This is a genomic window from Dactylosporangium sp. NPDC049742, from assembly GCF_040674675.1.
GTDB lineage: Bacteria > Actinomycetota > Actinomycetes > Mycobacteriales > Micromonosporaceae > Dactylosporangium > Dactylosporangium maewongense.
This window is the reverse complement of the sequence record NZ_JBFANF010000087.1, coordinates 1-44,073: the sequence shown is the minus strand read 5'-3', so window position 1 is coordinate 44,073 and position 44,073 is coordinate 1. Positions and strand designations below refer to the sequence as shown.

Annotated in this window: 37 protein-coding genes; 17 read left to right on the top strand and 20 right to left on the bottom strand. The window is 73.9% G+C overall.

Annotated elements, in window-relative coordinates; genetic code table 11:
- Both AB0J72_RS53135 and AB0J72_RS53130 read right to left on the bottom strand, forming a co-directional pair.
- Positions 1-149 (bottom strand): universal stress protein (locus AB0J72_RS53135; RefSeq protein WP_363415003.1); only part of this gene is annotated, 149 nt, incomplete at its 3' end.
- A 152-nt stretch (positions 150-301) separates the two neighbouring features.
- Complete coding sequence (locus AB0J72_RS53130; RefSeq protein WP_363415000.1) at positions 302-1,096, bottom strand: hypothetical protein; 795 nt, start codon at positions 1,094-1,096, stop codon at positions 302-304.
- A gap of 159 nt (positions 1,097-1,255) precedes the next feature.
- Here AB0J72_RS53130 and AB0J72_RS53125 point away from each other — a divergent pair, with 159 nt between their 5' ends.
- The 4 genes from AB0J72_RS53125 to AB0J72_RS53110 all read left to right on the top strand — a co-directional run bounded on the left by AB0J72_RS53125 (position 1,256) and on the right by AB0J72_RS53110 (position 4,873).
- Positions 1,256-2,467, top strand: coding sequence for a histidine kinase (locus AB0J72_RS53125; protein ID WP_363414997.1), 1,212 nt, complete (start codon positions 1,256-1,258; stop codon positions 2,465-2,467).
- Positions 2,464-3,108 (top strand): response regulator transcription factor, encoded by a 645-nt coding sequence (locus AB0J72_RS53120; RefSeq protein ID WP_363414994.1) that lies wholly within the window; start codon positions 2,464-2,466, stop codon positions 3,106-3,108. Before AB0J72_RS53125 ends, AB0J72_RS53120 begins: the two co-directional genes overlap by 4 nt.
- Before the next feature lie 3 nt (positions 3,109-3,111).
- On the top strand, positions 3,112-4,077 hold the full coding sequence (locus AB0J72_RS53115) for a hypothetical protein (protein ID WP_363414991.1): 966 nt from the start codon (positions 3,112-3,114) through the stop codon (positions 4,075-4,077).
- Positions 4,078-4,357: 280 nt separating this feature from the next.
- Positions 4,358-4,873, top strand: a complete 516-nt coding sequence (locus AB0J72_RS53110) for a hypothetical protein (protein ID WP_363414988.1) — start codon at positions 4,358-4,360, stop codon at positions 4,871-4,873.
- 2 nt (positions 4,874-4,875) lie between these two features.
- Here the strand turns inward: AB0J72_RS53110 and AB0J72_RS53105 are convergent, their stop codons facing one another.
- Positions 4,876-5,310: a VOC family protein gene (locus tag AB0J72_RS53105; RefSeq protein WP_363414985.1), complete on the bottom strand. Its 435-nt coding sequence runs from the start codon at positions 5,308-5,310 to the stop codon at positions 4,876-4,878.
- 50 nt (positions 5,311-5,360) lie between these two features.
- On the opposite strand from AB0J72_RS53105, the gene AB0J72_RS53100 reads away from it, so the two are divergent.
- Entirely contained in the window at positions 5,361-5,831 is a 471-nt protein-coding gene (locus AB0J72_RS53100; RefSeq protein WP_363414983.1) for a hypothetical protein, read from the top strand.
- A gap of 60 nt (positions 5,832-5,891) precedes the next feature.
- Here the strand turns inward: AB0J72_RS53100 and AB0J72_RS53095 are convergent, their stop codons facing one another.
- Together AB0J72_RS53095 and eno are read right to left on the bottom strand one after the other, a co-directional pair.
- Entirely contained in the window at positions 5,892-6,926 is a 1,035-nt protein-coding gene (locus AB0J72_RS53095) for a methyltransferase domain-containing protein (RefSeq protein ID WP_363414980.1), read from the bottom strand.
- A 97-nt stretch (positions 6,927-7,023) separates the two neighbouring features.
- Positions 7,024-8,295 carry a phosphopyruvate hydratase gene (gene eno / locus AB0J72_RS53090; RefSeq protein ID WP_363414977.1) on the bottom strand — a complete coding sequence of 424 codons (1,272 nt, stop codon included), beginning with the start codon at positions 8,293-8,295 and terminating at the stop codon, positions 7,024-7,026.
- Between the two features lie 126 nt (positions 8,296-8,421).
- Here eno and AB0J72_RS53085 point away from each other — a divergent pair, with 126 nt between their 5' ends.
- Complete coding sequence (locus tag AB0J72_RS53085; RefSeq protein ID WP_363414974.1) at positions 8,422-9,324, top strand: MerR family transcriptional regulator; 903 nt, start codon at positions 8,422-8,424, stop codon at positions 9,322-9,324.
- 12 nt (positions 9,325-9,336) lie between these two features.
- On the opposite strand, the gene AB0J72_RS53080 is transcribed toward AB0J72_RS53085, so the two are convergent.
- Positions 9,337-10,611 (bottom strand): aminotransferase class I/II-fold pyridoxal phosphate-dependent enzyme, encoded by a 1,275-nt coding sequence (locus AB0J72_RS53080; protein WP_363414971.1) that lies wholly within the window; start codon positions 10,609-10,611, stop codon positions 9,337-9,339.
- Between the two features lie 224 nt (positions 10,612-10,835).
- On the opposite strand from AB0J72_RS53080, the gene AB0J72_RS53075 reads away from it, so the two are divergent.
- Genes AB0J72_RS53075 through AB0J72_RS53065 form a run of 3 tightly spaced genes read left to right on the top strand, consistent with a single transcriptional unit; the run spans position 10,836 to position 24,050 of the window.
- Positions 10,836-15,599, top strand: coding sequence for an amino acid adenylation domain-containing protein (locus AB0J72_RS53075; RefSeq protein ID WP_363414969.1), 4,764 nt, complete (start codon positions 10,836-10,838; stop codon positions 15,597-15,599).
- Positions 15,586-18,786, top strand: a complete 3,201-nt coding sequence (locus AB0J72_RS53070; protein WP_363414966.1) for an amino acid adenylation domain-containing protein — start codon at positions 15,586-15,588, stop codon at positions 18,784-18,786. Before AB0J72_RS53075 ends, AB0J72_RS53070 begins: the two co-directional genes overlap by 14 nt.
- A complete protein-coding gene (locus tag AB0J72_RS53065; RefSeq protein ID WP_363414963.1) occupies positions 18,783-24,050 on the top strand; it encodes an amino acid adenylation domain-containing protein in 5,268 nt (1,755 codons plus the stop codon). The genes AB0J72_RS53070 and AB0J72_RS53065 overlap by 4 nt, the downstream gene beginning before the upstream one ends.
- Here AB0J72_RS53065 and AB0J72_RS53060 read toward each other — a convergent pair.
- Entirely contained in the window at positions 24,017-24,907 is an 891-nt protein-coding gene (locus AB0J72_RS53060) for an NAD(P)-dependent oxidoreductase (RefSeq protein ID WP_363414960.1), read from the bottom strand. The genes AB0J72_RS53065 and AB0J72_RS53060 overlap by 34 nt on opposite strands.
- Before the next feature lie 7 nt (positions 24,908-24,914).
- Positions 24,915-25,742 carry a helix-turn-helix domain-containing protein gene (locus AB0J72_RS53055; protein WP_363414957.1) on the bottom strand — a complete coding sequence of 276 codons (828 nt, stop codon included), beginning with the start codon at positions 25,740-25,742 and terminating at the stop codon, positions 24,915-24,917.
- A gap of 30 nt (positions 25,743-25,772) precedes the next feature.
- Between AB0J72_RS53055 and AB0J72_RS53050 the strand changes: the two genes are divergently transcribed.
- Complete coding sequence (locus tag AB0J72_RS53050; RefSeq protein ID WP_363414955.1) at positions 25,773-26,756, top strand: site-specific integrase; 984 nt, start codon at positions 25,773-25,775, stop codon at positions 26,754-26,756.
- 56 nt (positions 26,757-26,812) lie between these two features.
- Here the strand turns inward: AB0J72_RS53050 and AB0J72_RS53045 are convergent, their stop codons facing one another.
- Complete coding sequence (locus tag AB0J72_RS53045; RefSeq protein ID WP_363414952.1) at positions 26,813-27,022, bottom strand: hypothetical protein; 210 nt, start codon at positions 27,020-27,022, stop codon at positions 26,813-26,815.
- Positions 27,023-27,070: 48 nt separating this feature from the next.
- On the opposite strand from AB0J72_RS53045, the gene AB0J72_RS53040 reads away from it, so the two are divergent.
- Positions 27,071-27,271, top strand: coding sequence for a hypothetical protein (locus AB0J72_RS53040; RefSeq protein WP_363414949.1), 201 nt, complete (start codon positions 27,071-27,073; stop codon positions 27,269-27,271).
- 433 nt (positions 27,272-27,704) lie between these two features.
- Here the strand turns inward: AB0J72_RS53040 and AB0J72_RS53035 are convergent, their stop codons facing one another.
- Positions 27,705-28,508 (bottom strand): class I SAM-dependent methyltransferase, encoded by an 804-nt coding sequence (locus AB0J72_RS53035; protein ID WP_363414946.1) that lies wholly within the window; start codon positions 28,506-28,508, stop codon positions 27,705-27,707.
- Between the two features lie 515 nt (positions 28,509-29,023).
- Here AB0J72_RS53035 and AB0J72_RS53030 point away from each other — a divergent pair.
- From AB0J72_RS53030 to AB0J72_RS53015, 4 genes are all read left to right on the top strand, one after another.
- Positions 29,024-29,302, top strand: coding sequence for a hypothetical protein (locus AB0J72_RS53030; protein WP_363414943.1), 279 nt, complete (start codon positions 29,024-29,026; stop codon positions 29,300-29,302).
- Between the two features lie 68 nt (positions 29,303-29,370).
- Positions 29,371-30,354: a LacI family DNA-binding transcriptional regulator gene (locus tag AB0J72_RS53025; protein ID WP_363414940.1), complete on the top strand. Its 984-nt coding sequence runs from the start codon at positions 29,371-29,373 to the stop codon at positions 30,352-30,354.
- Between the two features lie 94 nt (positions 30,355-30,448).
- Positions 30,449-31,309 (top strand): SGNH/GDSL hydrolase family protein, encoded by an 861-nt coding sequence (locus tag AB0J72_RS53020; protein ID WP_363414937.1) that lies wholly within the window; start codon positions 30,449-30,451, stop codon positions 31,307-31,309.
- Between the two features lie 34 nt (positions 31,310-31,343).
- A complete protein-coding gene (locus AB0J72_RS53015) occupies positions 31,344-31,784 on the top strand; it encodes a VOC family protein (RefSeq protein ID WP_363414934.1) in 441 nt (146 codons plus the stop codon).
- A 21-nt stretch (positions 31,785-31,805) separates the two neighbouring features.
- On the opposite strand, the gene AB0J72_RS53010 is transcribed toward AB0J72_RS53015, so the two are convergent.
- The 6 genes from AB0J72_RS53010 to AB0J72_RS52985 form a co-directional block, all read right to left on the bottom strand.
- Positions 31,806-32,207, bottom strand: coding sequence for a PPOX class F420-dependent oxidoreductase (locus AB0J72_RS53010; RefSeq protein ID WP_363414931.1), 402 nt, complete (start codon positions 32,205-32,207; stop codon positions 31,806-31,808).
- Between the two features lie 52 nt (positions 32,208-32,259).
- Complete coding sequence (locus AB0J72_RS53005) at positions 32,260-33,045, bottom strand: DeoR/GlpR family DNA-binding transcription regulator (RefSeq protein WP_363414928.1); 786 nt, start codon at positions 33,043-33,045, stop codon at positions 32,260-32,262.
- Positions 33,046-33,105: 60 nt separating this feature from the next.
- Positions 33,106-34,119, bottom strand: coding sequence for a LacI family DNA-binding transcriptional regulator (locus AB0J72_RS53000; RefSeq protein WP_363414925.1), 1,014 nt, complete (start codon positions 34,117-34,119; stop codon positions 33,106-33,108).
- A 79-nt stretch (positions 34,120-34,198) separates the two neighbouring features.
- Complete coding sequence (locus tag AB0J72_RS52995) at positions 34,199-35,059, bottom strand: carbohydrate ABC transporter permease (protein ID WP_363414922.1); 861 nt, start codon at positions 35,057-35,059, stop codon at positions 34,199-34,201.
- Entirely contained in the window at positions 35,056-36,000 is a 945-nt protein-coding gene (locus AB0J72_RS52990; protein ID WP_363414919.1) for a sugar ABC transporter permease, read from the bottom strand. Before AB0J72_RS52990 ends, AB0J72_RS52995 begins: the two co-directional genes overlap by 4 nt.
- Positions 35,997-37,301 (bottom strand): ABC transporter substrate-binding protein, encoded by a 1,305-nt coding sequence (locus tag AB0J72_RS52985; protein WP_363414916.1) that lies wholly within the window; start codon positions 37,299-37,301, stop codon positions 35,997-35,999. The genes AB0J72_RS52990 and AB0J72_RS52985 overlap by 4 nt, the downstream gene beginning before the upstream one ends.
- A 317-nt stretch (positions 37,302-37,618) precedes the next feature.
- Here AB0J72_RS52985 and AB0J72_RS52980 point away from each other — a divergent pair, with 317 nt between their 5' ends.
- Positions 37,619-39,850: a glycoside hydrolase family 97 catalytic domain-containing protein gene (locus AB0J72_RS52980; RefSeq protein WP_363414913.1), complete on the top strand. Its 2,232-nt coding sequence runs from the start codon at positions 37,619-37,621 to the stop codon at positions 39,848-39,850.
- Between the two features lie 73 nt (positions 39,851-39,923).
- Here the strand turns inward: AB0J72_RS52980 and AB0J72_RS52975 are convergent, their stop codons facing one another.
- The 4 genes from AB0J72_RS52975 to AB0J72_RS52960 form a co-directional block, all read right to left on the bottom strand.
- Positions 39,924-40,892 carry an anti-sigma factor RsbA family regulatory protein gene (locus tag AB0J72_RS52975; RefSeq protein WP_363414910.1) on the bottom strand — a complete coding sequence of 323 codons (969 nt, stop codon included), beginning with the start codon at positions 40,890-40,892 and terminating at the stop codon, positions 39,924-39,926.
- Complete coding sequence (locus AB0J72_RS52970; RefSeq protein WP_363414907.1) at positions 40,889-41,698, bottom strand: MEDS domain-containing protein; 810 nt, start codon at positions 41,696-41,698, stop codon at positions 40,889-40,891. Before AB0J72_RS52970 ends, AB0J72_RS52975 begins: the two co-directional genes overlap by 4 nt.
- 187 nt (positions 41,699-41,885) lie before the next feature.
- Complete coding sequence (locus AB0J72_RS52965) at positions 41,886-42,158, bottom strand: glycosyl hydrolase (protein ID WP_363414904.1); 273 nt, start codon at positions 42,156-42,158, stop codon at positions 41,886-41,888.
- Positions 42,155-42,763, bottom strand: a complete 609-nt coding sequence (locus AB0J72_RS52960) for a CBM35 domain-containing protein (RefSeq protein ID WP_363414901.1) — start codon at positions 42,761-42,763, stop codon at positions 42,155-42,157. Before AB0J72_RS52960 ends, AB0J72_RS52965 begins: the two co-directional genes overlap by 4 nt.
- A gap of 237 nt (positions 42,764-43,000) precedes the next feature.
- Here AB0J72_RS52960 and AB0J72_RS52955 point away from each other — a divergent pair, with 237 nt between their 5' ends.
- Positions 43,001-44,041, top strand: coding sequence for a lysylphosphatidylglycerol synthase domain-containing protein (locus AB0J72_RS52955; RefSeq protein WP_363414898.1), 1,041 nt, complete (start codon positions 43,001-43,003; stop codon positions 44,039-44,041).
- The last annotated feature ends 32 nt before the right edge of the window (positions 44,042-44,073 follow it).

Here is a 44,073-nt window from a genome sequence, read left to right as displayed (position 1 = left end):
GGGCCGGTGGGCGTGCCCGGCTGGCGGTGGTGGACGGAGACGACCCGCAGGCGCGCGCCGGTCCGCGCCGCCTGGCGCGCCGCCCAGCGGACGGCCCACGCCCCGCCCGCCCCGCCGTCGGTCCCGACGACGATGTCGTTGTGCTCCATCGGTGCTCCAAGAGGGACGGCGGCGATTGTCGACTCCACCCTCGCCGGTGGCAACCGGCACCGGCAGGGCCGAAGGTCCCGTGCTGGGTCACCAGCCGCCGTCGATGAACGCCGGCTGCGTTACCAGCCGCCGTCGATGAACGCCGGCTGCGTTACCAGCCGCCGTCGATGAACGCCGCGAAGGCGGGGTCCGGGTCCAGGGCGGTGCCGACGTTCGCCGCGACCACCACCGCGAGGGCGAGCGCCACGACCGCGAACAGGACGGCGTGCGCGGCGAGGACCCGGCGGGCCGGTCCCGACGGACCGCGGCGCCGCCAGAGCGCCACGGCGAACGACAGCAGGACCGCGGCGACGACCGCGGCGAGCACCGCGATCACCCAGTGGTACAGCGCGTAGTCGTCGATCATGCGGGCCAGGGCGGGCGACGGTGCCTGGTGTGCGTGCACGACGCCGGTCAGCTGCTGCCGGACGTCGGACAGCACGGCGGCGAGCGGGGCGTCGGGTGGGGTGTCGACGAGCAGCGGCAGCAGCGACGCGAACGGGGCCGCCGCGCCCTGCAGGTTGGCCAGCACGAGCACCAGTGCCGCCAGCGCGAGCCCGGTGACGAGGACGCCGCCGAGGAGCAGCCGGCGGCGCGGAGCGCCCACGTACCTCCGCCACAACCGCACACCGAGCGGCACCAGCACGGCGAGCAGCAGCGCCGCGATGACCGCCTTCGCGAGGTGGTAGCGCAGCCAGTAGTCGGCGATCTCCCGCATCGCCGGGGTCAGGTCGCCGCCGCCGGACCCCCAGAACCCCGCGAACGCCCCGCGGACCGCGCCGCGCAGTGCGCCCTCACTGGTGTAGTCGCCGCCGGCGAGGTGGGCCGGAGCGACGACGAACAGGACGACGAGTGTCGCCGCCGCCACTGTACGGGCGGGCCGTAGCCGGCCATCGGTGCTGTGCAAGGTGCTTCCTCCGGTGTCGTTCGGTCGGGTGACTCGACCGTATGAGCGGGCCGCGGGCACTCCCTCGGCCGCGTGGACGATCCGCGCGCAACTTTGGATTCCTTTCGCCGGGACCGCCCGCGCGGCGGTCTAGGGTGGGTCTGCGAACGGGAGGTGATCATGGAGCTGCTGCGCAGGCCGCGGGTGGCCGACGCGCTGCTGGCCTGCGGGCTCGCCGTGGCGATGGTCCTGCTGCGGCAGAGCGCCGGCCCGCCGGACTGGCCGCGGGCGCCGTTCTCGCCCGCCGACCCGGTCACCGCCGCCGCGCTGTGGGCGCTGCTCGTCGCGCAGGCCGCGCCGATGCTGTGGCGGCGCACGCACCCGTGGGCGGTGATGGCCGCGGTCAGCGTCGCGTACGTCGCGTTCGAGCTCGTCGACCCCGCCATCAGCTTCCGCGACGGGTTGCCGTTGGGGTTCGGGGTGTACGCCGTCGCCCGGTACGCGCCGCCCCCGGCGAGCCTGCTGTCCGTCGCCGTCGCGGGGCTCGCCATGTTCGGCCACGATCTGCTGCTCCGGCCGATCACCGGCCCGCCGCTGCCGCCGGCGCTGCGCCCGGGGGTCATCGAGGTCACGGTGGCCGTCGGGCTGGTGGCGGGGCTGTGGCAGCTGGGCAGGTCGCAGCGGCACATCCACTCCGACGCCGCCGCGCTGCGGGACCTGACCGCGCTGCTGCGCGCCGAGCAGCAGCGCAGCGCGGCCCGCGCCGTCACCGCCGAGCGCGCCCGCATCGCCCGTGACCTGCACGACCTGGTCGCGCACCACGTCAGCGCGATCGCCGTGCAGGCGCGGGCCACGGCCGAGGCGCTGCCCGAGGACCCCGGGCTCGCCGGCCGCGGCGTGGCGGGCATCGGGACCGCCGCCGACACGGCGCTGCTGGAGATGCGCCGGCTGCTGCGGCTGCTGTCGGACGACGACGCGGCGCGGGACCTCCTGCCGGAGCCGTCGCTGGCCCACCTGCGGCAGCTGGCCGGGGTCGCGGCCGCCGCCGGGTGCGAGGTGGACCTGGACGTGTCGGTCGGCCCGGACGTCCCCGCCGCCGTGCAGGTCTCGGCGTACCGGGTCGTCCAGGAGGCGCTGACCAACGCGCTGAAGCACGCGGGTCCCGTGGCGGTGCGGGTGGCAGTACACCAGCGGAAACACCAACTGGAGGTCGGCGTCGTCAACGATCCGCCGGTCGCCGGCCACCAGCCGATGCCGGGCGCGGGGCTCGGCCTGATCGGGATGCGGGAGCGGGTCGCCCTGTTCGGCGGCACCCTGTCGACCGGCCCGCTGGCCGACGGACGCTGGCGGGTCGAGGCGACGTTCCCATGGGAGGGGGAGGGCGGGCCGTGACGGTCACCGTGCTCATCGCCGACGACCAGGACATGGTCCGCGCCGCGCTGCGCGCCATCCTCGACCGGCGGCCCGACCTCGAGGTCGTCGGCGAGGCGGCCGACGGCGAGCAGGCCGTCGCCCTCGCCGCCGAGCTGCGGCCCGACGTGGTGCTCATGGACGTGCGCATGCCCGGCCTGACCGGCGTCGAGGCGACCAGACGCATCCTCGGCGCGGCGCTGCCGTCGAAGATCCTCGTGCTCACGACGTTCGACCTCGACGAGTACGTGCAGTCCGCGCTGCGGGCAGGGGCGAGCGGCTTCCTGCTGAAGAACGCGTCACCCGAGCAGCTCTGCGACGCGGTCCGGGCCGTCGCCGCGGGCAACGCGGTGCTCGCGCCGGCCGTCACCCGCCGCATCGCCGAGGCGTTTCAGGCACCGCCGGCCAAGGCCGCGGTCGACGGCCTCACCGCCCGGGAGCTGGAGGTGCTGGTGCTGGTCGGGCGCGGGCTGTCCAACGCGCGGATCGCCAGGACCCTGGACCTGTCGGAGTCCGGCGTGAAGAGCCGCGTCAACCGCATCCTCACCCGGCTCGGCCTGGAGAACCGCGTCCAGGCAGCGCTCCTCGCCCGCGAGGCCGGCCTGCTCGACGAGCTACCCTGACGCATGCCCATCGATGAGACGCTCGGCGTCCTCGCGCACCGCGGCGGGCTCGTCGTGCGGCGGCCAGAGCTCAGCGTCGGCATCGTCGGCGCCGTCTCCCGCCCCACCGGCCTCGAGGTGGAGCTGCTCGCCCGCCGCCCCCTCGACCGCCGCGGCGCGACCGAGCGGCAGGCCGGCATTCGCGCCGGACGGGCCGGCGTCGTGCCCGCGCCGCGGCGTCTGCTGCCGGCGTACGACGAGGGCCTCGACCTCCGCGTCGGCCGGCTCGACCCGGACGGGCGCGCACACTGGGTGTTCGGGTCGCGCACCAGCTCCAGCAGCGGCGACCACTCCGGCGGCACCCACGGCCCGAGCCTGCGCACGACGCTGCGTTTTCCGCCACTGTACGACCATGCCTCGCTCGTCCTGGCCTGGCCCGAGATCGGGTTCCCCGAGTCCATTGTGGACCTTCCGCTGCCGCCACGGGAGGCGGTGGAGCGGGGCACGGTCTCGGTCTGGGACGCGCCGGTGGACGCCGGGCCCGCACCTGAGTCGCTGCGCCGCCGCACGCACGACGGGCCGCACACTGAGCCGGCGGTCGAGGCGGGCCGGATCGTCGCCGGGCCGCGGGTGCTCAGCCGCGGCGCCGACGCCGTGGTCGGGCTGACCCGCCTCACGGCCGTCGACGGGCTCCTGTCGGTGGAGCTGCTGAGCATGGCCCGCGGCCCGCGGGCGGGCGCCATGTCCGTGGTCCCGGGCCCCGGCCGCCCGCCGGACCTGCCCGGCGCCACGGTCGCCGTCGTCCACGACGGGGAGGCGGTCTGGGCGCCGCACGGCAGCGGCGGGTCCAGCGGCGGCCCCGACGTGTTCCGGTCCCGGATCGAGTTCGTCCTGCCCGACCCCGGCGGCGCCGAGCTCGGCCTCGTGGTCGCGTGGCCGGCCGCCGGCCTGCCCGACGTCCTGGCCCCGCTGCCGCTCGACGCCCGCTGAGGCGGTTGCCGACCGACGCGGTCCTGCCTGCCGTCGCCCGCTGAGGCGATTGCCGGCCGGGGCGTTGCTGCCTGCTGTCGCCCGGCTGTGGCGGTGCTGTCTGCCGTCGCCCCGCTGCGGCGCTGTGGCCGCTCGACATCGGCCGAGGCGCTGTTGCCGCTCGCCGACCGGCTGCGGTGCTGCTGCTGCCTGTTGTCGCCGCCCGAGGCGCCGGTGGCGCTCAGCGCCCGCTGCGGATCCGTGGTCCGTCAGAGAGTGGCGACACCGGTAGGAGGACCTCATGGGCATCAACTACAGCCGGCCCACGCCCGCCCAGTCCGCGGCGTTCCCGACCCAGCCGGTCGCGCCCGCCCTGCCGCAGGTGGTCGCCGGCCCGCCGCAGCAGGTCGGGGCGTGGCCGGCCCGCACCGACATCGACGCGGCGGTCGCCGCCTGCCCGCCGGACGTCCGGCAGGAGCTGGCCGGTCCCTGCGCGCAGGCCCTGGCGCTGCTCCGCGACCACCTGCCGGCGGCGGAGGAGGTCCGGCACGTGTGCAGCGGCGCCGTCAACTGGACGAGGAGCCCGACCAACAGCGTGTTCGCCGTGACGTCCCGGCGGCTGCTCTTCGTCGCGCCCGCCCCGCAGGTCCTGACCTTCGACCTGACTGCCGTCGAGTCGACCCAGTGCACCGGCAACATCTTCCACCTCACCGCCGACGGCGCGAAGTTTCAGCTCGGCATCAGCCAGACCCACGGCGACCAGTTCGAGCAGCGGACCTCCTACGCGGTCGCCGTCGCCCGGCTCGCCCACGGCTGACGTCAGACGACGCAGAACTCGTTGCCCTCCGGGTCGGCCATGACGACGTGACTCGGCACGCCGCCGACGGCCGCCTCCGTCACCACCGTCGCGCCCGCCGCGACCAGCCGCTCCACCGTCGCGGCGACCGCCGGCCACCGCTGCTCCTGCGGCCGGTCCCGGCCACCGACCTTGAGGTCGAGGTGCAGGCGGTTCTTGACCACCTTCGCCTCCGGCACCTTCAGGAACGTGAGGCTCGGCAGGACCCCCCGTGGATCGTGCAGGTAGGCCGCGTCGCCCCACTCCTCGGGCGGCACCTCCCACCGGGTCAGCCACTCCTCCCGACTGGCGAACCCTTCCGGCACCGGCGCGTCCACGTACCCGAGCGCCTCCCGCCAGAACGCGGCAAGGCGCCCCGGGTCGGCGCAGTCGACCGTTACTCCCCAGACGACAGTCATACTCCATCGATACCGCACCCCGCCACGCTCCGCCCGGTGAACCACCGGACGTGCGACCCTGGATCGTGCAGCGGGTCACCGGTCTGGCCGGTGACGACGTCGGCGAGACGCGGCGGGCGGCGCTGATCGGGGCGCTGCACGACGAGGTCGGCGGGCTCCCGGCGTTCACCGCGACCGCCGGCGCCGTGCAGGCCGGGCGGGTGGGCGTCGCGGTCGACCTGGACCAGGACCTGCCGGGTGAGCCGTTCGCGGTGCTCGGCGAGCGGGTCCGGGCCGCGATCCGGGCCGTGTTCGGCGACGACGGACTGCGGTACGACCCCGGCATCCCGCACATCAGCCTCGCCCACGGCACGGGCGCCGCCGACTCCGGCGAGATCCAGGAGCACCTGCGCCGGACGGTGCGCCCCGCCCGGGCGCGGCTGACGGTCGGGGCGGTCTGGTTGCTCGACGTCGTCCAGGACGCGGCCCGCAGCCAGTACCGGTGGCACGAGCCCCTCGCCCGGATCCCCCTGCGAGGCTGAGCCCCTGCGAGGCTGAGCCCCTGCGAGGCTGAGCCACTGTGCGGTGGTGCGGCCGAGCCGCTACCCGGCGGTGCGGCGGACCGCGACGGCGTGGAAGCGGTGCGGCGGGTCGTCGTAGCTGGTCAGGTGCCAGCCGGCGGCGGCCGCCGAGGCGCGCAGGACCGGCTCGGCGAGGGGCTCGTCGGGGCGCAGGGCGCGGCCGTGCCGGGCGGCGAGCGCGGCCCGGCCGGACGGATGGAAGAGCACCAGCCGGCCGCCGGGCCGGGTGACGCGGGCCAGCTCCGCCAGGCCGGCGGCGGCGTCCGGCAGGTGCGTGATGAGCCCGGCGGCGAAGACGCCGTCGACGGTGGCGTCGCCGAACGGCAGGTGACGGGCGTCGCCGAGCAGCAGCGACGCGTGGCAGGCGCGGGCGCGGTCCACGGCGGCGGCGAGCATCTGCGGGGTCAGGTCGACGCCGATCACGGTGCCGCGCGGGCCGGTGGCGTCGCGCAGTGCGGGCAGGGCGCGGCCGGTGCCGCAGCCGACATCGACCACCGTGTCACCCGGGGCGAAGCCGGACTGGGCGATAGCGGCCGCATAGGCGGGCTGGTCGTCGCCGAACCTGGAGTCCCAGGTCGCGGCCCGGCCGGCGAAGAACGCCTGGGACTCGCTGCGGTGCCACACGTCGCCGTCGACCAGCCGGGCGTCGAGGTGCCGCAGCACCGGCCACCCGGGGTCGTGCAGGTCGATGACGGCGTCGGTGTCGTCGCCCCGGTAGCCACCGGACGTGCCGGTGGCTACCGGTGGGGTGCGCACCCAGACCGTCAGGTGCCACGACGCGGCGGGGAGCCGGCGCCGCCAACCGGGTCCGTCGGCGATGACCACGGTGTCGGGGGTTCTGGTGTACCAGCCGTCGCGGTCGCTCGTGCAGGCCGCGGCGGTCAGCCGGACGCAGTGCCGCCCACCGGCGTGCAGGTGCGCGGCGAACCGGTCGGCGACCTGGGCGGCCCGGCCGTCACCGCCGTCGACGACCACCCTGGCCGCCCCGCGGGGCAGGGCGGCGGCGAGGTGCCCGAGCACGGTGTCCCAGCGGCGCCGCTGGTCGTCGGCGGTCATCCCTCCATGATGCAGGTGCGGGCCCTGCACCGGTAGCCGGCGACTGAGATGCGAGCCGGAAGACCGACATTGGCTCGCAGATGCCGGTCACCCAAACTCAGGCAGCGGCCCGTCCCGCGTAGCGGGCGCTGCTGCCCAGCTCCTCCTCGATGCGCAGCAGCTGGTTGTACTTGGCGGTCCGGTCCGACCGGGACAGCGAGCCGGTCTTGATCTGTCCGCAGTCCAGGCCGACGGCGAGGTCGGCGATCGTCGTGTCCTCGGTCTCGCCGGAGCGGTGCGACATCACCACCCGGTAGCCGGCCCGCTGCGCGGTCCGGACCGTCTCGATCGTCTCGGTCAGCGTGCCGATCTGGTTGACCTTGACGAGGACCGCGTTGGCGTAGCCGCCGTCGATGCCGGCCTGCAGGCGGGCGGGGTCGGTGCAGAAGACGTCGTCGCCGACCAGCTGGAGGCGGTCGCCGGTCCTGGCGGTGAGCCGGGTCCAGCCGTCGATGTCGTCCTCGGCCATCGGGTCCTCGATGGAGGTGATCGGGAAGCGTTCCGCCAGCTCGGCGAGGTAGTCGATGTGCTCGTCGACCGACCGCTTGCGGCCCTCGCCGGCGTAGTCGTAGACCCCGTCGCGGTAGAACTCCGAGCTGGCCGGGTCGAGGCAGATCGTGATGTCGGCGCCCGGCCGGTAGCCGCTGTCCTCGACCGCCCGCAGCACGAAGGTGAGCGCCTCCTCGGCCGTGGCGAAGTCCGGCGCGAAGCCGCCCTCGTCGCCCACGTTGGTGCTGTGCCCGGCCGCCGCCAGGGACCGTCGCAGGGTGTGGAAGACCTCGGAGCCCATCCGGACGGCCTCGGCGAAGGTCGGCGCGCCGACCGGGGCGATCATGAACTCCTGGAAGTCGAGCGGGTTGTCGGCGTGCGCCCCGCCGTTGACGATGTTCATCATCGGCACCGGCAGCAGCCGCGCCCCGACCCCTCCGACGTAGCGGTACAGCGGCTGCCGGTGCGCGGCCGCGGCGGCCCGCACCGTCGCCAGCGACACACCGAGGATCGCGTTGGCGCCGAGGCGCCGCTTGTCCGCCGTGCCGTCCAGCGCGATCATCGTCTCGTCGACCAGCGCCTGGTTCTCCGCGTCGAGGCCGGTCACCGCCGCGGCGATCGGACCGTTGACCGCGGCGACGGCCCCGGTCACCCCCTTGCCGTGAAACCGCCCGGGATCGCCGTCGCGCCGCTCGACCGCCTCGTTGGCGCCCGTCGACGCGCCCGACGGCACCGCGGCCCGGCCGGTCGCGCCGTCGGCGAGGACCACGTCGACCTCCACCGTCGGGTTGCCCCGGCTGTCCAGCACCTGCCGTCCGATGACCCGGCTGATCGCCGTCATCGATCCACCTCCCGTGTTGTCGTCACTTGCTCGACCGGGGCCCAGACTGGCAGACGGCGGCGGTCTTGCCATCGCGACGATCAACACGTTGACCTGTACCCCAGGGTCCGGGTTTAGGGTCACGGGATGCGGGTGGGTGAACTGGCGCGCCGGACCGGGACGACCGTGCGGGCGCTGCGCTACTACGAGTCCGCGGGGCTGGTCGTCCCGCGGCGGCTGAGCAACGGCTACCGCGAGTACGACCCGGTCGCGGTCCGGCTCGTCGAGCAGATCCGGCAGCTGACCGCGCTCGGCCTCACCGTCGAGGAGACCCGCCCGTTCGTCGACTCGATCGTGGGCGGCGCCGACGACACCGACGTGTGCGCCGCCGCGCTGGCGACCTACCGCAGCACCATCGCCACCCTGCAGGACCGCATCGGCCGGCTCACCGCGCAGCGCGACGCGCTCAACAGCCGCCTCGACTCCGCCACGGCACGCGTCGTCACCGGCGCCTCGTCACCCGGCGCGGACCCGTCCCGCCTCGTCGGCGACCGCCTGCCGGGCCTCACCTTCTACTGCAACGACGGCCGCCCCGTCGACCTCGGCGCGCTCGGCCCCGGCCGGACCGTCATCTTCGTCTACCCGCTCACCGGCCGTCCCGGCGTCGACCTGCCCAAGGGCCTCATCGAGGTGCACGGCGCCCTCGGCGGCACCGAGCAGGCGACCTGGGTGCGCGACCATCACGCGGAGCTGCGCAACGCCGGCGTCGACCGGGTCTTCGGCCTCTCCGCGCAGTCGACCGGATACCAGCGCGAGCTCGTGCACCGCCTGCGGCTGCCGTACCCGCTGATCCCCGACCCCCGGCTGACCCTCGCCGCCGCGCTGGAGCTGCCGACCTTCACCGCCGACGACATGACCCTCTACGAGCGCCTCACCCTCGTCGTGACCGGCGACGTCGTCGAACACGTCTTCCACCCGATCCCCGAACCCGCCTCCCACCTCCTCGCCGTCATGCAGTGGCTCACCAGACCCTCGCGAAGAGCCCTCTGACCGGTCGCCCGGTCAGGGCCGGGTGGCGAGCTGGCGGTGGAAGGCGCGGCGCAGGGTGGTGAACGAGTCGCCCTCGTCGGCGAGGGCGCGGGGGAGTTCGGCGGCGAGGGCGTCGACCAGGCCGGCGATGTCGTCGTCGGTGTGGTGGGCGGTGATGGTGAGGCGGGCGCCGGAGCGCTTGGCGGGGACCGCGGGGGCGGTGGCCGGGTCGGTGAAGTAGCCGGCGGCGCGCAGGCGGGCGGTGAGGTTGTAGGCGACCTCCGGCCGGCCCGCGCCGACGCAGCGGATGGGGGCCTCGCTGCGGCTCACGACCGGCAGGTCGACCTCGGCGGCGAGCTTGTTGAACAGGCGGATGAGGTACAGGAGGCGGTCCTGGCGCTCGGTCACCTCCTCGGCGCGGTGCAGGTGCACGGAGGCGAGGACGGCGCCGAGCATCGGGGGCTGGACGGGGCCGGAGAAGATGAGCGGGCCGCCGAGGGTGAACACGCGCCGGCGGGTCTCCGCGTCGGGGAAGGTGAGCGCGCCGCCGGCGGCGGCGAACGACTTGTTCAGCGACCCCGCGACGACGGTGCGGGACAGGGCGTGCGGGCTGAGTTCTGACAGGGCACGGCCGCGGCCGTGGCGGCCGGTCCAGGAGAAGGAGTGCGCGTCGTCGACGTACAGCCACAGCTGGTCATGTACCGCCATCAGCTCGTTGAGCTCCTCGAACGGCGCGAAGTCGGCGTACATGCTGTAGAGGCCGTCGAGGGCGTACCAGACCCGCCGGTGCGCGCCACCGAGATCCGCGAGGCGGCGGCGCAGGGTGCGCAGGTCGCTGTGCGGGACGAGGTCGACGCGGGTGCCCTGGGCCTGCGCCAGCTTCGCGGCGGTCTGGACGCTGTGGTGGACCTGGTGGTCGAGCAGGAGCGCGTCGTCGCCGCTGATGACGGTCGGCATCGCGGCCAGGTGGCCCATGCTGGTGCTCGGCGCGAGGATCGTGGGCCGGCCGAGCAGGCCGGCGAGCGCCGACTCCACCAGCGGGTAGGCCGGTGACGACAGGAACGCCCGGGACGAGGAGAACTGGGTGCCGTAGCGCTCCACGGCCTCGATCACGCCGGCCCGCAGCGCCGGGTGGGTCTCCAGGCCGAGGTAGCTGCAGGAGCCGAAGTTGACCAGCCGGGCGCCGTCCACGGTGACCGTGCGGCCGTCGAGCGCGTCGTCCTCGGCGACGTTGTGCGCCAGCCCGCGCCGTACGCCGTCGGAGATGAGCTCGTCGAACGTCTGCAGCATGTCGTCGGCCTTCGCCATGGTCGCCCCTTCACCCAGGTGGTCCGTGCCGGGGACCATCGGTGCCGCGGGCGCCGGCATGAGCCGACGTGATCCGCCCCACCGCGCCCCTGCACCCGAAAGGCGAGGGTGATCAATGGGGCATCGGTGACCGTGCGTGCGGTTTCGAAGCACAGATAGATGCGGCATGATTTCCCGGTAGGCAACGCCGCGGCATCGGTGCCGCGGGCGGGGGAGGACCGCGCGTGTCTCATCGTGTCCATGTCGCGTTCGACGAGCAGGCCCGGCGCACCCCCGACCGGGTGGCCGTCATCGCTGGGCAGGTCCGGATGCGGTACGCGGACGTGGCCGGCCGCGCGAACCGGATCGCCCGTGAGCTGCGCCGCGCCGGCGCCGGACCCGGTGAGCGCGTCGGGGTGTGCCTGGGCCGGGACGAGCACCTGCTGCCGGCGCTGCTGGGCGTGCTGAAGACCGGCGCCGCGTACGTGCCGATGGACCCCGCGTACCCGGCGGAGCGCCTCGAATACATCACCGCCGATGCCGGCGTGAAGCTGGTCGCGACCACCACGGCGACGGCGAAGGGCACCCTCGCGGTCGACGAGATCGGCGCCGACGCCGACAGCACCCCGCTGGGAGGCGAGGGCGACGGCAGCGACGCGGCGTACGTCATCTACACGTCGGGCTCCACGGGAAGGCCCAAGGGCGTCGTCGTCGAGCACCGCAACACGATGAACCTGCTGCGCTGGGAGGCGGCCGCGTACACGGCCGAGGAGCTGCGGGGCATGCTCGCCACCGCGTCGATCTGCTTCGACCCGTCGATCACCCAGCTGTTCCTGCCGCTGGTCACCGGCGGCACCGTGATCCTCGCCGAGAACCTCCTCGCGCTGCCCGCGCTGCCCGCCCGCGCCGAGGTCACCACCGTCTACGGCGTGCCGTCCGCCCTCAGCGTCCTGCTCCGCGAGCCGCTCCCGGACGGCGTGCGGGCCGTGTTCGCCGGCGGCGAGCCGCTGACCCGCGCGCTCGTCGACCGGATCTACGCCAACCCAGGCGTGCGCCGGGTGCTCAACCTGTACGGCCCCACCGAGTGCACCACCACCTGCGCGGTCGCGGAGATCGGCCGGGACGGCACGGACGAGCCGCCGATCGGGCGCCCGATCGCCGGCGCGGTGATGGAGGTCCGGGACGCCGCCGGCCACCCCGTGGCGGACGGCGAGCTGGGCGAGCTGTGGATCGGCGGCCCCGTGGTCGCCCGCGGCTACCTGGGCGACCAGCGAGGCGCGTTCGTCGTCGAAGCGGGCGGCCGGATGTACCGCACCGGCGACCTGGTCCGCAGCGCCGGCGGGGTGCTGCGCTTCGCCGGCCGCGCCGACGACCAGGTGAAGATCCGCGGCTACCGGGTCGAGCCCGGCGAGGTCGAGGCGGTCCTGGCGCGCCACCCGGCCGTCCGCCGCGCGTGCGTGCTGGCCGTCGCCGCCGCCGACGGGGTCAAGCACCTGGTCGGGCACGTGGAGGCGGCCGGCGCCGACGAGCGGACCCTGCGCGCCTGGCTGCGCCGGCGGGTGCCGGAGCACCTGGTGCCGACCCGGATCGGCGTCGCCGACCGGCTGCCGCTGGGCCCGAACGGCAAGGTCGACCGGGCCGCCCTGCCCCCGTTGCCGCCCGGCCGCCCGGCGGGGACCGGATTCGTCGCGGCCCGTACACCCGCCGAAACCACCATCGCGGCGATCGTCGGTGCCGTGCTCGGCATCGCCGAGGTGGGTGTCGAGGACCGCTTCACCGACCTCGGCGGGCACTCCCTGGCCGCCGCCCGCGTCTGCGCCCTCGCCGGCCGCGAGTTCGGCACCACGGTCGCCCTGGCCGACTTCCTCGCCGAGCCCACCGTCGCCGCCCTCGCGGCCCTCGTCGGGGTGGCGCGCGAGACGGCGGGCGGGCCGGTCCGGCACGCGGGTCGGGTGGAGTACCCGCTGACCCCGACCCAGCGCGAGCTGTGGACGCTGCGGCAGATCAGCCCCGTGCCGTCGGTGACGACGGTTGCGTTCCGTGCCCGGCTGACCGGCCCGGTCGAGCCGGCGGCGGTCAGGTCGGCGCTCGCGGCGCTGGTCGCCCGGCACGAGGTCCTGCGCAGCCGGATCGTCGACCGTGACGGCGCTCCGGTAATCGTTGTCGGCGTCGGTACGGCGGTGCCGCTGGCCGCACACGACCTGCGCGACCAGTCCCCGGCGGCGCGGCGGGCACGGGTCGACGAGATCGCCGCCGCGGCCGCACGGCACGCCTTCGACCTGTCCGGGACCGAGCCGCTCCTGCGGGTCGACCTGGTCCTGCTCGCCGCGGAGGAGTCGGAGCTGGTCGTCGTCAGCGACCACGTGGCGTTCGACGGCTGGTCGACCGGCACGTTCCTCACCGAGCTCGCCGCGGACCTGGCGGCGCCCGGCAGCGTCGCCCCGCCACCGGTGCAGCTGGGCGACGTCGCGCTGATGCACCCCGTCGCCGGCGGAGAGGGGAACCCGTGGCGGGAGGAGCTGGCGGGCGCGTCGCCGCCGAACGAGCTGTTCACCGGCAGCGGCGGGTTCCGGGGCGAGCGGCTCACCCGGCCCGTGCCGGCGGACGTCGTCACCGGGCTGGCGGAGGTGTGCGCGGCGAGCGGCGCCGCACCGTTCGCCGGCTGGCTGACCGCCCTCGGCCTGCTCCTCGCCGGCCTCACCGCACGGGCGGACGTCCTCGTCGGCGCCGTCGTCGCCCGCCGCGCCGGACCCGAGCTCGACGCCGTCATCGGCCCGCTCGTCGACGTCCTGCCGGTCCGCCTCCGCCTGGACGCCTCCGCCACCGTCCGCGACACGATCGCCGCGGCCTCGGCCACGACCGCCCGCGCGCTCGACCGCCCCCGGCCGTCCACCGAGGACCTGTTCGAGGCCGTCGGCACCCAGCCGCGCGGCGCGATGATCACCCCGGTGGTGCTGTCGGCGCAGCCGGCCGGCCTGCCGGTGCGGGTCGAGCGGGGCGCGGTCCGCCTCGAGCTGCTCGGCGAGCTGAGCTGCGGCGGGGCGCAGAACCCGCTCACCGTTTTCGTCAACGAGACCGCCGGCGGCGCCGAGCTGCAGCTGGAGTACGACCTCGACCTGACCGACCGGGCGGCGGCGGCCGCGTTCGCCGACCGGCTGCTGCTGGTGCTCGCGGAGCTGACCGCCGACCCCGACCGACCGCTGACCCGGGTCCCGCTCGTCACCGCGGCCGAGGCGGCGGACCTGCTGGGCCGGGCGGACGGCTCGCCGCTGCCCGCGGGCGCGCCCGCGACCGTGGTCGACGCGATCGCCCGGCAGGTCCGGCAGCGCCCCGGCGACGTCGCGGTCACCGGCGCGGACGGCGAGCTGACCTACCGGCAGCTGTGGGACGCGTCGGCCGAGGTCGCGTCGGTGGTGCGCGGGCACGGCGGGGTCGTCGGCGTGTGCCTGCCGCGCGACCACCGGCTGCCGGCGACGCTGCTGGGGGTGTGGCGGGCCGGCGCCGCCTACCTGCCGCTGGAGCCGGGGCTGCCGGCGGAGCGCCTCGCGTGGCTCGCCGCCGACGGCGGGGTCCGGACCGTGCTGTGCCGCACCGCGACCGCCGCGGCGGCGTCGGCGGTGACCGGCACCCGGGCGCTCGACCTCGACGAGGTGCCGCCCGCCGCCGATGTACCGCTGCCGCCCGTCACACCCGGCGACCTGGCCTATCTGCTGTACACCTCCGGCTCGACCGGGACACCCAAGGGGGTGGCGGTCGCGCAGGGCGGGCTGGCGTCGCTCACCGAGGCGCTGCGGCTCGAGCCCGGCATCGGACCGGGCGACAGGATGCTCGCCGTCGCCACGCTCAGCTTCGACACGTCCTGCGCGGAGATCTGGGCCACGCTCGCCGCGGGCGGCACCTGCGTCGTCGTGGAGCGCGACAGCGCCGTCGACGGGCACCGGCTCGGCGAGGTGATCGCCGAGCACCGGATCAACCTGATGAACGTGCCGCCGACGATGCTCCGCACGCTGCTCGCCGCGCGCTGGACGGGCGCGCCGGACCTGCGGGTGTGGGCCGGCGGCGAGACCCTCGACCCCGCGCTGGCCCGCGACCTGCTGCCCCGGGTCGCGCAACTGTGGAACGTCTACGGCCCGACCGAGGGCACGGTCCTCTCGGCCGTGCACCGCGTGACCTCGGTCGGCGACACCGTGCCGATCGGGCACCCGATGCGCGGCGAGCGCCTGTACGTGATGGACCCGCTGCACCGGCTCGCGCCGCCCGGTGTCGCCGGCGAACTGTGGATCGGCGGCGACGGTCCCGCGCTCGGCTACCACCGCCGGCCGGAGCTGACCGCCGCCGCGTTCGTGCCCGACCCGTTCGTGCCCGGCGGCCGCTGCTACCGCACGGGCGACCTGGTCCTGTGGAACTCCGGCGGGGACCTGGAGTTCCGCGGCCGGCGGGACCATCAGCTGAAGATCCGCGGGCACCGCGTGGAACTCGGCGAGATCGAGTCGGCGCTGCGCGACCACCCCGGCGTCACGCACGCCGTGGTCACCGTGCGGGGCGAGGGCGCCGAGGCGCACCTGGTCGGCTACCTCGCCGGCACCGTCACCGGCGAGCAGGCCGCCGGACGGCTGCGGCGCCGGCTGCCGGAGCACCTGGTGCCGCACCGGTGGGTGGTGCTCGACGCGCTGCCGGCGCTGCCCAGCGGCAAGGTCGACCTGGCCGCGCTGCCCGACCCGGACGACACCCGGCCGCACCGGCCCGCCGAGTCGGTGATGGAGCAGCTCGTCGCCGACGTGTGGACGCAGATCCTCGCCACGGACCGGGTCGGCGCCGACGACAGTTTCTTCGGTCTCGGCGGGCACTCGCTCGCCGCGACCCGCGTCGCCGGCCGGCTGCGCGACACGCTCGGCTGCGCGGTGCCGGTGCGGCTGCTCTTCGACCATCCGGTGCTCACGGACTTCGCCGAGCGGCTGGAGCGCCTTGTCATGGACGACATCCGGGGGAATGACTATGACCTTGTCTGAGCAGGACACGCTGCGCGCACTCATGGAGCGGCGGGTCGCCGCCGCGCGGGCCGCCGCAGCGGCCGGATCCGCGGCCGAGCCGGAGATCCCGCGCCGGGCCGACCCGGACGCGCCGCAGCCGCTGTCGCCGTCGCAGCGCCGGCTGTGGTTCAACGCCCAGTTCGAGCACAACACGTCGATCTACCACGTGCCGGCGGTGCTGCGGCTGACCGGCCCGCTCGACGCCGACGCCCTGCTGGCCGCGCTCCGCGACGTCGCCGCCCGGCACGAGGTGCTGCGCAGCGTCGTCGTGCCGGCCGACCTGGTGGCGGTCGCTGTGCCCGCCGAACGGATCGAACTGTCCATTGTGGACGCGACCGAGGTCGCGCTCGCCGAGTCGCTGCGGCTCGAGGTCAGCCGCCCGTTCCAGCTCGACCGGGAGCCACCGATGCGGGCCGCGCTGTTCCGCCTCGCCCCGGAGCACCACGTCCTGCTGCTGACCGTGCACCACATCGCCACCGACGCCTGGTCGCAGGACCTGATGCTGGACGAGCTCGGCGCCCTCTACGCCGCCCGCCTGCACGGCACCACCCCGCCGGCGCCCCCGCGCCTGCAGTACGCCGACGTCACCGAATGGCTGGCGGCCCGCCCCGCCGACGACCACGTCGGTTGGTGGGTGCAGCGCCTCGCCGGGCTCGCCCCGGCCCTCCCGTTCCCGGTGGACCGGCCCTACCCGGCGGTCGCCGACTGGACCGGCGGCTACGCGCCGCTGACCGTGCCGCCGGCGCTCGCCGCGCGGATCCGCGCGGCCGCCCGCGACGGGCAGGCGACCCCGTTCATGGTGCTGCTCGGCGCGTGGCAGGCGCTGCTCGGCCGGCTCTGCGGCAGCGACGACGTCGCCGTCGGCGTGCCCGAGTCCGGGCGCCACCACCGCGCGACCGAAGGCGTCGCCGGGTGCTTCATCAACACCCTCATCATGCGGACCGACCTGGCCGGCGACCCGACCGGCCGGCAGCTGCTCGACCGGGTCCGCGAGACCACCCTGGAGGCGTTCGGGCACGCCGAGGCGCCCTTCGAGCGGGTCGTCGAGGCGGTCGCGCCGGAGCGCTCCACCGCCACCACGCCCATCTTCCAATCGATGCTGTTCCTGCTGGAGACACCGCAGCGGGATCCCGTCCTGCCGTCGGTACGGGCGCAGCGCCTCCCCTCCCCGCTGGACTCCAACAAGTTCGACGTGAGCCTGTCGCTGACCGGCCGCGACGGCGGGTACGACGGCTTCATCAGCTACCGCAAGGACGTGTTCGACCAGGCCACCGTTCAGCGGTGGGCGCGCTGGCTCCTGGCGCTGCTCGACGGCATGCTGGCCGACCCGGACCGCCCGCTGTCCCGCCTCGACCTGCTCGACGGCGCCGAGCGGGCCGCGCTGCTCGCCCAGGGCACCGGGCCCGACCTGCCCGCCGATGCGCCCGCGACCGTGCTGGACGCGGTGCTCGCCCAGGCCGCGGCGCGCCCCGACGCGGTCGCGGTCGACGGCGGCGACGGCACCCTGACCTACGGCGACCTGGCCACCGCCGCGAGGCGGATCGCGACGGCGCTGCGGCGCCAAGGTTCCGGGGGCTCCGGGCCGGTCGGGATCTGCCTGCCCCGCGACCGCCACCTGCCGGCCGCGCTCGTCGGCGGATGGCTGGCCGGGTCGGCGTACGTGCCGCTCGAACCCGACCATCCGGTCGAGCGGCTGCGCTACCAGCTCACCGACTCGGGCGCCGGCGTCGTCCTCGCCGCCGCGGAGACGCTCGACGTGGCGCGCCGGATCGCCGAAGGCACCGGAGCCGCCGTCGTCGACCTCGCGACCGCCCTGGCGACGGAGCCGGGCGAGCTGCCGCCGGTCGGGCCGGGCGACCTCGCGTACATCATCTACACCAGCGGCTCGACCGGCCGCCCCAAGGGCGTGGAGCTGACCCACGGCAGCCTCGCCGCGTTCGTCGCCGCGCAGTGCGAGCTGATGCCGGTCACCCACGACGACGTGATGCTCGGCCTGACCGCGCTCTCCTTCGACGTCGCCGGCCTCGAACTGTGGGTCGCCCTCGGCCACGGCCTGCGCCTCGCGCTGCTTGAACGCGGCGTCGCCGTCGACGGGCACCAGGTGGCGCGGCGGATCACCGAGGCGGGGGTGACCGTGATGACGGCGACGCCGACCACGTTCCGCATGCTCGTCGCCGCGGACTGGCGAGCGCCGCGGGTCCGGGCCGTCGCCATCGGCGAGGCCGTCGACCCCGTCCTCGCGCGGGAGCTGACGGACCGGCTCGGCGAGTTCTGGAACGGCTACGGCCCCACCGAGACCGCCGTGACGTCCACCATGCACCGGGTCACCGCACCTGTCGGCGACACCGTGCCGATCGGCGTCCCGATGGCCGGCGAGTGGGTGTACGTAATGGACGCGGCCGGGCGGCTCGCGCTGCCCGGGACCGTCGGCGAACTGTGGATCGGCGGCGCGGGCGTGGCGCGCGGCTACCGCGGGCGGCCCGACCTGACCGACGCGGCGTTCGTCGCCGACCCGGTGCGCCCGGGCGAACGCTGCTACCGCACCGGCGACCTGGTCCGCTGGCGCACCGACGGGCTCCTCGACTTCCTCGGCCGCCGCGACCACCAGGTGAAGGTCCGCGGGCACCGCATCGAGCTCGGCGAGATCGAGGTGCGGCTGCGCTCGGCGCCGGGCGTCGCCGAGGCCGTCGTGACCGTCGCCGGCGGCGCCGACCCGCACCTCGTCGGCTACGTCGTGCCGGGGCCCGGGTCGGTGGTCGACCCGCCCGGCCTCGAGACGCTGTTACGGGCGGCGCTGCCCGAGTACATGGTGCCGCGCCGCTGGATGACGCTGGAGTCCCTGCCGGTCAACGGCTCCGGCAAGGTCGACCGCGGCGCCCTGCCCGAGCCGCACGACGAGGTCCGCGAGCGGGTCGCGCCGCGCAGCGACGCCGAACACCTCGTCGCCGACGTGTGGGGTGCGGTGCTGCACCGCGACGACCTGTCGGTGCACGACAACTTCTTCGCCCTCGGCGGGCACTCGCTGTCCGCGACGCTCGTCGTCGGCCGGCTCCGCGACGCGCTCGACCTGCCCGTGCCGGTGCGGCTGCTGTTCGAGCAGCCAGTCCTCGCGGGCTTCGCCGTGGCCCTCGAGTCGCTGCTGCTGGCCGAGGTGACGCAGGCGTGACGGTCACCGACAACCAGCGCTCGCTCATCCGGCAGCGCCTGGCGGCGGCCCGCGCGATGACGAGCCGCGCCGCCGCCACGATCCCCACCACCGATCCGGACGTTCCCGCGCCGCTGTCCCCGGCGCAGGCACGGCTGTGGTTCATGCACCAGCTGGAGCCCGACAGCGCCGCCTATCACGTCACGGCCACGGTACGGCTGACCGGCGCGCTCGACGTGGCCGCCCTGACCGCCGCCGTCCGCGACCTCGCGGCGCGGCACCACGTGCTGCGCAGCCGGTTCGTGGACCAGGACGGCACCCCCGCCGCGGTCGTCGGCGCCGCCGGTGACGTGCCCGTCGAGACGGCGGGCACGCTCGACGCGTGCCGGGACCGGGCGTTCCGGCTCGCCGAGGAGCCACCGATGCGGGCGCTCATCAGCCGCACCGGCCCGGACGAGCACCTGCTGCTGCTGGTCGTGCACCACATCGCGTTCGACGCGTGGTCCGTCGACCTGGCCCTGCGCGAGCTCGCCGACCTCTACGCGGCCAGGGTGACGGGCCGGCCCGTCCCGGCCGCGCCCGCGGTGCAGTACGCCGACTACGCCCGCTGGCAGGGCGGCCGGGAGCCGTCCACAGTGGACCTCGACTGGTGGGTCGAGCGGTTGCGGGGCCTCGCGCCGGTGCTCGACCTGCCCGCCGACCGGCCCCGCCCGCCCGTCGCCGGCGCCGAGGCCGGGCAGGTGCCCGTGGAGGTGCCCGCCGCGCTCACCGCCCGCATCGACGGCCTCGCCGCGTCCAGCGGCGCGACCCCGTTCATGGTGCTGCTCGCCGCCTGGCAGGCGCTGCTCGCCCGGGTCTGCGGCACCGACGACGTCGCCGTCGGCGCCCCCGCCGCGGGCCGGCACCACCCGGACGTCGAGACGATGATCGGGTGTTTCATCGGCACGCTGGTGCTGCGCACCGACTGCTCCGGCGACCCGACCGGCCGGCAGCTGCTGGCCCGCGCGCGGGAGACGGCGATCGACGCGCTCGCCCACGCCGAGACCCCGTTCGAGCGGATCGTCGACCGGCTCCAGCCCGAGCGGAACCTCGCCACCACCCCGATCTTCCAGGTGCTGCTGAACGTCCTGGAGCAGCCGGCCGCGCCGATGCGCTTCCCCGGCCTCGACGCGCACGTCGTCGACCTGCCGATCCGCACCACGAAGTACGACCTCAACCTCGCACTGTCCCGCACCGCCGACGGCTACCGCGGCTCGCTCGTCCACCGCGCCGAACTGTTCGACGACGACACCGCGCGGCGCCTCGCCGGATGGTTCCTGGCGCTGCTGGACGGGCTGACCGCCACCCCCGACGCGCCGGTCGGGCGGCAACCGCTGGAGCCGGGCGCGCTGTCGGGGCCGGCCGGGCGCCGCGTGTCGTACACCTTGGAACAGCCACTCGATCAACTGATCGCGCGCCACGCGGCACTCACGCCCGACGCGACCGCGGTCGTCGCCGCCGACGGGCGCCTGACCTATGCCGAGCTGGACCGGCGCGCGGGCGTCGTCGCGGCGCGGCTGCTCGCCGGCGGGGTGCGGCCGCAGGAGCCCGTCGCCGTCCTGACCGAGCGCGGCGTGGCCCTGCCGGTCGCGATGCTCGGCGCGCTGAAGGCCGGCGCCGCCTACCTCCCGATCGACCCCGGCTACCCGGACGGGCGGGTGGCGGACATCCTCGACGCGGCCGGGGCGCGGTTCGTGCTCACCGAGGCGGCGTTCGCCGGCCGGGTCGCGGACCGCCAGGCGCTCGTCGAGGCGGACCTCGCGGGTGAGCCCGCGCAGACCGTGCCGGTGCCGATGGACCACCTCGCGTACGTCATCTTCACGTCGGGCTCGACCGGGAGACCCAAGGGCGTCGCCGTCGAGCACCGGCACATCGCGCACTACCTGCACGCCGTCGCCGACCGCATCGGGCGGCACGCGTCCTACGCGCTCGTCTCCACCTACGCCGCCGACCTCGGCATGACGAACCTGTTCGGGGCGCTGACCACCGGCGGCGTCGTGCACCTCGTCGACCGGGAGACCGCCACCGACCCGGAGGCGTTCGCCGCCTACCTCGCCGCGCACCCGGTCGACGCGATGAAGCTCGTCCCCAGCCACCTGGAGCTGCTCGCCGCCCACGGTGACCTCGCCGCCCTCCTGCCCCGCGAGCAGCTCGTCCTGGCCGGCGAGCCCTGCCCGTGGGAGCTGATCGAGCGCATCGAACGGGTCCGCCCCGACCTCGGCGTCCAGGTCCACTACGGCCCGACCGAGACCACGGTGTCGGTGCTCGGCTGCGACGTGCGCGAGATCCCCGCCGAGCGCCGCCACGGCATCGTCCCGATCGGCCACCCGTTCCCGAACGTGGAGTGCCTCGTCACCGACCCGGCCGGCCGGCCCGTGCCCGCGGGCGTGCCGGGGGAGCTGCGCATCGGCGGGCCGAGCGTCGCCCGCGGCTACCTGCACGGGCGCGACGACCGGTTCACCGGCGGCTGGTACCGCTCCGGCGACCGCGTCCGGGTCGACGCGCACGGCCTCGTGCACATCCTCGGCCGCGTCGACGACCAGGTGAAGATCCGCGGCTTCCGGGTCGAGCTCAACGAGGTCGCCGCCGCCGTCCGCGCCGTCCCCGGCGTCGGCGAGGTGGTCGTGCTGCCCGTCGGCGAGGCGCACACGCGGCGGCTCGCCGCCTGGGTCACGCCCGCGACCGCCGACGCCGGCGCGATCCGGGCCGGGCTGCGGGACCGGCTGCCCGACTACATGGTGCCGTCGGCGTTCGTCGCGCTCGACCGACTGCCGCTGACCGCCAACGGCAAGGTCGACCGGGCCGCGCTGCCCGCCCCCGCGGCACCGGCGGTGGCCACCCGCGTCGCGCCGTCGACACCGACGCAGGTGCGGGTCGCGGCGGCCTGGGCGCAGGTGCTCGACGACGCCGACCCCGGGCTCGACGACGACTTCTTCGCCCTCGGCGGCGACTCGTTCAAGGCCGTCCGCGCGGTCCGCGCCATCGACCCGCAGCTTCGCGTCATCGACCTCTTCACGCACCCCACCGTGCGCGAGCTCGCCGCGTACCTCGACGGTGACACCGGATCGTCGGGGCTGCTGCACCGCCTGGCCGGGCCCGCGACCGGCACGCTCACCGTCGTGTGCGTCCCGTACGGGGGTGGCTCCGCCGCCGCGTACGGCCCCCTGGCGACGGAGCTGGCGCAGCGGATCCCCGGCGCGGCCGTCCTCGCCGTCGAGTTACCCGGGCACGACCCGGCCCGCCCCGACGAGCCGCCGCTGCCGATGTCCGCGCTCACCGACCGGATCGTCGCGGACCTGCCGCCCGGGCCGGTGCTCGTGTACGGGCACTGCGTCGGCTCCGCGGCCGCCACCGAGCTGGCGCTGCGCCTGGAGGCCGAGGGCCGCGACGTCGTGGGGCTCGTCGTCGGCGGCAGCTTCCCCGCCGCGCGGCTGCCCGGCCGGGTCACCGCGTGGCTGCACCGGCGGATCCCGGCCACCTGGTGGACCTCGGACCGGGCGTACCGGGACTTCCTGCGGACCCTCGGCGGCCTCGACGACGATGCCGAACTGGACACCGAAACGATCCTGCGCGGGCTGCGGCACGACGTCGACGAGGCGCAGACCTGGTTCACCCGCGAGCTGACCCGCCCCGACCGGCGCCGGCTCCGCGCGCCCGTCCTGTGCCTGATCGGCGCCCGGGACCGCTCCACCGAGCTGTACGAGGAGCGCTACACCGAGTGGGGCGCGTTCGCCGACCGGGTCGCCCTCGCCGTCCTGCCCCGCGCCGGGCACTACTTCCTCAAGCACCAGGCCGCGCCGGCCGCCGAGCGCATCGCCGGCGCCGCCCGGGACTGGCGGGAGGGGCGGCCACCGGAGCCGGTCAGCACCGCGGTCACCGGCGGGCGGGCCCGCCGCGACCTGCGCGACTTCTACCTCATGGCGGCCGGGCAGACCGCGTCGCTGATCGGTGCGGCGCTCAGCTCGTTCGCCCTCGGCGTGTGGGCCTACCAGCAGCACGGGCGGGTCGCCGACTACGCGCTCGTCACCATGCTGGCGCTGCTGCCCTCGATCCTGCTGCTGCCCCTCGGCGGCGCCGTCGCCGACCGGTTCGACCGGCGGCGCATCATGCTCGCCTGCAACGGCGCCGGCGCCGCGGTCATGACGGCCGTCGTGACCCTCCTCGCCCTGGGCACGCTGGAGATCTGGACCGTCGGGCTCCTCGCCGGGCTGCTGTCCGCGATCACCGCGTTCCACCGGCCCGCGTACCTGGCGGCGGTCGCGCAGCTCGTGCCGAAGCCGTACCTCGGGCAGGCCAACGCCCTCGCCAACCTCGGGCCCGGCATCGGCATGCTCATCGCGCCCCTCGCCGGCGGCGCGCTCATCACCGCCCTCGGCATGCCGTGGGTCGTCGCCGTCGACGTGGTGTCGCTGCTCGTCGGCGTCGGCACCCTGCTCGTCGTGCGGCTGCCCGACCGGCTGTTCCGCCGGCAGGAGGAGACCTTCGCCCGCGCCATCGCCGGCGGCTGGCGGTTCCTCGTCCGGCGGCGCCCGCTCATGATCATGATCGGGTTCTTCGTCGTCGAGAACTACCTGGCGATGCTCGCCCTCGCCGTCACCGTCCCCACCGTGTACGGCTTCGGCGGCACCACCGCCGTCAGCGTCGTCACCACGTGCAGCGGCATCGGCGCGGGCCTCGGCGCGCTCGCCATGGTGCTGTGGGGCGGCGCCGAACGCCGCGCCACCGGCATGGTCGGCTTCGTCATCGGCGTGGGCCTCGGCGCGGCGCTCGTCGGGCTGCGGCCGTCGACCGCGGTCGCCGCCGCCGGCAGCCTCGTCTGGTACGCGTCCCTGACGATCCTCAACGCGCACTGGCTCGCCATCATCCAGGTCAAGGTCGGCCTCGAGCTGCAGGGCCGGGTCCTCGCCACCAACCAGATGCTGGCGGTCGCGATGACCCCGCTCGCGTTCCTGACCGCGCCGCCGCTCACGTCCCTCGTCACGCCGCTGCTGCGCCCCGGCGGCGCGCTCGCCGGGACCGTCGGCGAGGTGGTGGGCGTCGGCACCGACCGGGGCGCCGGGCTCGTCCTCGTCGCGTGCGGGGTGCTCCTCGTCGTGTGGGGCGCGCTCGGGCTCGCGTACCGGCCGCTGCACCGGATGGAGGACGACCTGCCCGACGTGTCCGCCGGCGCGGAGATCCCCGACACGCTCGACGAGGTGCAGGCCGCGCTGCTTCAGCGGGAGTTGGCGGACCGCCAGGCGACGTAGTCGGCGACCGCGGCGGCCGGGTCGAACTCGGGCTTGAAGCCGGTGTCCTCGGTGAGGCGGGTGATGTCGAGGTACGGGTGGGCGCCGCCACCCCCGGGCCGCGCCTCCGCCTCGAGCGCGTCCGCGACCTCCCGGTAGGTGAACGGGCGGCCGCTGGACACGTTGTACGTGTCGTGCCGCAGGCTCGGGGCGGTCATGAGCAGGGCGATCGCGCGGCCGGCGTCCGGCGCGTAGCAGGTGTCGCCGCCGTCGTCGGCGTGCAGCGGCGGCGGCTCCTCGCCGCGCAGCACGGCGCTGACGTACGGCGGGATCGGGTTGAACGGCGACTCCGGGTCCATGAGCGGCCCCCAGGTGCTGCCGATCCGCAGCAGCACGGGCTGGACGCCGGTGCCCTGCAGGGCGTGCGTGACGACCGGCTCGCCGGCCTTCTTGAACGCGACGATCAGGTGCGGCAGGTGCGCGGCCGGCAGCGGCAGCTCCTCGTGCCACGGGATCTCGGGCCGGCCGATGTACACGCCGATGCTGCTCGCGACGGCGAACCTGCGCACCGACCGCGCGCGGGCCGCGTCGAGGGCGTTGAGCAGACCGGCCATGTCTGTGCGGAAGTACGCCACCGGGTCGTCGCCGGGGATGGAGCCGGCGAGGTGGACGATGTCGGTGATCTCGTGGCGGTCCGCGAGGGCGAGGAACGCGTCGCGGTCGGTGACGTCGAGGGTCTCCACGGTGACCCGGCCGGCGAGGAACGACGGCACCTCCGCCCGCCGGTGCGCGGTGACGACGACCTGGTGCCCGAGGTCGGCGAGCGCGCGGGCGGTGTGTGCGCCGATCATGCCGAGCCCGCCGGTGACGAGGATCATGGCTTGATCAGATCCCGCGGGCGCCGGCCGGGTCTTGAACGAATCGCGCACGGCCTCGGAGGAATGGCTCGTAGGACGCGGTGTGGTCGTGGCCGCAGCAACAGCGGTCGACCTCGCCGCCGAGCAGGTCGCGCGGGGTGAGGCCGGTCAGCCGCAGGCACTCCCGGCTCAGGTGCGCCTGGTCGGCGTAGCCGAGGTCGGCCGCGAGGCCCGCGACGCCGGCCGCGCCCGACTGGGCCAGCGCCAGGAACCCCTGGAACCGCAACGTGCGCTGCACGACCTTCGGGCTCAACCCGACCGCCCGCAGGCAGCGGCGGCGCAGCTGGCTCACCGACAGCGCCAGGTGGCCGGCGACGGCGTCGACGGTGACCGGCGACCACGGCATCAGCACCCGCACGGCCTCCCGTACCAACGGATCCACGCCCGCGTCACCGTGGAACTCACGCAGGAGGTGCCGCTGCAGCAGCGCGAGCGCCCGCTCGGGCGTCCGGGCGCCGGCCATCGCCTCCGCGAGCCGGTCGGCGGTCCCGCCCCACAGGTCCGCCAGGCCCGGCCGCTGGTCGAGCAGGTCGTCCAGCGCCACGGGCAGCGGCGGCGGGGCCCCGGGCAGGAACCGCACGCCGACGACCGTCGTGCGCGCCGGGATGACCTCGACCTGCGGACCGGTGAGCGGGCCGAGCAGGTGCGGTCGGCCGCCGATCGGGAAGTGCAGCTCCACGCCGCCGGCCGGCAGGTGCCGCTGCGCGTACGCGACGTCGCCGGTGCGCTGGATCCACACCGTCCGGACGACGTGCGCCAACGCGGCCACCGGCGCGTGCTCGACGTACGACTCCATCACCGGCCATCCTCGCATGCCCATCGCTGGTTGCAGTTCTACGCCAACATCGGCCGCGCACCGAACACCATCGTCGCGTACGGGCGCGCGGTAGACGATCACCTGCGCTTCCTAGCCGATGCGGACACCGACCCTCTTGTCGCGGGCTTGGACGTGGTCGCGGCGTGGATTGGCGACATGCTCAGTCGCCCGAACCCGCGCGGCGCCGTGCTGGTGCACATGGACGGCGGCGCGGGTCTGGCGAACGCCACGGTCCAGCAGCGGATCGTCGCGGTGCGTTCGTTCTACGAGTTCCTGGTCGAGGACGGGCTGCGCGAGCGGAACCCGGTCCGGCGGGGACAGTCCGGCCGCCGTGGGAGACGACCGCGTCAAGGGCTGATCCGGCGGGTGGAGCAGGCTCCGTGGATCCCGACCGACGTGCAGTGGCAGCAGATTCTGCTGGGCGCAGCGCTCGAGCCGGTGCGGAATCGGCTGATGCTCGCGCTGGCCTACGACGGCGCGTTGCGGCGCGAGGAGCTCGTGCAGCTGGAGGTCGGTGACTTCGAGCCGGCCTACTCGCTGATCCGGCTCCGCGCGGTCACAACGAAGTCGAAGCGGTCGCGGGAGGTCAGCTACGGCTCGGCCACCGCGCAGCTGTTCATGCAAAACCTCGCGGTCCGACGGCAGTTGGTCGGACGGGCCGGCGGCCGGCTGCTGCTGAGCACATCACGGCGGAACCGGGCATCGCCGCTCGGACCCTCCAGCTGGTCGAAGATCGTGACGGGGCTGGCACGGCGTGCCGGTGTCCACCGGTTGTCACCGCACACGTTCCGGCATCTGCGCCTGACCGACCTCGCCCGCGCGGACTGGACGCTGGACCAGATCGCCCAGTACGCCGGTCACCAGGACCTGTCCACCACGCTGCGCTACATCCATCTCAGCGGCCGTGAATTGGCCGCATGGTTCCACCGCACCTCCCAGTCGATCACCGCCGACCGGGAACGGCTCCTGGCCTCATTGGTGGCGGCCCGATGAGCCAGCGGCGCCAACTTCAGCCTCCCGGCAATTGCCCTCGGCCAGCTGCTCGGGCATCACCGCCGCCTGCACCACCACGCCAACGCGGTCGAGCTGCGCCAGCTCGCCGATCTGGTCTTCGGCGTCGGCGTCGCGCAGGCCGCGATCGACGAGGTGCGCACCACGCTGGCGGCCTGGGAGGCGTCGCAGGCGTTTCCCGGGCAGATCGTCAACACCGTCGTCGACCTGCTGCTGACCAGCGGCAGCCCCCGGCTTCGCGACGTCACCGAGGAAACGGTGTTCGCGGTGCTGTCCGACAACCCGACCCCATCGAGATGCTGCGCGCCCTGGTCGGCGTCTGGCTGTTCGCCGGCTGTCGTATCGACGAGATCCACCGCCTCGAACTCGACTGCATCGTCTGGGACGCCGGCACCGACCCGGACACCGGCGAACAGTTCACCAGCTGCCTGCTGCGGGTCCCGGCGAACAAGACCTCCGGCCCGTTCACCAAACCGCTCACCCTCGCCGACCTGTAGCAATGGCTTGGTCACAAACACGCCGCCAGCACCCGCTACTACGGCGAAATCCTGCAACGCACCCTGAGCGCCGCCTACCGCAAGGCCGACTACTTCACCCGCAACGTCGCACCATCCAGGTCCTCACCGACGACGAACGCGCCGCACTCGAAGGCGACCGAGAGGCCCTGACCGCCCTCGCCAACCGACTCGCCGACGTCGCAACTCCATCCGGCCCAACACCGAACGAACTCGGCAACGGCACGGCCTTCATTCCGCTCACCGCCCTGCGCGCCAGCCTCCGGGAGGGCCCTCCGTGAGGGGAGCGCTGCGCACAGAATCTCGGACGCCCCGTGCGGCCGACCTGCACGGGGTGCCAATGTTGCCCTTCAATCAGCTCCCCAGCGGGGACACGGGCGCTCTGCTGAATCCAACCGCCACTGGTCGAAGCGATTCACCGGACTCGTTGGGCGATCCTCAGCTCAGTCAGGTAGCGCTTGACAATTTGACCCCCGTAGTCCACATCGATCAGCCGCGCGATGGAGTTCAGCAGCGCGCTCCGCTGCACGTCCGGCAAGGCACGGTGTCCGGAGTAGGTCAACAGCAGATCCAGGTAGTCAGCTGTCGAGTACGGCAGCTCCCACTCGTATCGGTAGAACTTCGCAGGCCCGAATCGCCCAGACGAGGTGAGCTCCCGATCGTCTTCGACGATGTCACGAGCCGTCTCAAGACGCAGGCCCGGTGGGGTCGACGGATCGAAGCGCTCGTAGCACTTCTGGGTCTCAACGAAGAATGCCTCGGTCCAGCTGCCGCCAGCGATGTGGTGGGTTCCCACGGTGGCCAGCAGGCCACCGAGACGCAAAGCGTCAGCAGACTTCGACACCCGCACCGCGGGGTCGATCCAGTGAAACGCGGTAGCGGAGAACACCACGTCGAACGGTTCACCGGGCAACGGCCACTCCTCGAACGCCGCCGTAACGACCTCCACCGCGTCGAACGCGGCAAGATTTCGCCGAGCCACAGCCGCCATGTCCGTGCCCAACTCGACAGCCACGATGCGGTAGCCCCGCTCGGCCAACGGCACGGTCGCCTGCCCAGTGCCACAGCCGATCTCCAGCACTCTTGCCCCAGGCACTACCCCGCCCGCAGCGAGATCATCAAACATCTGCACCGGGTACCGAGGGCGGGCGCGGTCATACCGGGCAGCGTCCTCGTTGAAGGTCTCTCGCAACCTCACGTAGTCATTGCTATCGCTCACCAACAGAGAGTACGAGCGCAGCTCCTACGGCAGGCACCCAATTCCCGATGCCAGGCACGGCAGGGTGCTGCCGCTCGCTCGCCCACCGATCGTTACCGGAAATTCGCAATAACGTGCCTGTTACAAGGAAGGGCGGGTCCTGACCGACCCGAGCCCCCGCGACCTGGCCACGGCCGTCGGGCTCGACCTGTGCGGGCTGCCCGAGGGGGCGCGGTGCGACCTGCTGGTCGTCGGTGCCGGTCTGGCCGCCGCCGTCTACGGCGCCTCCGAAGGCCTCGACGTCGTGGTCGTCGAGGACGTCGCCCCCGGCGGGCAGGCCGGCACCTCGTCGCGGATCGAGAACTACCTGGGCTTCCCGCGGGGGATCGCGGGCGCCGAGCTGGCCCGCTCGGCGATGCTCCAGGCCGTCAAGTTCGGGGCGCGGCTCGTCTCGCCCCGCTCCGTCACCGGCCTGACCCGTGACCCGGACGGGTTCCGGGTCAGGCTCGACGACGACACCGACGTGGCCGCCCGCCGTGGTGGTCGCCAGCGGGGTCCGGTACCGGCGGCTGACCGTCCCCGGCGTCGCCGACCTCGAGGGGCGCGGCGTCTCGTACGCGGCCACGGAGATCGACGCGCGCGCCTGCCTGGGCCGCGACGTCGTGGTGACCCGCGGCGCGTTCGAGACCTCGGTGCCGGGGCTGTTCGCCGTCGGCGACGTCCGGGCCGGGTCGGTCAAGCGGGTCGCCTCCGCCGTCGGCGAGGGCTCGGTGGTGGTCTCGGCGGTGCACGCGTACCTGGCGGCCACCGGCTGATCGTGGCTTGACATCGATCGCAGTGGACCAGAGACTGCGTGACAACGTTGACATTCGGAGGGGGACCGATGCCGGCGACGATCTACGACGTGGCCCGGGCGGTGGGGGTGTCCGCGTCGACCGTGAGCCGGGCGCTGTCCGTGCCGGACCTGGTCAGCGCGGCGACCCGGGAGCGCGTCCGGCAGGCCGTAGCCGACCTCGGCTACCGGCCCAACCGCGCCGCCCGCGGGCTGATCACCGGCCGCACCGGCAACGTCGGCCTGCTCGTCACGGACCTGACGAACCCGTTCTTCCCCGGCGTCGTCAAGGGCGTGCAGGCCGGCGCGAGCGCCGCCGACCTGTCGGTCCTGCTGATGGAGTCCGACGAGGACCCGGACGCCGAGGCCGGCCTGGTCCGGGCGCTGCGCGAGCATGTCGACGGGATCGTGCTGTGCGCGCCGCGGATGAGCGAGGCGGACCTCGGTTCGGTCGCCGGCGACACGCCCGTGGTGCTGCTCAACCGCCGGGCGCGCGGCGTGCCGTCGGTGACGATCGACAACCTCGAGAGCAGCCGGCTGGTGACCGCCCACCTGCGCGAGCTCGGGCACCGGCGGGTCGCGTACCTGGCCGGGCCCCGCACGTCGTGGTCCGACCGGGAACGGCTGCGGTGCCTGCGGATCGGCGCGTCGGCGGCCGGGCTGGACCTCGTCGAGCTGCGCTCGGCCGCGCCGACGTTCGACGCCGGGGTCGACGCGGGGGACCTGGTCCTGGCCGCGGGCGTGACGGCCGTGATCGCCTACAACGACCTGATCGCGCTCGGGCTGCTCAACCGGTTCCGGGCGCTGGGGGTCGCGGTGCCCGCCGACGTCAGCGTGGTCGGGTGCGACGACATCGCCTTCGCCGGGATGGTGAGCCCGTCGCTGACCACGCTCGCGCAGCCGAAGGAGTCGCTCGGCCGGGCCGGCGTCGACCTCCTCCTGCGGGTGCTCGACGGCACCGCGCCGATCCGCGGCACGGTGCCGTCGCGGCTGATCATCCGCCAGTCGACCGGCCCGTGCCGGCCGGGCGCCTGAAAACGTTCTCACAACCAGCGTCAGCCATTGACCGATGTCGTTGTCGCTGGCAGAATTCGGTCCCCGCGCCATCCCTTCCGCCAGGGGGACCGCCATGAGACTGGCCCTGCTCGCCACCGCGCTGCTGACATCCGGGTTGGTGCTGAGCACCCCGGGCCCCGCCCACGCCGCCGCGCCCACCGGGCGGTACGTGGCGCTCGGGGACTCGTACACCTCCGGGCCGCTGATCCCGGACCAGGTCGACCTCAACTGCGTCCGCTCCAACCGCAACTACCCGTCCCTGGTCGCCCGCGCGATCGGCTCGGCCGCGCTCGTCGACGCCAGCTGCGGGGGCGCCACCACCGCCGACATCCTCAACCCCGGCAAGGGCACCCTCGGCCTGCCCGTCCCCGCCCAGATCTCCGCCGTCACCGCCGCGACGGCGCTGGTCACGATCGGCATCGGCGGCAACGACATCGGCTTCACCGGCATCGTGACGGCGTGCGCCCAGGACGGCGTCGGCGACCCCTTCGGCACGCCCTGCCGCGACCGGTACACCGCCGGCGGCACCGACCAGCTCCAGGCCCGGATCGCCGCCACGGCCCCGAAGGTCACGGCCGTCATCCAGGCCGTGCGCGCCGCCGCGCCCGCCGCCCGCATCGTCGTCGTCGGCTACCCCGCGATCGTGCCGGACCGCGGCTACGGCTGCTGGCCGGTGGTGCCGTTCGCGTTCGGTGACGTGCCGTACCTGCGCACGGTGGCGAAGTCGCTCAACGCGATGCTCGCCCAGACCGCCGCGTCGAACGGCGCCGAATACGCCGACACCTACACGCCGTCGGTCGGCCATGACGTCTGCCGCTCCAAGAGCGTCCGCTGGGTGGAGGGGGTCGTCCCGGAGAACGCCGCCGCCCCGTTCCACCCCAACGCCGCCGGCGAGCAGGCGATGGCCACCGCCGTCACGACCCGCCTCGCCTGAGCGTGCCCCCGTCGTTGCCCATATGCTCGGCAGCATGACGATCAAGCGCATGGACAACGTCGGCATCGTCGTCGACGACCTCGACGCCGCCGTCGCGTTCTTCATCGAGCTCGGCATGGAGCTGGAGGGGAGGATGCCGATCGAAGGCAGCTGGGCGGGGAAGGTCGTCGGGCTCGACGGCATGCGGAGCGAGATCGCGATGATGCGGGTCCCGGGCGCCCCGGGCCGGCTCGAGCTGGCGACGTACCACAGCCCGAAGTCGATCGTCCCCGAGCCGGCGGTCACCCCGTCGAACACGCTGGGCCTGCACCGCGTCATGTTCGCCGTCGACGACATCGAGGACACCCTCGCCCGCCTCCGCCCGCACGGCGCGGAGCTCGTCGGCGAGGTGACCCGCTACGAGGACGCCTACCTGCTGTGCTACCTCCGCGGCCCGAGCGGCATCATCCTGGCGCTGGCCGAGGAGCTGAACTGAGCTGATCTGGGCTGAGCCGCATCAGCCCCGCAGGGTGATCCGCAGCATGACCCGGTCCCGCCGGCCGAGGGTGGCGAGCCGTTCGACGAGCATCACCAGGCGGTACTCGAGGCCGTACTTGCGCCGGACCAGGCCCGTCAGGCGGGCGGTCTCGCGCGGGTCGGTGACGATCTCGGCGGTGCCCTCGACCTGCGGGGTGCTGGCGTGGACCTTGCCGGTGCGGGTGCAGGGGACCAGCCGCACGCGGTGGTCGCGGCGCAGGCGCTTCACCTTGTAACTGGCGGCGAGGGTGGTCACGACGAGGGCGTCGCCGTCCGGGGTGATCCACACAGGCGTGGCGACCGGGGCGCCGTCCTTCCTGAACGTGGTGAGCGAGACGAAGCGCTGCGCGCCGAGCGACGCCGTCGTGGAGGCCTGGGTCATCCTCTTCGGGTACCCGGAGAGGACCGGGTGATGCGCGTCGCCGCGGCGGGGATCAGGTGGGGCTCAGTCGCCGGCCGTGGGCGATGACGGGGTGGACGCCGGCGAGGGTGAGGTCGTCGCGGAGCTCCGAGCGGACCCGGGCGTCGACGAGCAGCAGCGCCCCGGCGGGCATGACCTGGTGCTCGCCCCGCCGGTGCCACGCGGTGTGGTCCGCGAAGCAGACGACCCGGTCGGTGACGGGCAGGACGGCGCGGTTGAGCTCGGCGGTCTCCCCGTCGACGTTGGCCGGGACGCCGGCGTCGTCGGTGCCGTCGAGCTCGATGAACGCCGTGTCGAGGTGAAACGCGTGCAGCGTCCTGGCGGCGAGCGGGCCGGTCAGCCCCTGCGTGCCGGTGACCACGCCGCCGGTGAGGACCAGGGTCTGGTCAGGGCGCTGGTGCTCCTGGAACGCCTGGGCGACCGGCAGCGAGTAGGTCACCACCGTCAGGTCCGGCACCGTCGCCAGGTGGTGGGCGAGCAGCGCCGAGATGGGCCCGGCCGGCAGCGCGACGGTGGTGCCGGGCGCCACCATCCTGGCCGCGTCGGCGGCGATCGCGGCCCGGGCGAACTGCCGCGCCATCACGGCCGAGCGGAGCGGCTTCTGGCCGTGCCCGGCCGCCGGGCGGCGGACGGCGCCGCCGTGGACGCGGGCGACGAGGCCGGACGCGTCGAGCATCGTGAGGTCGCGGCGGATCGTGCCGGTGGAGACGCCGAAGAGGTCGGCGAGGCGGCGCAGCTGCGCGCCGCCGTCGCGGTTGACGATTTCCAGGATGGCGAGTTGCCGTGTCGAGGCCAGCATCGATGCGACCCCCAGGGTCCGAGGTGTGGCAACGTTGTCAGGATCGGGTGGAAGGTAGGACTAGCGGTGCAGGGTGGTGCCGCGGGCGATCAGCCGGGTCGGCAGGATGACCCACCGCGGCGGGCCGGTGTAGCCGTCGAGACGCTCCAGCAGCAGCCGCGCGGTCTGCCGGCCCATGTTCTCCGCGTCGTGGGCGATGACCGTGACGCCGAGGATGTCGCCCATGTCCAGCTCGTCGAAGCCGACGAGCGCCGGCGGCGACGGGTGCCCGTGCAGGGCGCGCAGCGCGCCGGTGGTGATGCGGTTGTTCGTGGTGAAGAGGGCGGTCGGCGGCCGGTCGCGCCGCAGCAGCGCGGTCACGGCATGCTGCGCGGTGTCCACGTCGTGGGCGCCCTCGACCAGGTGCTCGCGCCAGTCCGGGACGCCGGCCGCCGCCAGCGCCGCACCGAACGCGGTGACGCGCTCCTGGTGGGTGCTGAGCCGGGACCGGTCGCCCACGATGCCGATGCGGGTGTGCCCGAGCTTCAGCAGGTGCGCCGCCGCCTGCCGGGCGCCGTCGCGGTTGTCCAGCAGGACCGCGTCCGCGGACAGGCCGACGGGCGGGCGGTCGACGAAGATGAACGGCGTGCCGTGGCGGCGCTCGAGCGCCAGATGGTCGTGCGTGGGCAGGGTGGAGGCGAGCACCAGCGCCCGGACGCGCCGCTCCAGCAGCGCCTCGGTGAGCTGGTGCTCGGACTGCGAGTTCTCGTCGATGTTGACGGTGACCAGCTGCAGGCCGTGCGCCCGGACCTCGCGCTCCAGCCCGCCGGCGAGCTGGGAGTGGAACGGGTTGCCCAGGTCGCCGGCGAGCATCCCGATCAGCGTCGAGGTGTTGCCGCCGCGGCGCAGCTCCCTGGCCATGCCGTTGGGCCGGTACCCCAGCTCGCCGGCGGCCCGCAGCACCCGCTCGCGGGTCTCGTGCGCGACGTGGCTCTCGCCGTTCAGCGCTCTCGATGCGGTCTTGATCGACACACCCGAGAGCGCCGCGACCTCCACCAGACCGGGGCGCCCGGACCGAGCGGCGTCCTCCGTCATGGCGCCGAGCATGCCAGCGCACCTGCGGTGGGCAGCGGGGATCCACCGGCATCGGGACCTCGGTCACGGGACAAGCCTTTCAGCCCTTGGTCGAGCCGAGCGCCAGCCCGGCGATGAACTGTTTCTGCAGTGCGACGTACACGATGAGGGTCGGGATCGCGGCGATCAGCGCGGCCGCCGCGATCATGTTCTGGTTGGCGACGAACTGGCCCTGGAGGTTGGCCAGGGCCGAGGTCACCGGGCGCTTGTCGCCGGTGGAGATGAGCGTGATGGCCCAGAAGAAGTCGTTGTAGATCCAGGTGGTGAGCAGCGTGGCGAGGGCCGCGAGGGCAGGCCGGCACAGCGGCAGGGTGAGCCGCCAGAACCGGGTCCACACGGTCGCGCCGTCGACGACCGCGGCCTCGTCGAGCTCCTTCGGCAGCGTCCGCATGTAGTTGCTGAGGACGAAGACGCAGAAGCCGAGCTGGAAGGCGACGTTGATGGCGATGAGTCCGAGGTACGAGTTGTACATGAGGCCGCTCTCGCTGACCCAGTGGGGGAGCGGGATGGCGAGGTACAGGCGGAACAGGGGCGTGATGATGACCTGCTGCGGCAGCAGGTTGCCGGCGGTGAACAGGATGAGGAGGGGGATGTTGAACCGGAAGAGCAGTCTCGACACCACGTAGGCGAACGAGGCGGCCAGCAGGAGCGTGAGCAGCACCGCCGGCACCGTGATGATCAGCGAGTTGAGGAAGAAGTGCCACATGTCGGACTGGTTCCACGCGGCCTGGAAGTTGGCCAGGGTCAGGCTGCGGGGCAGGGACACGTAGCCGTGCTCGTTGGTCTCCGCGATCGGGCGGAGCGCGATGTACAGCGCGAACAGCACCGGCGTCACCCAGAGCGCCAGCATGACGAGCATGAACGCCTGCGCGGCGACGCTACCGAGCCGGGAGGGCTTCATCGCGGGGACTCCTCACGGCGGAACGCCTGGTGGAGAAAGATCGTGATCGGGATCAGGGAGATGACGAGCAGGATGACGCCGAGCGTGGAGCCGAAGCCGATGCGTTGGGTCTCGCCGACGATGTTCTGGGTGACGGCGACGGACAGCAGTTCGAGGCCCTTCAAGGGGTTGCCGCCGGAGGTGATGTAGACGAGGTCGAAGGCGCGCAGGGACTCGATCACCGTGACGACCATGACGACGATGTTGATGGGGCGCATGGCGGGGAAGACGACGCGCCAGAACGTCTGCCAGGCTGACGCGCCGTCGACGAGGGCGGCCTCACGTAGGGCTGGATCGACGGCTTTCAGCCCGGCGAGGTAGAGGATCATGACGTAGCCGGCCTGCCGCCAGCTCGCTTCGACGAGCAGGGCCCAGAGGTTGAGGGACGGGTCGCCGAGCCAGTCGATGAGGTTGTCGTCGCCGGTGCGGTGCAGCAGCGAGTTCACCAGGCCGAAGTTGGGTGAGTAGATGAGTTCCCAGATGATGCCGATGAGGGCGAGGGAGAGCATCACGGGCAGGAACAGGATGCTCTGGTAGATGCGGGAGCCGCGGATGCCGCGGTCGATGACGACGGCGAAGAGCATGCCCAGTGGGGTGGCGAAGCATGCGAAGACGAGCAGCCAGATGATGTTGTGCTGCACGGCGGGCCAGAAGTCGGGGTAGGTGGTGAACGCCTGCTCGTAGTTGCGGACGCCGTTGAGGCAGCCGGGCTGCGGGATGCCGGGCACGGACGGCAGCGAGTCGCAGGACTGCAGCCGCACCCCGCCGACGCCGGTCCACTTCGTGAACGACAGCCCGACCGAGGCGAGCGCCGGGCCCCAGATGAAGACGACGTCGATCAGCAGCGGGATGCCGAGCATCGCCGCGACGACGAAGCCGTCGCGGCGGGCGAACGCGTTCACTTGGTGAAGATCGTCTTGGCCTGGTCCTCGGCGCTCTTCTGGATCGACGCGATCGTCTCAGCGGTCGGACTGTCCACAAAGGTCTGGATGAGCTTGATGACGGCGGTGGCCATGTCGGGCACGGTGTCGCGGTCCATGAACTGGGACACGTTCTTGCACTTGGCGATCTCGGCGACGGACTTCTTCTGGATCTCGTTGTAGGTCGGCGCGACGAGACCGTTGGCGAGCCCGACGTCCCAGTGGTCGGTCTCCAGGAACTTGGTCTCGGCGGCGGCGGTGCCGATGTACTCCAGGACTGCCTTGGCCGCCGCCGTGTTCTTGCCCTTCTTCGGCAGCATGAAGCCGTCGGTCGGGGCGTCCATGTAGTACTGGCCGTGCTCGGGGTTGATCGCCGGGTAGGGGAAGAAGTCCAGGTCGGCGAGGTTCGCGGGGGCGTAGTTCGCGGCGACCTGGTTGGAGCCCTGGAACATCATCCCGGCCTGCTTGTTCTCCAGGGTCTTGGCCGCGTCCTGCCAGGTCCGGCCGTTGGCGCCGTTCTGCAGGTACGGCATCAGCTCCCGCCACTTGTCGAACACGGCGGTGACGCCCGGGTCGGTCCACGGCACCTCGTGCTTCATGAGCCGCATGTGGAAGTCGTAGCCGTTGACGCGCAGGTTGATGATGTCGAACGTGCCCAGCGCCGGCCAGCCGTCCTTCTCCGCGAACGCGAGCGGGATCAGCCCGTCGGTCTTCATCTTCTTGCACAGGTTGATGAAGTCGTCCCAGGTCGCGGGGACCTGGTAGCCCTTCGCGGCGAAGACGCTCTTGTTGTAGAAGACGACCCACGGGTAGTTGTACAGCGGCACGAGGTAGTGCTTGCCGTCAATGCCCTTGGACAGGTTGCGGGCGGCGTCGTTGAAGTTGCCGCCGATCTTCTCCCACACGTCGTCGATCGGGGTGAGCAGGCCCTGCGCGGCGAAGAACTGCAGCCGGTAGCCGGCGAACCAGGTGGCCAGGGAGTCCGGCGTGCCCTGCAGGTAGCTGCTGATGTTGTTCTGGAACGTGTTGTGGTCGGTGGTGTTGACCGTGATCGGCACCTTCGTCGCGGCCGTCGCCGCGGACATCAGCGCGGCGAACGCCTGCTTGGTGGCGTCGTCGGAGTAGTTGGACCCGAACGTGATCGGGTCCGTGGCGGAGCCGGTGGCGGCGGGCGCGTCCGCGTCGTCGCCGCAGGCGGACAGCAGCGTGGAGGCGCCGAAGAACGCGGGTGCCGCGGCGAGGCCCCGCAGGGCGGCACGGCGGGACAGCCGGAAGTCGGTCATGGGACTTCTCCAGGGGTGAGGGGGTGTTGAAACCTGAGACGGGCATTCAACAAGTTCCAACTCGGAGACTCAAAAGTCACCACAGCAAATCGACAACATGTCATCGTTGTCAAGCGGTCGGCGAAGATCGGCTTCGACGAATTTTGCGTGGCAAAGCCGATCCTTGACACCATCATGATCAAGATGTTCAATGTCCGCAGAGTCGCGCATGTATCAACGTAAGTCAACGCCGCCATGGTTGACAACGTTGACATCTGCAGTGACGACAGCTCGCCCCCGTCCGAGGTTCCGCCAACCCCTTCCGGAGGACGACCCCCATGCGACATCACAAGTCCCTGCTCCGCGGCACGCTCGTGCTCGCGGTGCTGACCGCCGGCATCGCGTTCGCGACGAAGCCCGCGGCGGCCGCCACCAGCTGGACGGTCACCGGACCGTCCGCCGGCTCCCCGACGTCGGCCCAGGTCACGCTCAACGACAACGGGACCCTGAGCTTCTCCGTGGCCAACCAGGGCCGCACGATCCTGTCCCCGTCGGCGATCGGCATCGTGACCGGCGCCGCCGACCTGACGAAGGGCCTGACCTTCACGACCCGCACGAACCGGACCGTCACCGAGGCCTACTCGATGACCACCGGCAAGCAGCGCAACCGGTCGACGACCTACTCGGAGTCGACGCTGTCGTTCACCGGCGCCGGCGGTGCCCGGCTCGACGTGGTGGTCCGGGCCTCCGACACCGGCGCGGCCTACCGGTACGTGCTGCCCGGCTCCGGGTCGGTGACCATCCAGCGGGAGGCCACGTCCTGGTCGGTGCCGACCAACACCAACAGCTGGCTGCTCCCGTCGCACCGCGAGGACCAGGGTTACCCGGTGCAGGCGACGGCCGGCGCCGCGGCCACCGGAACCTTCCGCAACCCCGCGCTGTTCGATGTCGCCGGCACGTTCGCGCTCGTCGCCGAGGCCGACCTCGACGGCCGGTACGCCGCGATGAGCCTGCAGCACCAGAACGGCTCCGGCACGTTCACCGCGATCCTCGACAGCGGCTCGATCACCGCCAACCGGCCGTTCTCCACGCCGTGGCGCACCGCCGCCGTCGGGTCGCTGAACTCCGTGACCACCTCGACCATCGTCGACGACCTGTCCGCGCCGTCGCGGGTCAGCAACACCTCCTGGGTCAAGCCCGACACCGTCACCTGGTCCTGGCTGACCGAGCACTCCAGCCCGTCGGACCAGAACCGGCAGCGGCAGTACATCGACTTCGCCGCCCGCAACGGCTGGGGCTACGTCCTCATCGACGAGGGCTGGCAGTCCAGCTGGGCGCCGAGCGTCACGCAGTACGCCAGGGACCGCGGCGTGCAGGTCATCCTGTGGTTCAACTCCAACCAGCTGTGGACCGCCGCGCAGCGCGAGCAGTGGCTGCCGCAGATCAAGAGCTGGGGCGTCGCCGGTGTCAAGGTCGACTTCTCCTACGAGTTCACCCAGCCGACCCTGCAGTGGTACGACGCGATCCTGGCCCGCACCGCCGAGCTCCAGCTGATGATCAACTTCCACGGGTCGGCGACCCCGCGCGGCATGCAGCGCACCTGGCCGCACGTCATGACCGCCGAGGCCGTGCACGGCGCCGAGCAGTACCTGCGAGCCCAGAAGAACACGATCCTGCCCTTCACCCGCAACGCGATCAGCAGCATGGACTACACCCCGGTCATCTTCAGCCCGTACAACCGCGACACCACCCGGGCGCACGAGCTCGCCACCGCGATCGTCTTCGAGTCCGGCTGGCAGCACCTCGGCGACAACCCGGAGAGCTACGAGTCGCAGCCCGAGGCGATGCGCATCCTCAACCAGATCCCGACCGCCTGGGACGAGACCCGCCTGCTCGGCGGCCGCCCTGGCCAGGAGGCGTACTTCGCCCGGCGCAACGGCGGCACGTGGTACCTCGGCGGCATCTCCGCCATCGCCGCGAAGACGTACCAGACGCCGCTGAACTTCCTCGGCGCCGGCCAGTGGTTCCTGGAGACCGTGCGGGACAACGGCGGCAACCTGCTGCGCGAGACCCGGACCGTCTCCAGCGCCGACACCCTGTCGGTGCCGCTGCTGGAGCGGGGCGGGTTCGCGTCGGTGGTCTGCCCGTACACCGCCGGCATGACCACCTGCGGGACCCCGCTCAGCGGCTCCGTCATCCGCGGCGTGCAGTCCGGACGCTGCGTCGACGTGCCCAACAACACCACCACCAGCGGCACCCCCGTCGCGCTGTGGGACTGCAACGGCGGCGCCAACCAGCGGTGGGTGGCGACGGGTTCGCGGCAGCTGCAGGTGTACGGGACCAAGTGCCTGGACGTGGTGGGCGCGTCGACCGACGACGGGGCGGCCGTGCAGATCTGGGACTGCAACGGCGGCACCAACCAGCAGTGGACGCTCAACAGCAACGGCACCATCGTCGGCACCGGCTCCGGCAAGTGCCTCGACGCGTACGACAACGGCACCGCCAACGGCACCAAACTGATCATCTGGCCGTGCAGCGGCGGCACCAACCAGCAGTGGACGAGGAGCTGACCTCCCCGTCCCGACCCCGGCCGGGCCACCACCGGCCCGGCCGGGATCGCCGCGGGCCCGTCGGCCGGCCGGCTCAGCCGGTGTACGGCGGGCCGGCGGTCATGCGGACCGTGTAGCCGGTCGCGGCCCGGTGGAGCGTGATGTGGCTGCACGACTGGTGGGCGATCCACAGCCCGAGCCCGGCCGACGTGGTGCTGCTCGTCGGCAGCAGGCCGGCGAACGGGTTCCTGGGGCCGGACCCGCCGTCCTCCACCGAGACGACCATGCGGCCCCGGCCCGCCCAGATCCGCATCCGGACCGGCGGCAGGCCGTGCACGTACGCGTTGGTGACGATCTCGCTGACCGACAGCACCAGCTCATCGACCGGCCGGCCGGTAAGGCCGTCGCCGGCCGAGGCGGCGGCGGTGCGGACCGCGGCCCGCGCCTCCAGGGGCCGCGGGTCGAGCAGGTCCGCGACCGGCGGCGCGTGCTCGATCGGGTCGGTGACGGCCGGCCGGTCCTGGAGCAGGAACTCCTCCGGGGAGACGTACTGCGGGCTCGGCACGTGCCGGTCGTGCGGCAGCGCGGTGCGCGGGTGGGTGCGGGCGACGTCGGCGAGGACGGCCGGCGGGGTGGTGCGCTCGTCGTAGGCGCACATGCTCCACAGCGGGAACTCGTCGTAGGCGTGGTTGATCGCCGACTCGTACCGCGCCCACGCGTCCCAGGTGGCACCGAACTGCGCCGCGGACAGCTCGCCGACGATGCGGATCTGGCCGGCGCCGGCGCCGACGTGCTCGGCGAGGAGGTTGCGGTAGGAGCGGATGGCCCCGACCGGCCGGGCGTAGACGTCGCCGCCCTCGAGGAACGTCACCGGGCACCCGGCCGGCAGTGCGGCGCGGACCAGCTCGGCGTTGCGCTCGCCGAAGGCGACCATGGTCGGCTCGCCGGCGGTGACACCCCCGAGCAGGAACGGCAGCACGACCGCCAGGAGGTGCTCGTCGGAGTCGTAGCGGATCGCCTCGTGGAAGTACCCGGAGTGCCCGGCCGCCGCGCCGGTCCTCACTGGACCCGCTCCACCCGCACGCGGCCCGCGCCGACCATGGCGGCGAGCTCGGTGACGGTGCCCAGCGACGTGCGCAGGACCGCGTCGGCGTCGGCGGCCTCCGCATACCGGTGCAGCTGCAGCAGCGCGCGGTGGTCGATGAACCGCAGGCCGGCGGCGTCGAAGACGATGGTCCCGCCGGTCGGCTCGGGCCGGACGTGGGCCAGGGCGGCCGGGAACAGCTCCTCGGCGGCCACGTCGAGCTCGCCGGCGAGGATCGCGGCCGGCCCGTCGGGCGGTCCGGCCCGCAGCGTGAAGAACACGCCGCCGGCGTTGCTCGCCGGGTGGAGGCAGGCCAGCTCGGCGATCGCCCGGTCGCCGAGGACGCCGCGGTCGAACCCGCACACCGCGTGCACCGGGGCGGTCGCGATGAAGCGGTCGACGAGCGCCTCGTAGGCGGCGAACACCGACAGCAGGCCGGGGGCGGCGACGAGCGGCGTGCACTCGGCGACGACCCGCAGCCCGGCGAAGCCGTCGGCGACCGCGGTGGCCGACGCGACCGTGAAGGTGCCGACCTGCGCCGGCGGGTCCAGCGGCTGCCCGACCTGGTACGTCTCCTCCAGCGGCACGAACCGGACCGCGCCGGGGTGCGCCCGCGCCGCCTCGTCCAGCCAGCCGCCCAGCCCACCCGGGCCGTCGGCCCGCGCGTACCAGATCCGCTCACCGGCGGCGAGACCCTCGGCGAGGAACGTCCTGGCGGACGTCTCGAACTGCCGCCGGTCCTCATACGACCAGCAGGAGTGCTTCGCCGCCGCCACCGCCGTCACCGGGTGCGCCGCCCAGGTCTCATTCCCGAAGCATAGCCGCTGATCAGTGACGCGCTCGCCGGCGATGAGCGACCGGCACCTTCGGCCGAGGCGCCACAGGTGATCGGGCGGTGCCGCTGTCGTCCCACCGGGTGACCTGCCCGCCGTCCCGCGGCGACCTGCCGGCGACGGCCTGGTGGCGGATGGCTCACGGGCGGGCGTGGTGGGGGCAGGCGTGGTGCTTGAAGTCGCCGACCTCGTCGAGGGTGATGACGTGCGGGTCCGCGTACGCGCGGCGCAGGAACTCCAGGGAGTTGGCCTGGCCGTCGGTGAGGAAGCCGCCGCCCCACGTGACGAAGTAGTTCCAGTCGGCGTGGTAGGCCCGCGTCAGCGCCGGGTCGGGGATCGAGCCGACCTCGCCCAGTGCGACGAGCTTGCGGCCGCCGCCGAGGCCGCGCAGCCGGTCGTAGACCGCGCTCACCGGCCCGTGGTCGCCGGCCTGCGGTCCCGGCCGTAGTGCCCGGTGAGGTACGCCATCAGCGACCGCGCCTCGGGGGTGGCCCGGCGGTCCGTGAGCGCCCCGGTCACCTGGTGCGGCGGTGGCGGCGGGGCCGGGGCGACCCGGATGGCGTCGATCTCGTACCAGCCCCAGTTGCTCTGCGGCGCGACGGTGTTGTCGCCCGCGCCGAGCAGGACCCGGCCCGCGCCGACCTGGACCCGGCCCGCGCCGACCTCGGCGAAGGTCTCGGTGCCCGGCAGCAGCAGGTCGCCGGCCGGCGCGCTGTTGAGCAGCAGGCGGGTCTGCTTGTCGCCGAACGGCGACCGGTACCGCACGCTCAGGTCGAACAGCCCGCCCGACCCGCCGGGCACGGCGATGGTCACGGTGTCGGCCGGGTCGTCGAAGCCGGCCACGTATCCGGTGCCGGAGAACCCCGGCACGGTGTCGGCGACGGTGACACCCTGCAGGGTGCCGCCTTCCGCCTCATAGGTGGTCGACGCGGTGGCCGCCGAGGCGGGCGGGCCGGCGACGGCGACGGTGGGCAGCACGAGGGCCGCGGCGAGCACGATCGAGATATGAGGCCGCACAGAACGCTCCCGAGATCCGACACCACCGAGCAGAATCGATCGGGGTCGAACCGTATGGGTGAGTTTTCCGGACGGTCAAGGTGGGCGGAAGGATGGTTCGAACCGCCGCACGGATCGCGTGAAAGTTGCGGGGATCGATACATTCCGGCCGTGGCGACAGCGGGTGGCTGCGGCCTTGATGTCGACGCGACTCGTCGCGTTCAACCGGCCCTCATCTCGCCGGCGCACTGTACGCGCATGTGGCTGCGGGAGTGGCGGCGTTGGCTGGGGGTCGCCCTCACCGTGGCCGCGGCGGCGGTGGCGTTCGTGCTGCTGCGCGGGTCCCTGCCCGCTCCGGGCACCGTGCTGCGGTCGCTGCTGGCGGCGCAGTGGTGGTGGCTCGTGCCGGCGCTGCTGGTCCAGGCCGGTTCGGTGCTCATGTACGCGGTGCAGCAGCGCCACCTCCTGGCCGCCTACGGCGGCGCGATGTCGACCGGCCGGGCGGTGGGCGTGTCGCTGGCCCGCACCGCCCTGTCCACGGCGATGCCGGCCGGGGGCCCGGTGTCGACCGCGTTCGCCGTCCGCCAGTTCCGCGCGCACGGCCTGACCAGCGCGGCCGCCCTCGCCACCACGGTCCTGGCCAGCATCCAGGCGAGCGCGGCGATCGTCCTCGTCTACCTCGCCTGGTGCGCGGTGGCCGTGTCCACCAGCGCGACCGGCCTCCTGGTGGTGTCGGCCGCCGGGGCGCTGCTCGGCGCGGCCGCGGTCGTGCTCCGCCGCCGGCTCCGCGGCGCCGGTCCGCGCGCCGTGCCGGAGCCCGCCGACGCCCGTCAGGCCGGCGGCGGGCGGGCCCTGATCCACACCCTGGTCCGCCTCGGCGTGGACACGACCCGGGCCTGCTGGTCGCTGCCGGCCAGGTGCTGGCTCACCGCGGGCGGCGCGGCCGCCGTGCGCAGGGTGTGCGACCTGGCGTGCTTCGTCGCGGTCGCCCAGGCGTTCCGCCTCGACACCGGCACGATGGCGCTCGTCGGCGCCTACCTGACCGGGCAGCTCGTCCGGCAGATCCCGCTCGTCGCCGGCGGCGCCGGCCTGGTCGAGGCGAGCCTGCTCGCGTCGCTGGTCGCCGCCGGTGCCGGCGACACCGCGGCCGCGGCGGCCGCCGTCCTGACCTACCGGCTGCTGTCCTGCTGGCTCATCGCGCTCGTCGGGCTGCCGGTCGTGGTGGGCCTCAGCGCGACCGGGCAGCAGCCGCCGGGCCTCCGCGGTCGCCTTCCCAGAACCAGAGGGCGAACACGATGACGTTCGTCAGCCAGATCGCGGCGGCCCACAGC

What these genes read in the sequence shown, in the direction of transcription:
- AB0J72_RS53070 (WP_363414966.1), top strand. Translation starts at nt 15,586, where the DNA reads ATGACCTTGTCTGAGCAGGACACGCTGCGCGCACTCATGGAGCGGCGG.
- AB0J72_RS53080 (WP_363414971.1), bottom strand. Translation starts at nt 10,611, where the DNA reads ATGGCGAAGGCCGACGACATGCTGCAGACGTTCGACGAGCTCATCTCC.
- AB0J72_RS53115 (WP_363414991.1), top strand. Translation starts at nt 3,112, where the DNA reads ATGCCCATCGATGAGACGCTCGGCGTCCTCGCGCACCGCGGCGGGCTC.
- AB0J72_RS53010 (WP_363414931.1), bottom strand. Translation starts at nt 32,207, where the DNA reads ATGACCCAGGCCTCCACGACGGCGTCGCTCGGCGCGCAGCGCTTCGTC.
- AB0J72_RS53060 (WP_363414960.1), bottom strand. Translation starts at nt 24,907, where the DNA reads ATGATCCTCGTCACCGGCGGGCTCGGCATGATCGGCGCACACACCGCC.
- AB0J72_RS53025 (WP_363414940.1), top strand. Translation starts at nt 29,371, where the DNA reads ATGCCGGCGACGATCTACGACGTGGCCCGGGCGGTGGGGGTGTCCGCG.
- AB0J72_RS53000 (WP_363414925.1), bottom strand. Translation starts at nt 34,119, where the DNA reads ATGACGGAGGACGCCGCTCGGTCCGGGCGCCCCGGTCTGGTGGAGGTC.
- AB0J72_RS53085 (WP_363414974.1), top strand. Translation starts at nt 8,422, where the DNA reads ATGCGGGTGGGTGAACTGGCGCGCCGGACCGGGACGACCGTGCGGGCG.
- AB0J72_RS52955 (WP_363414898.1), top strand. Translation starts at nt 43,001, where the DNA reads ATGTGGCTGCGGGAGTGGCGGCGTTGGCTGGGGGTCGCCCTCACCGTG.
- AB0J72_RS53105 (WP_363414985.1), bottom strand. Translation starts at nt 5,310, where the DNA reads ATGACTGTCGTCTGGGGAGTAACGGTCGACTGCGCCGACCCGGGGCGC.
- AB0J72_RS53095 (WP_363414980.1), bottom strand. Translation starts at nt 6,926, where the DNA reads ATGACCGCCGACGACCAGCGGCGCCGCTGGGACACCGTGCTCGGGCAC.
- AB0J72_RS53005 (WP_363414928.1), bottom strand. Translation starts at nt 33,045, where the DNA reads ATGCTGGCCTCGACACGGCAACTCGCCATCCTGGAAATCGTCAACCGC.
- AB0J72_RS53125 (WP_363414997.1), top strand. Translation starts at nt 1,256, where the DNA reads ATGGAGCTGCTGCGCAGGCCGCGGGTGGCCGACGCGCTGCTGGCCTGC.
- AB0J72_RS53040 (WP_363414949.1), top strand. Translation starts at nt 27,071, where the DNA reads ATGCTGCGCGCCCTGGTCGGCGTCTGGCTGTTCGCCGGCTGTCGTATC.
- AB0J72_RS52995 (WP_363414922.1), bottom strand. Translation starts at nt 35,059, where the DNA reads ATGAAGCCCTCCCGGCTCGGTAGCGTCGCCGCGCAGGCGTTCATGCTC.
- AB0J72_RS53015 (WP_363414934.1), top strand. Translation starts at nt 31,344, where the DNA reads ATGACGATCAAGCGCATGGACAACGTCGGCATCGTCGTCGACGACCTC.
- AB0J72_RS53055 (WP_363414957.1), bottom strand. Translation starts at nt 25,742, where the DNA reads ATGGAGTCGTACGTCGAGCACGCGCCGGTGGCCGCGTTGGCGCACGTC.
- AB0J72_RS53110 (WP_363414988.1), top strand. Translation starts at nt 4,358, where the DNA reads ATGGGCATCAACTACAGCCGGCCCACGCCCGCCCAGTCCGCGGCGTTC.
- eno (WP_363414977.1), bottom strand. Translation starts at nt 8,295, where the DNA reads ATGACGGCGATCAGCCGGGTCATCGGACGGCAGGTGCTGGACAGCCGG.
- AB0J72_RS53020 (WP_363414937.1), top strand. Translation starts at nt 30,449, where the DNA reads ATGAGACTGGCCCTGCTCGCCACCGCGCTGCTGACATCCGGGTTGGTG.
- AB0J72_RS52985 (WP_363414916.1), bottom strand. Translation starts at nt 37,301, where the DNA reads ATGACCGACTTCCGGCTGTCCCGCCGTGCCGCCCTGCGGGGCCTCGCC.
- AB0J72_RS52980 (WP_363414913.1), top strand. Translation starts at nt 37,619, where the DNA reads ATGCGACATCACAAGTCCCTGCTCCGCGGCACGCTCGTGCTCGCGGTG.